At 60.2% G+C, this 57671-nt stretch carries 52 protein-coding genes (1 of these 52 only partly in view); 23 read left to right on the top strand and 29 right to left on the bottom strand.

Translation table 11 applies throughout. The annotated features are described in order from the left end of the window. Positions 1-184: 184 nt before the first annotated feature. Genes FH08_RS0147230 through FH08_RS52425 form a run of 3 tightly spaced genes read left to right on the top strand, consistent with a single transcriptional unit; the run spans position 185 to position 2036 of the window. Complete coding sequence (locus tag FH08_RS0147230; protein ID WP_081889867.1) at positions 185-901, top strand: helix-turn-helix transcriptional regulator; 717 nt, start codon at positions 185-187, stop codon at positions 899-901. Further along, the gene (locus FH08_RS0147225; RefSeq protein ID WP_031365055.1) at positions 901-1869 is read left to right on the top strand and encodes a threonine/serine dehydratase; all 969 of its coding nucleotides are present in this window, start codon (positions 901-903) and stop codon (positions 1867-1869) included. Before FH08_RS0147230 ends, FH08_RS0147225 begins: the two co-directional genes overlap by 1 nt. Next, positions 1866-2036, top strand: coding sequence for a hypothetical protein (locus FH08_RS52425; RefSeq protein ID WP_200878890.1), 171 nt, complete (start codon positions 1866-1868; stop codon positions 2034-2036). Before FH08_RS0147225 ends, FH08_RS52425 begins: the two co-directional genes overlap by 4 nt. A gap of 48 nt (positions 2037-2084) precedes the next feature. On the opposite strand, the gene FH08_RS0147215 is transcribed toward FH08_RS52425, so the two are convergent. The 6 genes from FH08_RS0147215 to FH08_RS0147190 all read right to left on the bottom strand — a co-directional run bounded on the left by FH08_RS0147215 (position 2085) and on the right by FH08_RS0147190 (position 7295). Further along, entirely contained in the window at positions 2085-2864 is a 780-nt protein-coding gene (locus FH08_RS0147215) for an IclR family transcriptional regulator (protein ID WP_031365054.1), read from the bottom strand. A gap of 125 nt (positions 2865-2989) precedes the next feature. Then, the gene (locus FH08_RS0147210) at positions 2990-3754 is read right to left on the bottom strand and encodes an amino acid ABC transporter ATP-binding protein (RefSeq protein WP_031365053.1); all 765 of its coding nucleotides are present in this window, start codon (positions 3752-3754) and stop codon (positions 2990-2992) included. Further along, positions 3751-4401, bottom strand: a complete 651-nt coding sequence (locus FH08_RS0147205; RefSeq protein ID WP_031365052.1) for an amino acid ABC transporter permease — start codon at positions 4399-4401, stop codon at positions 3751-3753. Before FH08_RS0147205 ends, FH08_RS0147210 begins: the two co-directional genes overlap by 4 nt. Positions 4402-4403: 2 nt before the next feature. Next, the gene (locus FH08_RS0147200) at positions 4404-5129 is read right to left on the bottom strand and encodes an amino acid ABC transporter permease (protein WP_031365051.1); all 726 of its coding nucleotides are present in this window, start codon (positions 5127-5129) and stop codon (positions 4404-4406) included. Between the two features lie 46 nt (positions 5130-5175). Further along, the gene (locus FH08_RS0147195) at positions 5176-6009 is read right to left on the bottom strand and encodes a transporter substrate-binding domain-containing protein (protein WP_031365050.1); all 834 of its coding nucleotides are present in this window, start codon (positions 6007-6009) and stop codon (positions 5176-5178) included. Between the two features lie 437 nt (positions 6010-6446). Next, positions 6447-7295: a helix-turn-helix domain-containing protein gene (locus FH08_RS0147190; RefSeq protein ID WP_031365049.1), complete on the bottom strand. Its 849-nt coding sequence runs from the start codon at positions 7293-7295 to the stop codon at positions 6447-6449. An 85-nt stretch (positions 7296-7380) separates the two neighbouring features. Here FH08_RS0147190 and FH08_RS0147185 point away from each other — a divergent pair, with 85 nt between their 5' ends. Then, entirely contained in the window at positions 7381-7878 is a 498-nt protein-coding gene (locus FH08_RS0147185; protein ID WP_031365048.1) for a hypothetical protein, read from the top strand. Positions 7879-7944: 66 nt separating this feature from the next. On the opposite strand, the gene FH08_RS0147180 is transcribed toward FH08_RS0147185, so the two are convergent. The 10 genes from FH08_RS0147180 to FH08_RS0147135 all read right to left on the bottom strand — a co-directional run bounded on the left by FH08_RS0147180 (position 7945) and on the right by FH08_RS0147135 (position 20980). Continuing rightward, the gene (locus tag FH08_RS0147180) at positions 7945-9294 is read right to left on the bottom strand and encodes an MFS transporter (RefSeq protein ID WP_031365047.1); all 1350 of its coding nucleotides are present in this window, start codon (positions 9292-9294) and stop codon (positions 7945-7947) included. A gap of 464 nt (positions 9295-9758) precedes the next feature. Then, positions 9759-10214, bottom strand: a complete 456-nt coding sequence (aroQ, locus tag FH08_RS0147175; RefSeq protein WP_031365046.1) for a type II 3-dehydroquinate dehydratase — start codon at positions 10212-10214, stop codon at positions 9759-9761. A 12-nt stretch (positions 10215-10226) separates the two neighbouring features. After that, a complete protein-coding gene (locus FH08_RS0147170; RefSeq protein WP_031365045.1) occupies positions 10227-11060 on the bottom strand; it encodes a shikimate dehydrogenase family protein in 834 nt (277 codons plus the stop codon). A gap of 39 nt (positions 11061-11099) precedes the next feature. Next, entirely contained in the window at positions 11100-12422 is a 1323-nt protein-coding gene (locus FH08_RS0147165) for an MFS transporter (protein WP_031365044.1), read from the bottom strand. Positions 12423-12590: 168 nt separating this feature from the next. Continuing rightward, positions 12591-13802: a porin gene (locus tag FH08_RS0147160; RefSeq protein WP_031365043.1), complete on the bottom strand. Its 1212-nt coding sequence runs from the start codon at positions 13800-13802 to the stop codon at positions 12591-12593. Positions 13803-14415: 613 nt separating this feature from the next. Continuing rightward, positions 14416-15534 carry a 4-hydroxyphenylpyruvate dioxygenase family protein gene (locus tag FH08_RS0147155; RefSeq protein WP_031365042.1) on the bottom strand — a complete coding sequence of 373 codons (1119 nt, stop codon included), beginning with the start codon at positions 15532-15534 and terminating at the stop codon, positions 14416-14418. A 168-nt stretch (positions 15535-15702) separates the two neighbouring features. Continuing rightward, entirely contained in the window at positions 15703-17595 is a 1893-nt protein-coding gene (locus FH08_RS0147150) for a bifunctional sugar phosphate isomerase/epimerase/4-hydroxyphenylpyruvate dioxygenase family protein (RefSeq protein ID WP_031365041.1), read from the bottom strand. 98 nt (positions 17596-17693) lie between these two features. Further along, positions 17694-18524, bottom strand: a complete 831-nt coding sequence (locus FH08_RS0147145; RefSeq protein WP_031365040.1) for a 3-keto-5-aminohexanoate cleavage protein — start codon at positions 18522-18524, stop codon at positions 17694-17696. A gap of 57 nt (positions 18525-18581) precedes the next feature. Beyond that, positions 18582-19889, bottom strand: a complete 1308-nt coding sequence (gene shiA, locus FH08_RS0147140) for a shikimate transporter (RefSeq protein WP_031365039.1) — start codon at positions 19887-19889, stop codon at positions 18582-18584. Between the two features lie 182 nt (positions 19890-20071). Beyond that, a complete protein-coding gene (locus FH08_RS0147135; protein ID WP_051889073.1) occupies positions 20072-20980 on the bottom strand; it encodes a shikimate dehydrogenase family protein in 909 nt (302 codons plus the stop codon). A gap of 137 nt (positions 20981-21117) precedes the next feature. Here FH08_RS0147135 and FH08_RS0147130 point away from each other — a divergent pair, with 137 nt between their 5' ends. Beyond that, complete coding sequence (locus tag FH08_RS0147130; protein ID WP_031365037.1) at positions 21118-21891, top strand: IclR family transcriptional regulator domain-containing protein; 774 nt, start codon at positions 21118-21120, stop codon at positions 21889-21891. Positions 21892-21924: 33 nt separating this feature from the next. On the opposite strand, the gene FH08_RS0147125 is transcribed toward FH08_RS0147130, so the two are convergent. From FH08_RS0147125 to FH08_RS0147115, 3 genes are all read right to left on the bottom strand, one after another. Further along, entirely contained in the window at positions 21925-23370 is a 1446-nt protein-coding gene (locus tag FH08_RS0147125) for an MFS transporter (RefSeq protein WP_031365036.1), read from the bottom strand. Positions 23371-23485: 115 nt separating this feature from the next. Beyond that, positions 23486-24940 carry an indoleacetamide hydrolase gene (gene iaaH / locus FH08_RS0147120; protein ID WP_031365035.1) on the bottom strand — a complete coding sequence of 485 codons (1455 nt, stop codon included), beginning with the start codon at positions 24938-24940 and terminating at the stop codon, positions 23486-23488. 123 nt (positions 24941-25063) lie between these two features. Further along, positions 25064-25690 carry a TetR/AcrR family transcriptional regulator gene (locus FH08_RS0147115; RefSeq protein ID WP_031365034.1) on the bottom strand — a complete coding sequence of 209 codons (627 nt, stop codon included), beginning with the start codon at positions 25688-25690 and terminating at the stop codon, positions 25064-25066. Positions 25691-25881: 191 nt separating this feature from the next. Here FH08_RS0147115 and FH08_RS0147110 point away from each other — a divergent pair, with 191 nt between their 5' ends. The 4 genes from FH08_RS0147110 (at position 25882) to FH08_RS0147090 (ending at position 30426) form a co-directional block, all read left to right on the top strand. Next, positions 25882-26796: a LysR family transcriptional regulator gene (locus tag FH08_RS0147110; RefSeq protein ID WP_031365033.1), complete on the top strand. Its 915-nt coding sequence runs from the start codon at positions 25882-25884 to the stop codon at positions 26794-26796. A gap of 562 nt (positions 26797-27358) precedes the next feature. Beyond that, entirely contained in the window at positions 27359-28687 is a 1329-nt protein-coding gene (locus FH08_RS0147100) for an MFS transporter (protein ID WP_031365032.1), read from the top strand. Between the two features lie 21 nt (positions 28688-28708). Then, complete coding sequence (locus FH08_RS0147095) at positions 28709-29743, top strand: amidohydrolase family protein (protein ID WP_031365031.1); 1035 nt, start codon at positions 28709-28711, stop codon at positions 29741-29743. Positions 29744-29754: 11 nt separating this feature from the next. Beyond that, positions 29755-30426, top strand: coding sequence for an RraA family protein (locus FH08_RS0147090; RefSeq protein ID WP_235210737.1), 672 nt, complete (start codon positions 29755-29757; stop codon positions 30424-30426). Between the two features lie 18 nt (positions 30427-30444). On the opposite strand, the gene FH08_RS0147085 is transcribed toward FH08_RS0147090, so the two are convergent. Then, on the bottom strand, positions 30445-31521 hold the full coding sequence (locus tag FH08_RS0147085; protein ID WP_031365029.1) for an alpha/beta fold hydrolase: 1077 nt from the start codon (positions 31519-31521) through the stop codon (positions 30445-30447). 104 nt (positions 31522-31625) lie between these two features. Further along, complete coding sequence (locus tag FH08_RS0147080; protein WP_031365028.1) at positions 31626-32603, bottom strand: helix-turn-helix domain-containing protein; 978 nt, start codon at positions 32601-32603, stop codon at positions 31626-31628. Positions 32604-32891: 288 nt separating this feature from the next. Between FH08_RS0147080 and FH08_RS0147075 the strand changes: the two genes are divergently transcribed. Both FH08_RS0147075 and FH08_RS0147070 read left to right on the top strand, forming a co-directional pair. After that, positions 32892-33677 carry an SDR family NAD(P)-dependent oxidoreductase gene (locus FH08_RS0147075; protein ID WP_031365027.1) on the top strand — a complete coding sequence of 262 codons (786 nt, stop codon included), beginning with the start codon at positions 32892-32894 and terminating at the stop codon, positions 33675-33677. An 83-nt stretch (positions 33678-33760) separates the two neighbouring features. Beyond that, a complete protein-coding gene (locus FH08_RS0147070) occupies positions 33761-35302 on the top strand; it encodes an amino acid permease (protein WP_031365026.1) in 1542 nt (513 codons plus the stop codon). Positions 35303-35372: 70 nt separating this feature from the next. Here FH08_RS0147070 and FH08_RS0147065 read toward each other — a convergent pair whose 3' ends face one another. Genes FH08_RS0147065 through FH08_RS0147055 form a run of 3 tightly spaced genes read right to left on the bottom strand, consistent with a single transcriptional unit; the run spans position 35373 to position 38894 of the window. After that, positions 35373-36497, bottom strand: a complete 1125-nt coding sequence (locus FH08_RS0147065; RefSeq protein WP_031365025.1) for an aminotransferase class I/II-fold pyridoxal phosphate-dependent enzyme — start codon at positions 36495-36497, stop codon at positions 35373-35375. Continuing rightward, positions 36494-37915, bottom strand: coding sequence for an FAD-binding oxidoreductase (locus FH08_RS0147060; protein WP_235210736.1), 1422 nt, complete (start codon positions 37913-37915; stop codon positions 36494-36496). Before FH08_RS0147060 ends, FH08_RS0147065 begins: the two co-directional genes overlap by 4 nt. 7 nt (positions 37916-37922) lie before the next feature. Continuing rightward, complete coding sequence (locus FH08_RS0147055; protein WP_031365023.1) at positions 37923-38894, bottom strand: isopenicillin N synthase family dioxygenase; 972 nt, start codon at positions 38892-38894, stop codon at positions 37923-37925. Positions 38895-39339: 445 nt separating this feature from the next. On the opposite strand from FH08_RS0147055, the gene FH08_RS0147050 reads away from it, so the two are divergent. From FH08_RS0147050 to hutC, 5 genes are all read left to right on the top strand, one after another. Next, positions 39340-40167: a transporter substrate-binding domain-containing protein gene (locus FH08_RS0147050; RefSeq protein WP_031365022.1), complete on the top strand. Its 828-nt coding sequence runs from the start codon at positions 39340-39342 to the stop codon at positions 40165-40167. Positions 40168-40254: 87 nt separating this feature from the next. After that, on the top strand, positions 40255-40905 hold the full coding sequence (locus FH08_RS0147045) for an amino acid ABC transporter permease (RefSeq protein WP_031365021.1): 651 nt from the start codon (positions 40255-40257) through the stop codon (positions 40903-40905). Between the two features lie 3 nt (positions 40906-40908). Further along, positions 40909-41577 carry an amino acid ABC transporter permease gene (locus FH08_RS0147040; RefSeq protein WP_031365020.1) on the top strand — a complete coding sequence of 223 codons (669 nt, stop codon included), beginning with the start codon at positions 40909-40911 and terminating at the stop codon, positions 41575-41577. A gap of 62 nt (positions 41578-41639) precedes the next feature. After that, on the top strand, positions 41640-42533 hold the full coding sequence (locus tag FH08_RS0147035) for an amino acid ABC transporter ATP-binding protein (protein WP_035569066.1): 894 nt from the start codon (positions 41640-41642) through the stop codon (positions 42531-42533). Positions 42534-42562: 29 nt separating this feature from the next. Next, positions 42563-43324, top strand: coding sequence for a histidine utilization repressor (gene hutC, locus FH08_RS0147030; RefSeq protein WP_031365018.1), 762 nt, complete (start codon positions 42563-42565; stop codon positions 43322-43324). A 40-nt stretch (positions 43325-43364) separates the two neighbouring features. On the opposite strand, the gene hutH is transcribed toward hutC, so the two are convergent. From hutH to FH08_RS0147015, 3 genes are all read right to left on the bottom strand, one after another. After that, positions 43365-44894 carry a histidine ammonia-lyase gene (gene hutH, locus FH08_RS0147025; protein ID WP_031365017.1) on the bottom strand — a complete coding sequence of 510 codons (1530 nt, stop codon included), beginning with the start codon at positions 44892-44894 and terminating at the stop codon, positions 43365-43367. 282 nt (positions 44895-45176) lie between these two features. Further along, positions 45177-46133: a response regulator gene (locus FH08_RS0147020; protein ID WP_051889071.1), complete on the bottom strand. Its 957-nt coding sequence runs from the start codon at positions 46131-46133 to the stop codon at positions 45177-45179. Then, complete coding sequence (locus FH08_RS0147015; protein WP_031365015.1) at positions 46108-49545, bottom strand: ATP-binding protein; 3438 nt, start codon at positions 49543-49545, stop codon at positions 46108-46110. Before FH08_RS0147015 ends, FH08_RS0147020 begins: the two co-directional genes overlap by 26 nt. Before the next feature lie 264 nt (positions 49546-49809). Here FH08_RS0147015 and urtA point away from each other — a divergent pair, with 264 nt between their 5' ends. The 7 genes from urtA to FH08_RS51190 all read left to right on the top strand — a co-directional run bounded on the left by urtA (position 49810) and on the right by FH08_RS51190 (position 56473). Next, on the top strand, positions 49810-51102 hold the full coding sequence (gene urtA / locus FH08_RS0147010; protein ID WP_051889070.1) for an urea ABC transporter substrate-binding protein: 1293 nt from the start codon (positions 49810-49812) through the stop codon (positions 51100-51102). 79 nt (positions 51103-51181) lie between these two features. Then, positions 51182-52099: an urea ABC transporter permease subunit UrtB gene (gene urtB / locus FH08_RS0147005; protein WP_031365013.1), complete on the top strand. Its 918-nt coding sequence runs from the start codon at positions 51182-51184 to the stop codon at positions 52097-52099. A 37-nt stretch (positions 52100-52136) separates the two neighbouring features. Then, entirely contained in the window at positions 52137-53309 is a 1173-nt protein-coding gene (gene urtC, locus FH08_RS0147000) for an urea ABC transporter permease subunit UrtC (protein WP_035569062.1), read from the top strand. Then, positions 53309-54052: an urea ABC transporter ATP-binding protein UrtD gene (gene urtD / locus FH08_RS0146995; RefSeq protein WP_031365011.1), complete on the top strand. Its 744-nt coding sequence runs from the start codon at positions 53309-53311 to the stop codon at positions 54050-54052. The genes urtC and urtD overlap by 1 nt, the downstream gene beginning before the upstream one ends. A 27-nt stretch (positions 54053-54079) precedes the next feature. Further along, positions 54080-54769: an urea ABC transporter ATP-binding subunit UrtE gene (gene urtE / locus FH08_RS0146990; RefSeq protein WP_031365010.1), complete on the top strand. Its 690-nt coding sequence runs from the start codon at positions 54080-54082 to the stop codon at positions 54767-54769. A 72-nt stretch (positions 54770-54841) separates the two neighbouring features. Further along, positions 54842-56071, top strand: coding sequence for a formamidase (fmdA, locus tag FH08_RS0146985; protein WP_031365009.1), 1230 nt, complete (start codon positions 54842-54844; stop codon positions 56069-56071). Positions 56072-56101: 30 nt separating this feature from the next. Then, positions 56102-56473, top strand: coding sequence for a zinc ribbon domain-containing protein (locus FH08_RS51190; protein WP_326929023.1), 372 nt, complete (start codon positions 56102-56104; stop codon positions 56471-56473). Positions 56474-56522: 49 nt separating this feature from the next. Here the strand turns inward: FH08_RS51190 and FH08_RS0146975 are convergent, their stop codons facing one another. Both FH08_RS0146975 and FH08_RS0146970 read right to left on the bottom strand, forming a co-directional pair. Continuing rightward, on the bottom strand, positions 56523-57161 hold the full coding sequence (locus tag FH08_RS0146975; protein ID WP_031365007.1) for a LysE family translocator: 639 nt from the start codon (positions 57159-57161) through the stop codon (positions 56523-56525). Between the two features lie 201 nt (positions 57162-57362). Then, positions 57363-57671, bottom strand: partial view of a class I SAM-dependent methyltransferase gene (locus tag FH08_RS0146970; RefSeq protein WP_031365006.1) — the 3' portion only. 543 nt of this gene lie beyond the right edge of the window; the window shows 309 of its 852 coding nt (coding positions 544-852); its start codon lies beyond the right edge, outside the window; it ends in the stop codon at positions 57363-57365.

Genomic DNA, 57671 nt, shown 5'->3' with positions numbered 1-57671 from the left:
TATGGACACGACATTCCGGACGACAAGGAACCGGTCGACGCGCTCAACGGCGCGTTTCTGGAACTGAAGCGCAACGGCACTTACCAGAAGTTGTTGAAGAAATATTTTGCGGTTGATCTAGCGGTCGACTAAGCCAGGCGTGCGGAACATCGCGCGACCGTTCCGCACGAATCAACATTGACTAATGACTAAAGCACGTAATTTGAAGATCGCCTCCGGACAAGCCGCTGAGCTCACAGCTAACCCGTCGTCCAAGCGTAGGATCAAGCGCAGCGAACCACAACCATCAGCCGAGTTACTCGCTCGCTACTGCGCAATCGCCGACGGCATCGTCCTGTTGTTTCCGCCGTACACCGAAGTCGTCATCCACGACCTCAACACGCAAACCGTGGTGCATGTGGCGAACAATCAGTCCAAACGCGAACTGGGTGACGAATCCGCGCTCGACGACATCGAGTTCGATCCGGACGAAAGCGTGATCGGCCCCTACGAAAAACTGGGCTGGGACGGTCGCAAGATTCGTTCGGTCAGCATCGTCGTGCGCAGTGACGAAGGTCAGGCGATAGGCGTCATGTGCATCAATTTTCATATTGCAGCGCTGGAACAGGCGAGGCAGGCGCTCGACCTGCTCCTCTCAAGCACGGCGCTGCAACCTCAGCCTGAGAAGCTGTTCCAGGACGACTGGCAGGAGCGCGTCAACATCTTTCTCAACCACTGGCTGCAGGAGCGCAAGCTCGCGCTGTCCATGCTGACGCGCGAGCATAAGCGCGCGCTCATAGAAGCATTGCATGAGGAAGGCGCGTTCAAGGGCAAGAGCGCGGCCAACTACGTGGCGAAGGTGCTGTCAATCGGCCGCGCCACGGTGTTCAATTACCTGAAGGAACTGAGGGGCAACGAGTGATGAATGATCTGTTTCAGCACATTGAGGAAGCGCATCGCGCTATTCGACCGCAAGTAAGCGTGACGCCGCTTGCGTTCAGTCCGATGTTGTCGAAGGAAACCGGATGCGACGTGTACCTGAAGTGCGAGCATTTGCAACATACCGGCTCGTTCAAGTTTCGAGGCGCGACCAACAAGTTGCGCCTGCTGGATGCCGATGCCCGCCGCAACGGCGTGCTCACGGTGTCGAGCGGTAACCATGGTCAGGGCGTGGCGCTCGCGGGCAAGCTTACGGACGTGCCCGTCACGGTCTATGCGTCCACATCCGCGGCGGCGATCAAGCTCGACGCTATTCGTGCGCTGGGCGCCGAGGTGATCACGTTAAACGATACAACGCTAGCTGTCGAACTGGAAGCCGCGCGGCAAGCGAAGCTCAGGGGCATGGCGTTCGTGTCGCCTTACAACGATCTCGACGTGATAGCCGGCCAGGGCACGATCGGCATGGAACTGCATGAGCAGGCAAGCGGCACGATTGCCGATCTGGCGGCAGTGTTCGCCTCCGTCGGCGGCGGTGGGCTGATTTCCGGTATCGGCACGGCGGTGAAAACTCTGCGTCCACAAACAGACGTAATCGGTTGCTGGCCTGAAAACTCGACCGCTTTGTATAGTTCGCTCAAAGCTGGAAAAATAATCGACGTTGAGGAAAGCGAAACAATTTCAGACGGCACTGCAGGCGGTGTAGAACCTGGCTCCGTGACCTTCGATATCGGCCGCGAAGTCATTACGGGCACGGCGCTAGTGACAGAAGAAGAGATCAAGGCAGCCATGAAACTGCTTGCGCAAACAGACCGCTGGATGGTGGAAGGCGCGGCCGGGGTCGCACTGGCGGCAATGCTGAAACTCAGCTCCCAGTATCAGGGCCGTGCGGTGGCGGTGGTGCTTTGCGGACGCAACATCATGCTGAATAAATTCATCGAGGCAGTTAAGTGAACGACGGGCTGATTCATACCGAGCAGTTGCGCGAACTCGGCGCGTTGCTCGATGCCGGCCGGCGCGCTCGCGACAATACCGACCCCGCCCAGATCACTCTGGCCGACCTCAGCGGCGTGGCGGTGCAGGACGTGCAGATCGTTGCAAGCTTAGGCTTGGGCGCCTGAGCGCTTTGCCGCATCGCGGTTTCAGCGCGGCCATGGCTCTTGCCGCGATCAACCCGCCGCGCTGAAACTCGTACCGTAATACGGCTGCGATAAAGTTTTCGCCGAGCGGATGAGGTCCTCGAGCATGGCCGCGCGCTTGTTCGGGTCGGTGTCGCGGCTGGTCATGAAACACAGCGCCGCAACCGCTTGTCCGTTCTTGTCTCGCACGGGCGCCGCCATGCAATATCGAAACGTATGGGACAAGCCTTCCGTGCAGAAAAATCCTTGTTGCGCGGCGCGCTCGACATCGCCCAGGAATTCCGGCACTTCGATTCGCTTGCCGTTGTCGAGCACGAAGTCCCCTTCCGGAATCAATGCGCGAATCTCGTCCGCACTCAAGTGACCGAGCAGCAAGCGGCCGGACGCGGTCCATGGAATGGGGACTTTCACGCCTATATCCGAACTGATATTGAACGGACGCGAACTGTTTTCCGACAGCACCACGGTGTATTTGTTGCCCTCGAGCATGCAGAGCTGCGCTGTCTCGTCGTGACTGCGGACCAGGCCGAGGATCGCCTGGTGGGCCCGGCTGATCAGGTCGTTGTGCACCGCATAGTCGGACCCGTAATAGTGCATCTCCCGGCCGAAGAACACGCTGCCGTCCGCGCCCGCCTCCAGCCAACCAGCCTCGGTCAGGATCGTCACAAGTTCGTAGATGCTGGAACGCGGCGCACCCGTTGCTTCAATCAGTTCGCGCATAGTCATGGGACGCCGCACGCTATGCAGTTGCTTGAGGATGGAGACGACCCGGTCGACTCCCCGCGCCCTTGAAGATTCCTGTACAGACATGACTCGAACTCCGTCGGCAATATGATTCGCTTTTTCGTTCTTTGACTGACGCGAGTTTAGCGCGTGGACGGTGGCTTATTGCACTCGAATGCCGCGCTTGCATACCGAGCTTGTACCGGCCACGCTCAATGGTCGAGTACCCGATGCAGGAACTGTTGCGTGCGCTCGTTCTGCGGGTTCACGAAGATCTGCTCAGGCGCGCCCTGTTCTGCTATCACGCCCTTGTCCATGAACACCACGCGGTCTGCCGTCTTGCGCGCAAAACCCATTTCATGCGTGACGACCACCATGGTCATGCCGTCGCGTGCAAGGCCGCGCATGACCTCGGTGACCTCGCCGACCAGTTCCGGATCGAGCGCGGAGGTGGCTTCATCGAAGAACATGATGCCAGGCTCCACGGCCAGCGCGCGTGCAATGGCCACCCGCTGCTGCTGGCCGCCCGATAACTGGCTCGGGTAATGATCGGCGCGGTCGGCGAGACCTACGCGGTCCAGTGCCTCCATCGCGCGCTTGCGGGCGTCCGCCGGGTTCATCTTGCGTGCCTTGATCAAGGCCAGCGAGACATTGCCCAATGCATTCTTGTGCGGGAACAAATTGAACTGCTGGAACACCATGCCCACGTGACCACGAATTTCGCGTGCACGGCGCGCGTCGTGCAGCGGTACTTCGTTGACCCAGACCTCGCCGGCATCGGCGGTTTCAAGACCGCTCATGATTCGCAACACGGTGCTCTTGCCCGAACCCGACGCGCCTATCAGCACGAGCACTTCGCCCTGGCGCACGTCGAGGTTGATCTGCTTGAGCACCTGTGTCGAACCGAACGACTTGGTGACGCCGCTTAAGTTGATGATGGGCTTGATAAGGGAATCAGACGCGATGGCGGTGTTCATGACAACAGGCTCCTTCTTCGATCATGGCGGCGCACCCACCGCGACAGGGGAAAGCACACAATGAAATACAGCACGGCAACCAGGCCATAGATTTCCACCGGCTTGCCGATCCGGTCGACAATCGCCTGGCCCTGATGCATCAACTCCGACATGCCGATCATGCTGACAATCGACGTGTCCTTGATGAGCGATAGATACTGGCCGATCAACGGCGGCAGCACGATCTTTCCGGTCTGCGGCAGGATCACCGAGAAGAACGCCTGCGTCTTGCTCAGTCCGAGAATCTGCGAGACTTCCCACTGCCCCTTCTGGACCGATTCAATACCCGAACGAAAAACCTCCGCAATATAGGCGCCTTGATAAACGCTAAGTCCTATCACGCCGGCTGCGAATACGTCGATGGCGTAACCGAAGTACGACACGCCGAAATAGATGAACATCAGCGTAATCAGAACCGGTGTGCCGCGAAACAGCTCGGTATAGAGCCGGGCAAGCCGTGGCGTACCCCAGGGTCCGAAGGTCCGCAACACGGCTGCCAGCAGCCCCACAAGCGTGCCGCCCACAATGGCCGCTACAGAAAGAATGAGCGTTGTCAGCAGGCCCTGAAGCAGGATGGGAAGGCTGGACATCAACAGGTCGCTTGTCATGGTCACTCTCCTGTTCCAGGGCTGACACGGCGCCTGATGAACAACGGCCGGCGTGCGCGTTTTGCCAGCACGAGTGGCGGATGAAACAGCCGTGCCCCAAGCATCCCGGCGACCCACGACAAGAAGTTACTCAGCACCAGATATGCAATCAGCGTAATCGTGAACGTCTGGATGTACAGCAACGTGCGCGCGTTGATCACGGTCGCCATGCCCGTCAGCTCCGGCAATGCGATAGCCGACAGCAGCGACGTCCCGAGCAGAAGCTGGATCAGGTTGTTCACGATCGCGGGATAGACGGCGCGCGCGGCCTGCGGCATGACCACCTCGACGAAGATCTGCGAACGCTCCAGCCCGAGTATGGATGCCGCCTCCAACTGACCGCGCGGCACGGACTGAATACCCGCCCTGAATACTTCAGCAAGGTACGCACCAACGTTGACACCGAGCGCAATCACACCAGCCGTATAGGCATCGAGCGTAATGCCCATTGACGGCAAGCCGAAGAAAACAATGAAGATCTGCAGCAGCACCGGCGTGTTGCGGATCACCTCGATATAGCAACTCGATATCGCGCGCAGCACCGCAACACGCGACGTGCTGGCGAGTGCGGCCAGCAACCCAAGCAGCATCGCGACGACGAAGGCCAGCAACGTGACCTGAAGCGTCAGCCACGCCGCCCGGATAAAATCGTTCAGATAGCCCGACAGGGTCACCCATTGATAGCTCATTGCTCCTCCATCGTCAGCCTTGCGCGTTGCATGCTGCGTTAGCGCTTCAGTACTGCGGATTCAGCGGGAAACGCGGATCGGCGCCGAACCACTTCTTGTAGAGCTGAGCGTTCTGCTTCGACGCGTTGACCTGGAACAGGAACAGGTTCAGGTAATCGAGCCAGACCTGATCGCCCGCCTTAACACCGAACGCGTTGTATTCAAGCGGAACCAGCGCTTCGTCGGTCACGGTCAACTCGGGGTCGAGCGAAGCCTGATACGCGAGGAAGTTGTTGTCTTCGATCATCGCGTCGGCCTGGCCCTGCTTGACCGCCAGAATGGCCGCCTGCGAACTATCGAATTCCTGGATCTTCACCTGCATGTTCAGCGCCCGTACTTCGTCGCCGTTCGTCGATCCCTTTACCGTAGCAATCGTACGGTTGGACATGTCCTTGATCGACTTGATGCCGCTGCTCTTCTTGACGAGCAGCGCCTCGCTGGCCACAACGTAGGGATTGGTAAAGCTGATTTCCTTGGCCCGCTCCAGATTGCGCGTGAAATTGCAGAACACCACGTCGACCTTGCTGGTCTGCAGGTTCGGAATACGGTTGGCGCTCGTCGTATTGACCACTTCGAGCTTCACGCCCATTTGCTTGGCCAGCTCTTTCGCCAGGTCGACGTCGTAACCGTCGGCCGCCCCATCCTTGTTATAAAAACCAAAGGGCGCGAAGCTCAGGCAATCGCCGACGCGCAGCGTGCCACGCTGCAAGACCGCCTTCAGCGTGGACTCGGCCGAACCATCCTGAGCCGGCGTGGCAACCTTGGTACAGCCGGCCAGCGTCAACAGACCGGCCACCGCGAATAAACAGGCGATACGTGCGCTTTCTTTGACAAGTCTCATTTGGGTCTCAGCCTTGAAAGTGAAAATGTCAGTTCAGGGACAAACGGCGGCGGCCAGAGAAGACCCTGGAATCAACGCCCTTACCATGCCGGCGCATGGGCCTGCATAAAACGATGTTGCGCACAGCCCTGCCTCGCGTGAAAGCACGGCAAGGCCGGATAGAACGAGATACACGACTTGTCTGATATATCGGAATCATGTCCGGTACAGCAGATGACTGAAGTCTTTCACAGAAAAAAACACGTGGCAATGGGGGATGCCGCTGATGTTTTGACAACTCATTGAGCTTGCGTTTTGCTTACCGAATCGAGCACTGGCAATGCTCTTGATGAAGCTAAGCAGGGCGGGATGGAGATCGTCGCTTAAGTTGGCGGTGGTCGAACCGAGTGTGTTCGCCAAGTTTTTATGAATGCGGTTCCAGGCGAAGAAATCCGCTTTCAGGCGTTACGCGAAGGCGGCTCACCCGGGCTTTTCAACCGACGATAAGCACTTGGGCTCATGCCCATGATCCGGCGGAAATGGCCATTGAATGTCGACACGTCGTTGAAGCCTGTTTCCAGCGCTATGCTCAGGACACCTTCGCTGGATCGGTGCAGACGTACGGCAGCTTCGCGCAGTCGCGTGCGCATCAGGTACTGGTGCGGCGTGACACCCACTATTTGCCGGAACAGGCGCAGAAAATGATAGGGACTGGTCGACGCGTCGCGCGCGAGATCCGTCAGCAGGAGCGGCTGCTGCGAGTCCTGCTCGATCCTGCGCAAGGCTGCGGCCACCCGTAGTTCATCGCGAGGGCTCGGCAAACGCGCGGGCCGCTTGACGCCCGTCAACGCAGCCGAAACCGTCCCAGCCAGGCATATTGCCAACTCCTCGAACGATGCAAGATCGCCGTTGTCACGCGCCGCTTGCGCAGCGGCAACAATGGGTATCAACGCAGGCAGTGGTGGCAAATTGGGGACATCGAATGAAATGCGCCGTGCACCCGGCACAGCAGTGATGATTTGCTCGAAGAATTCAGGTTCGAAATGAAACGAAAGGCAGCGGTCCCCCGCGCTGTGCTCATGGCTGCATTCATAGCAATGCTGTTCATTGCCGAGCAACACAGCGCCCGGCGCAAGCGTGGCCGATCCCTGAGTTGAGCGGTAGCGAAACGTACCCGACGTCACCGCGGCGATGCACACGGACTCGTGCTGCTCTTCAAACGGGCGGTCGTGCGGACTGCCGGTGCAGACGGCGTCATGGACGCGCCATCCGGCGCCCGATGCGAGGAGTTGAGGGACTGAAGGCATAAACCAAGATATAGCAATTTTCCCCAAGCCGGGCAACCTGCCGTTCCCTAGGATAGAAAATCCAATCCTTGACGGAGTTCTTGCCATGTCGACATCGCATTCCCTGATTGCCGCTCTTCATACCAATGCGCCCGCTGCCGATCGGGCCGACAAAATGAAACTTTATGGCTGGTTGATCGGCCGATGGGAGATGGACACCGTTGTCTATGACGACGACGACAAGCCGCAAACCGGTCACGGCGACATTCATTTCGGCTGGGTGCTCGAAGGGCGCGCGATCCAGGATGTATGGATTCTTCCCGGGGTCTTTCACGGCACCACCCTTCGTGTCTATGACCCTGCTCTGGACGCTTGGCACATTGTCTGGAGTGACCCGGTTCGCCAATATTATTCGCGGCAGTTGGGCCGTCTGTTCGGTAACGACATAGTGCAGGACGGTCACGATAGCGCCGGTAACGCCGTACGCTGGAGCTTCAAGGAAATCACGCCCGTTTCGTTCCGGTGGACTGGCGAACAATCGCAGAATCAGGGCCAGACGTGGCGCCTCAAAGCGGATTTCTTCGCACGCCGCGTGAGCGACTAGCGAAGTGCCGGCCCTGAGACTTTTGCCTTTGACAGGCTTATCCAAAAGCGCACGGCCAGCCGTTTATCAAGCTGGGCGTGCCGCGCCGGAAGTTGCCGAATCAATATTCCGGGTCTTTAGCGCGAGCAGCAAGACGAACAAGGCGGAACACAATACCGGCACGGACGCCGCATGAAAGAGCGACGCATTAGACCAGTTCAGCGCGATCAATTGACCGCCGACCAGCGGCCCAATCACCGAGCCAATACGCCCGATGCCCAGGCTCCAGCCGATTCCCGTCGAGCGCACCGACGTAGGGTAATAATGCCCGGCAAGTGCATTGACCGCCGGCTGGCCTCCGACCACGCAGAAGCCGCCCGCGAATACGACGATGAGTAACCACGGCAATGCATGCGCCACGGTACCGATCATGCCAACGAAGATGGCTGCGAAGAAGAAGCATACGAACAGGACTCGGACAAAGCCGAAGCGCTCGATAAACCAGCCAAGCAGCAAGGTGCCGAGCACGCCGCCCGTCTGCAATGCCGTACCAACAATCACCGCGGTTCCCGGTGAATAGCCGGCATCGCGCATGACGGTCGGCAGCCAGTTCGACAGGAAGTACAGGTCGATCAGGTTCATGAAGCTGATCGACCACAGAATCAGTGTCACCGCTGTACGGCCCCCGCGGAACAACTCGGCGACAGGTGCGCCGCCGGTGTTCTTTTCCCGGACCACGATGGTCGCCGTTGCGTCAATCCGCAGCGTGGGATCGAAGCGTGCGAGCCATGCCCGCGCACGTTCCTTGTGACCCTTGAGCACCAGGAATTGCAGGGACTCGGGCAAGGTCATCGTCATGGCGACCACGAGCAGAAGCGGCACCACGCCGCCCAGATAAAACACCGAGCGCCAGCCGTAGTTCGGAATCAGCCATGCGCTGACAAAGCCGCCCAGCGCCGCGCCGAGCGTAAATCCGCATGAAACAAGCATCATCCGCTTCACGCGATGTGCTTGCGGACTAAACTCACCAACGAGCGCCATTGCATTCGGCATGATGCAACCCAGGCCAATACCTGTGACAAAGCGCACCGCAATCAGCTCAGGGATCGTGGTGACGAAGGGGGTTGCCAGCATCAGCAAGCCGAAGCAGAGCATCGACAGGATCAATACCGGCCGCCGACCGATCTTGTCGGCGAGTACCGAGAGACCCAGCGCACCAATCAGCATGCCTAACAGACTTGCGCTGAACACGGGGCCGAGTGACGCCTTCGAAACATGCCATTCGCCGATAACGCTCGGGGCCACGTAGCCCATCGCCTGGGCGTCGAAACCGTCGATCACGAGGCATAAGCCGCACAGCAAAAGCAACACGAAGTGGAACATCGGCCGGTGTGTTTGGTCGAGCACCTGCTCTACTTCGATCACGTCGGAATTCATGAATGGTCCTCGCTAGTGCGCTCACACCGGAGCAGGCGAATGGATCGCTTTGCGCGGTGTATCGATGCCGCCTGATTCGGTTCTAAAGGAGAAGATCAACGTCGCGTTGACCTGTGATTTCACGCTTGGCAGCCAACCCGCGCCATGCGGCCGACGACGCCCGATGCACCATCGCACCGCGTCTCAGAAATTACGAATTGTACAATTCGTTTCCCAATAGTGAATCTACGTTAACCCTTATTCGACCGTTGATTGCCAACTGAAAAGTCCGGTCGAGCTTGGGCGCACGTGCCGGAGGGGATCATCGGCCGTGCAGCAGGATGTCTTGCCAAGTGAAATATCAGACGAAAGACCCTTCGTTTGCGCGGTGCAAACCGGAAGGGCCTAGATTGATCAGCTAGAAGCGCGGGACGCGCGAATCGAATGAGTGAATTGCTGCCTTGCGACAGCCCTGCCTGCTCTGTCTACTTGACTTCCGACACCTGCACTAGCGCATCGATGGCAAGGGCATAACCCTTGATGCCCAGACCGACGATGATCCCGCGCGCTGCCGGCGAAATATACGAGTGGTGACGAAACGATTCCCGCGCGTGGACGTTAGAGATATGCAGCTCGATCAGCGTGACGCTCGCGCCCTTGATGGCGTCATGCAACGCGATCGACGTGTGCGTGAAAGCACCCGGGTTCATCACGACGCCCAGCATGTTGCCCGCGGCACTCTCGCGGCCCGCCTCGTGAATCCAGTCGATCAGCACACCTTCGTGATTCGACTGCCGGCACTCCACCTCCACACCGAGCCGCTCGCCGGCTTCCTTGCAAAGCGTCTCGACCGTGGCGAGGGTGTCGGACCCATACTGCGCGGGTTCACGCTGGCCTAGCAGGTTCAGGTTGGGTCCATTGAGAACAAGCACCTTCTTCATGACATCACCTCATCAATATTTGATCTGCGAAACCGCGCGCAGTTGTTCAGGCGTAGCCGTGCCGAAACCAAAGAATTCCAGGTAGGCCGGAATCATTTCGAAGAGCATGTCGGTGCCGACCTGCACCGTGCAGCCCTTCTCTTTGGCCGCGCGCAGCAACGGTGTGTATTCGGACATCATGACGACTTCGCCAACGAACGTGCTGGGCGAGATGCGGTCGATGTCGAACGGCAGCGGGTCGCCCTCGTTCATGCCGAGCGGCGTTGCATTCACCACCACGTCATAACCTGCGGGGTCCTTGGACCCTGTCGTGACCACAAGCTGCGAATAGTGCTTGCGCAAGCGCTCAGCGAGCGCTTCAACTGCTGCGGTGTTGGTATCGAAGAGGGCGAGGCCCGCCACGCCCGCCGCCGCCAGCGATGCCGCAATAGCCGAGCCCACACCGCCGCTGCCGAGTACAAACGCACGCGCCCCCTTCAGTGACCGGCCCTTGCGTTCGACGCCGCGCGTGAACCCCTCGCCGTCGAACTGATCGCCGAGCAGCGTGCCGTCGGGGCGCCGAAGAATGGCGTTGCACGCGCCGGCAATGCGAGCTGTAGGCGTCATTTCATCGACTAGACTCGTCGTCGTGACCTTATGCGGCATGGTCACCAGCGCGCCGCGAATGTTGGTCAGCCGGAACAGCGATTGAAGCACGTTCGCATAGTCCTCGGTCTTCACGCCCATGGGCATCACCACTGCGTCGATGCCGTTCTGCTCGAACCAGGGGTTGTAGATCATGGGCGCCTTGAATCCCTCCGTCGGATAACCGAGGTGGGCAATCAGGGTGGTTTTTCCGCTAATCATGGCTGCATGCCTCTAGAAGTTTGCCGCTCAGTCCGCTGCTCAGTCCGTCAATTCCACGCGACGTACATCGCCGACAATAAACACATACGAGAGCGCACCCACCAGCGCGGCCGCCCCGACGTAAGCCAGTGCGTAGAAGAACGAGCCGGTCTTGGCCACGATCACACCGATCACCAGCGGCGTCACAATGCCCGCCAGGTTCGCGCAAAAGTTGAAGATGCCGCCGGTCAGGCCCATCAGGTTCTTCGGCGCGACGTCCGAGATCAGCGTCCAGCCGAGCCCGACCATGCCTTGCCCAAAGAACGCGATCGAGAGGATGGTGATGACCAGCGCGTCGCTGTTGACGAAGTTCGCCGAGATGATGGTGGATGCCCCCAGCAAACCAACGATGATCGGCAGCTTGCGGGCAATGTTGGCCGAGCCGGTTCGCTTGAGCAGAAGGTCGGACACCCAGCCGCCAAACATCACGCCGACCGCTGCCGCGAGGAACGGCATGACGGCGAAGAAACCCACCTTGAGCCAGCCCATGTGGCGCTCGGTTGCAAGGTAGGTGGGGAACCAGGTCAGGAAAAAGACCAGCGTGGTGTTGCCGCCGAACTGACCGAGGCATGCGCCCGCGATCTGGCGGCGCTTGAGCAACTGGCCGACGTTGCTCCACGAGAACGCCAGCGTCTGCTGGCCGCCGGCCGGCTCCAGGCCGCCGCCGGCAGCGATGTAGTCGAGCTCGGCTTGATTAACCGTTTTTGATTCATGCGGTTCGCGATAAAAGAGCCACCACACAATCGCAAACGTAATGCCTAGCACGCCGACCGCAATGAACAAGGCACGCCAGCCGAAGTTACCCATGATCCAGAACAGCGCCGGCGCAAAACACGCGAGTCCGAGGTATTCGCCGACCGTATAAATCCCGGTCGCCCGAGCGCGCTCATCTTGCGGAAACCACGTGGCGACCACGCGGCTGTTGACCGGAAAACACGGCGCTTCGCTGATGCCCAGGCCAAAGCGAAACAGCAGCAATGACTTGAGGCCGACGGCAAATCCTTGCAACAACGTAAAGAGCGACCAGAACGTCAAGGCAAGGAAGTACGTGACCTTGCTGCCGAAGCGGTCGAGGAAGACGCCGCCCGGTATCTGGGCAAGCGCATAGGTCCATGAGAACGCCGAGAAGACCAGCCCCATCACGGCCGCGTCAATACCGAGTTCCTTGGTCATCGTCGGTGCCGCAATACCCAGGACCGTGCGGTCCAGGTAGTTGATCATGGTGCCCACGGCGAGCAGCGCGAGGATCACGAAGCGTGTGCGCGAGCGTGCGCGGACTGCAGCGCCGGCCTGCACCGCCGGGGAATGATGAACGTCTTGCATGAGGCGTCTCCTGACTCAAAAGTATGATATTCCCGCCCTGCGAATGCGGTTCGCGAGCGATGTTATTGGAGCGGCGATCCTAGAGCATAAACCGGCACCACCTTGAATTCCGCCGTAGCTGGCCCGGGTATACACCCGGACCGCCGACGCGCGTGGCGAGCCCTTGAATCAGAACCGGTGGATGATGCCCACGCCTGCTGCGAACTGGCTTTGCGACGAAGACGGCGCCGATTGGAATCCATCGCCCAGCGTAGCCGTTGCATTGATGATGCTGGAGGCGCCCGGCGTCCCCAGCGTCTTGCCCTTCGCGCGCTGATACGCTTGCAGTGCATACAGGCCAGTTCGTTTTGACAACGCGTAATACTGTGACAAATTGAACTGGTGATATTGAGCGACACTGTCTATGCCGTTCGCTCTCGTCGCGCGTGTGTAGCTGTATCCGGTCGCCAGATCGAGCGCAGGCGTCGTGTGCCAGTGAAGCACGGCGCCTGCCGTGTTGAAGATTGCAGTATCGCGGAACAGCGAGTGAATACCGGGAATGTACTGCACGTTCGAATAGGTCGCCGACACATCCCACGCGCTGTTGAACGTGTAGCCCGTGCCGACCGCGAAACGCTGTTGCGCCTGGGCCGTCTGATAGCCGTTGGTCACCGCCGACACGCCCGACTGCCCGGCCGAATTCGTGGTTGAATCCGTGCCGAACGCGCCGCCGCCCGGGGTCGAGTTATTGAGGCGCGTGATGCCCGCCGCGATCCCGAACGGCCCGTTGGTGTACTGGACCGCGCCGCTCCATGTCGAACCCTGGTTCACGCTGCCCGGCACGCCCGCGAACGAATACGAGCCGCTGAACGTAAATCCGTAGAGCTTGGGCGACGTATAGACCAACGAGTTGTTCGCACGATAGATGGTGTCCATTTGATCAAGGTCGCCCGGGTGAGCGCCGTAGAAACCGGTCAGCCAGTTGGTCGGGCTATACGGCGAGAGCAGCGTGTAGTACGACGTGTACTGGCGTCCGGCCGTGAACGTTCCGTAGGTGGGATTCGTTGCGCCCACGAATGCCAGCCTGCCGAATTCCGCGTTGGTGTACTGCTGTGCGCCGGACGCACTGTTGAAACCCGACTCGAGCTGGAAGATCGCCTTGGTGCCGCCACCGAGATCCTCGGCGCCCTTCAGGCCGAAGCGGCTGCCCGCCCATACGCCCGACGACATCTTGATGTTGGAGCGTCCGCCCGAGGTCGAGCCTAGGGTCGTCTGGCTGCTTTGGTAAGTCATGGAATTATCGACAATACCGTAGAGAGTCACGCTGGTTTGCGCATGCGCGGAAGTGGCCATTGCGACCGTAATGGCGACCGCGGCTCCTGCTTGTCTGGATTGCTTCATCTAACGTCTCCTCCTTGATGCTCGGTTGGGATCAATGCTGCAGGCATTTTTACTAAGCTTTCCTAACCTATATCGATGCTTGGCAACGACGGTTGGAAAGTTCTGGTACTAAAGGATTGTGTTCAGCAAAAATAAGGTCCGCTACTGACTGAATGTGCCGCGCTTGAGGTGTTGGATCAGCACGTCCTCACAATAAAGTGATGTGCGATCGCGGGCAATGATTTGCGCTAAAAATAAATCGATTATCGAACGCAAGTGTTCGATAATCGCGCATTATTGGGGTTAGCACTGAGACCGTGCATGCGACATTGCGGCGACGCGACATAACAGGCTGGTGCCAGCTACGGTGGTATGGATTCAGCTTGAATCATCCCTGGTCGCGGTTCATGAGGGTCGTCTGCCATGCGTGAACGAGCGGGTCACACTTCATGACCTGGAAAAGAACGGATGATTTTTTGCCAGACCGCGCCGGTGCATGGACTCGCACAGGAAGTCGCCGCGGCATTTCGCGCCGAGGGCGTGCGGTTGCGGGAGGAGCCGGAAGTCGAGGGGAAGTTCAGGTCGCAGCAGAACCGGTTTCAACTCGCGGTTTTAAGGAGCGCGAGTGCAATACTCAACCCTCCCGCGCTTTACCAAGTGCAATCAAGTTCCCTTCCCCAAACCCGTGATCGCCACGCCTCTCCACGATTTCAAAAAACATATCGCCGCGATCGCGTTGAATGAAGGTTTGCAGGAAGAGCCGTGCGCTACCATCCTTGGCAATCGTCCCATCCACCAGGATACCCCTCGAACGCAGGGCGTCGACGTCCAGCCCATGCCCGGGCAAACGTTCATCGAGTTGCTCGTAATACCGTGCCGGCGGCTGCACGAAACGAATGCCCCGCGACCGCAAGATATCCACCGACGCAAAGATATCCTTCGCGACCAGCGCAATATGCTGAACCCCCTCGCCCGTATGATCGGGCAAATAGTCCTGCATCAGACTCGTGCGGTAAGTCCCTTCCTCATAAACGGGAATGCTCAACGTCTGGCAAGGCGACACGATGACAGGCAGATCCTGAGCCACCTTCCAGTCCGGATGAACTGCATGGATCTCCTTGAAATGAAGGACCTGCAGATAAAACTCGAGCCAGTCCGCCAGCCGCCCCGCTCCAACCGTCTGCGTGAAATGATCGACCTTGCTTAAACCCGCGTCGTTGGAATGCAGCGCCGCACGTGTTTCCTGCGGGTCGAGCCAGGCGAAATCAATATCGTAGATGGACCGGGCCTTTTCGCTTGGCGCCTGCCGGCCTTCCCAATGGTCCACGAAGTAAATGTGCGAATCCCCAATGCCCTGGATCGCGGGTATCAACAATTCGTTCGGCCCAATGCGCTCGCCCTCGAAATCCCACGCCCCGAATTCGACGGCACGCTCATGCGCAGTCTGCGCATCGAACACCCTTAGCCCGATCGCGCAGATGCCCACCCCGTGATTGACCGCGAACCGCGCCGCAAACGAATCATCGTCGGCGTTGATGAGGAAATTCATGCTGCCCTGGCGAAACAGCGTGACATTTTTGCTGACATGGCGCGCCACTTGCGTAAAGCCTAGCTGCTCGAAAAGCGTCCGCAACCGCGCCGGGTCCGGACTGGAGAATTCCACGAATTCAAGCCCGGCGACGCCCAGCGGATTGTCGCTGTCCTGCAGGGATTGCGCCAAGGCAGCGCCAGGCAGGGAAGCATCGTTGGTCATTAAAAGTCACCTCTGGGAAAGTCCGGTCCGTCTCTGTTCGCGCCCGTGCGCCAGTCGTCGCAGCCCACTTGGCTGGGCATCGGCGCTGACGCCGAGACAGATTATCGTCTCTGGCATCAAAGCGTCAAACTGTCTCGTACCTTCTCATGAGCCCAGAGCGCCGGTTCCTCACTGCGCATCCTCCTGATGGCGTCGCTGGGCGTGCGCCGCGAGCCGAACCGGCGCGTTCACCGCGCCATAACCGTCGTAGCCGCCCTTGCGTTGCACGACCTCCAGGAAAAACCGTTCCGCGAATTGCTCCGTGTAGACCTGGAAAAACTCGCCGCCCGCGTTGTCGCGGTCATACAGGATGCCGCCTTCACGCATTTGTGCGAGCTGGGCCGGGTCGAAATCGTAGCGTGCCTCGAGATCGTCGTAATAGTTGCGCGGAATGTGCAGGAGCGGCACGCCCCGCTCGCGCAGCTCCTCGACGGCCGCGAAAATGTCGTCGGTCGCGAACGCAACGTGATTCAGCCCGGAACCGCGGTAGGTCGATAGCGACTCCACCACCGCCGTATGCCGGTCCGCCGACGCGTTGAGCACGATCCGCACGGAACCGTCCCGGCTGCGCACCGCGCGGCTTCTCACAAGGCCGTACGGGTCCGGTAAGAGGACTGACGGCTCGGCATCGAAACCAAACGTCGCCTTGAAAAAAAGCACCCACGTATCCAGCGTGTCGGCCGGCAGGTTCAGGCACACATGGTCGATGCGGCGCAGGATGTCGGCTCGGCCCTGCTTGCCGGTATCGGTCAGGTTGAAATCGGTTTCGTAGAGCGTCGGCTCGCCCGGCGCTTCGTCAACAAAGTACTGCAAGCTGTTATCCGGCGCCTGCACGCTCGGCACTACGCGCTCGTTGGGACCGACCTTGCCCGAAAAAGGCGCGTAGCCAAACGCAGCGGCGCGCTCGAATGCTTGCGCGGCGTTATCGACGCGATACGCCGAGGCGCACACCGACAAACCATGCGCCTGATGAAACGCGCTCGCGAAGGAATCTGTTTCACCGTTCAGGAGAATGCATGCGTCGCCCTGTGCGTACAGCGTGACATTCTTGGAACGATGCCGGCCAGCCGCGCGAAAGCCCAGGCGTTCGAGCCATTGCGCAAGCGTTGGACCACCGGCAGGATCGACGGCGAATTCGAGGAACTGGAAACCAGTGTGCGCAGGTGCGGCGGGCGGATCGAACAACGTCTCATGCGATGTGGCCGTCAAAGCGCCCGCACATTGCTCCTCCAGAAACAGCAGCGAGCGATAACCGTCGACCGCCGTCGCCGCGTTGGGCGCTGCGCGAAAGCCATCGTTGAATATCTCCAGTGATAGCGGCCCCGCGTACCCCGACGCCAGCACCTGACGCGTAAAACCAGCCACGTCGAGATCGCCTTGCCCCGGGAAACAACGGTAATGCCGGCTCCATTCAAGCACATCCATTGCCATCTTCGGCGCGTCGGCGATCTGCACGAATGTGATCCGATCCGCTGGAATGCGAGCGATTTCATCGACTGAATCGCCGATGGAAAGCGTATGGAAGCTATCGAGGATCAAGCCAAGGTTCGGATGATCAAGCGTGTCGACCAGCCGCCATGCATGTTTGTACGAATTGACGTGCCGCCCCCAGGCAAGCGCTTCGTAACCCGCCATCACGCCTTCCGAACGCGCGAGGTCGGCGAACTGACCGAGCTGATCGACGAGCAATGCATCGCCGCCGATCGAATCCGCCGATGCATTGCTGCACACCAGCACGCGATCCGTGCCGAGTTCATGCATCAGTTCGAACTTGCGCCGCGCGCGTTCAAGGTTGCGGGCCAGTCGCTCCGGCGAGACGCCCTCGAAGTCGCGGAAGGGCTGGAACAGCATGATCTGAAGGTCGAGGTCGGCGCAGATGCGCCTGACGTCGGCGGGTGAGCCATCGAAGTACAGCAAGTCATTTTCGAAAATCTCGACGCCATCGAACCCGGCGCGGCTGATAGCCTTGAGCTTCTCGACCAGCGTGCCGCTGATTGAGACGGTGGCAATTGAACGTAGCATCGTAAGTTCTCTTTCAACAGGCGGGCCACCGCCGGTATGCGGGGCACCGCCGTATTCCTGTCGCTATATCGGTCTCTAAGCCGGTCGCTGGCGAAAGATTAACGTGCCGGCAAATGCAGCAGTTCCCGGGCCTGCGCCGCGGTGGCGACCTGACGTCCATACTCACCGCACAGCGCGGCCACGCGGCTCACCAGTTGCGCGTTGCTGGTCGCGAGCGTGTCCTTGTCCCAGCGAATGTTGTCTTCAAGACCGGTACGGCAATGACCGCCCAGTTCAAGCGTCCAGTGGTTCACCTCAAGCTGATGCCGGCCGATGCCTGCTGCTGTCCAGGTTGCATCGGGTAACTCGGCACGCAGCCGCTCAACTTCAAACTCGAGGATTTCACGCTTGGCCGGCAACGCGTTCTTCACGCCCATCACGAACTGGACATGAACGGGAGACGCCAGCAGCCCCTGCTTGACCAGATCGACGGTGCTGTAGAGCATGGCCAGATCGAAGATTTCTATCTCCGGTTTGACACCGTGATCGAGCATCGACTTCGCCAGCGAGCGCACGAAGTCAGGGGGATTTTCGTAGACCGTGGTCGGGAAGTTGACCGAGCCCGTGGCGAGCGAAGCCATGTCCGGCGCCAAGTCAAGCATCGCGCCACGCTGCTCGAAAGAACGTCCACGGCCGCCTGTGGAAAACTGGATGATGATGTCCGGGCAATGCCGCCGGATGCCGTCCTGAAGCGCCTCGAATCGCGAACGGTCCGAGCTGGAATTCTCCTGCTCGTCGCGTACATGCAGATGCACGAGCGATGCTCCCGCATCGTACGCGGCGTGCGTGCTTTCCACCTGCTCGCTGATCGAGATGGGCACGGCCGGATTGTCTTTCTTGCGCGGCACGGAGCCCGTGATTGCAACCGAGATGATGCAGGGATCAGTCATGATTTACCTTCCATTGAATAAGGGATGCGTCCACGCTGCCAGCTGAAAGTCCGGTTTTCAGGTCCGCTTCATGCCGCCGGCGACCAGCACGGAAATCAGACAGCCAATTGCGAGGTAAGCCGCAACCGGATGCCACGAACCACCCGCGAAGCTGACCAGCCCCACAGCGATGAACGGCGTGAAGCCACCGCCGACCACACTCGCCACCTGATAACCCACGCCTGCGCCGCTGTATCTATATTCAGTGCCGAAGAGTTCGGTGAACATCGGTTGCTGGACGCTGACCACCATGTCGTGCGCGATGTTCGCCAGCATCACCGAGAAGATCACGATCCAGACGGTCGAGCGGGCGTCGAGCGCGAGGAAGAATGGAATGGCGCTGAACATGCCGACCACTGCGCCAATCATGTAGATACGACGGCGGCCAAAACGGTCGGCGAGCATCGCGAAACATGGAATGGTGATAATGCTGACCGCCCCCACGAGCAAGCCGATGTTCAGGAAAAACTGACGCGGCATGTGGAGGTTCGTCGTTGAATAGCTGAGGGCAAATGCGGTGACGATGTACATCGTGAAGAGTTCGGCAAGGCGCAGCGCGATGATCAGCAAGAATGCTTTCGGATGCTGGCGTAATGCTTCGAAGATCGGCAGGCGAGCGCTTTGCTTGCCCTTCTCGATCACCTTCTTCACGAACTCCTGCGACTCTTCCATGCTCGATCGCACCCACAGCCCGATCAGGACCAGCACCACGCTGAACACGAACGGGATGCGCCAGCCCCAGGTCTTGAAGGTGGCGTCGTCCATGGTCTGGCTGAGGATCGAGACAATGCCGGTTGCCAGCACCAGTCCCACGCCGTAACCAACCTGCACGCCGCTGCTATAGAACGCCTTCTTTTTGCCGGGCGCGCTTTCCACCGCCATCAAAGCCGCACCACCCCACTCGCCGCCAACCGCGAAGCCCTGGATGGCGCGCAACGCAATCAGCAGGACCGGCGCCCACCAGCCGACGGTCGCGAACGTGGGCAGCAAGCCGATCATCGCGGTCGAGAGACCCATCATCATCACGGTCAGTACAAGCATGCGCTTGCGGCCCAGCCGGTCGCCGTAGTGACCGAACACAAAACCACCCAGCGGGCGAAACAAAAAGCCTACGCCGAAGGTCCCGAACGCTGCGAGCGTGCCCATTGCAGGGCTGACCTTAGGGAAGAACTCGGTGTTGAAAACGATCGCGGCGATGATGCCGTAGAGCAGGAAGTCATACCAGTCGACCACTGCACCTACAAAACTGCCAAGTGCCGCCTTGCGAGCCCGGCTCTTCTCCCGGTCGACTGCTGCAACGTCCGAAGACTGAATAGCGATAGTCATTACCTTGTCTCTAATGTGTATTTGATGTTGGGCTGCAGGAGGTGTCCGGCAGGTAGAAGCGCATGGCGCGCTGCGGTGAATGAAGCATAGGGCGGCCGCTACGCCCAATCAATGCTTGCCGCGAAAATGAAAACGATTATCGAACGCCAATGTGCGATTAACGATCGTTTTGGGGGTTAGCACTAGGCTTGGATATCGATGGTTTCCGCGCTCGCCGCGGTGTTTGAACCGCGACGCAGTGCCTCCGGCGTGATCAGGTCCAGCAGATATCTATCGTCCGAACGCACGGACCTGGCAAGCTCCGGATATCCGAAAAACTCGAGGTAAAGCGGCGTTTGCTGGATGAGCATGTCGAAACCGGGTTCTGCAATCAGCCCTCGTGTGCGGGCCGCGCGCAGCAACGGCGTGGGCTGGTTTTTCATCAGAATGTCGCAGACGACCGCGTCCGCTCGAATCGCTTCGACATCCACGGGAAGCGGGTCGCTGTCCTTTAAACCAAGCGGGGACGCGTTGATGACCACGTCATAATTGTGCGGATCATTGGTCGGCACATCGCTAGCCTCGATATGGAAATCGCGTCTCAACACGGCGGCAAGATGCTGCGCTTTTGCGTGGTCGGGATCGAAGAGCGCGAGTTCGGCCACGCCCGCCGCTGCGAGCGCAGTCGCCACCGCCGATGCCGCGCCGCCTGCGCCCAGCATAAGGATCCGGCGGCCCGCGTAAGCCACGCCTGCACGGTCCATCGAGCGGATGAAACCCACGCCATCGAACAAGTCTCCTTCGAGTTCGCCATCCGGATTGCGCCTGACCGCATTCACCGCATTTGCGGCCAGCGCAGCGCGCGAACAGCGGTCCACCGTCGCCGCCGCGGCCGCCTTGTGCGGGATGGAGAGCGACACGCCACCGACTGTCGGCGACGCAAGCAGACAACGCAAGGTAGCCGCAAGATGACCCGCTGTGACGCGCAAGGGCACCATCACGGCGTCGACTTCATGCCGGGCAAATACAGCGTTAAAGACCTCCGGCGCACGCACCTGATCCACCGGATCGGCGATGCAATAAAAAATCCGGGTTGAGCCGGTGATTCTCATGATGTCCCCCTTCGTTCCTTAAGCTGGTGGAATAAAGGATAAGGATCGGCCTCGCGAACACTAAGCACTGTTTGTACAATGTGCGCGATAATCGCTCACGCATCACCACTGATCGCACGTAATGAGGGTTAATGCTGATGACCAAGCGACCGCCGTTAGACAAGCGCGACTGGATCGCGGGGCTCGAGAAAGGCTTGGCCGTACTCGAGGCATTCGACAGCCAGCACGCCCGCATGACCCCCACGCAAGCAGGGGCTCGCACGGGCATGACCCGGACCGCGGCGCGTCGGCATTTGCTGACGCTGGAGAGTCTTGGTTATGTGGAAAGCGATGGAAAATTGTTCGGTCTGACGCCTCGCGTGCTGCGCGTTGGCTGGTCGTATTTCGATTCCGCGCGATTGCCGAAACTGGTGCAGCCTTACTTGCAGCAACTGAGTGCGACGCTCAACGAGTCGGTTTATATCAGCGTGCTCGATGAATGGGAGCTGGTGTTCATTGCACGCAACGGGACCTCGCGGGTCATGACCACGGGGTTCGTGCTGGGCGCCCGGGTGCCTGCGCCGCTGACGTCGCCGGGAGTGGTGCTGCTTGCTTACAAGCCCGACGAGGAAGCCGTCCATGAATGGTTGAACACGACCGTGCTGACGCCGTTTACGCCTCATACGCTGACGAACACGGTGCGTCTTGCGGAGAAAATCCGGCAAGCCCGGGCCGACGGGTTTGCGGTCATCGAACAGCAGTTGCAGGTGGGCGTGCGGGGTATCGCCGTGCCCATGAAGGACCGGCATGGTGAGGTTGTCGCCGCGCTGAGCACGAACATGCCAATGGGCAGGGAGACGACCGAGGCTGCGATTAACCGGGTAGTACACCATTTGCAGGAGACTGCGTTGGCGATGCTGAATGTGCTTTAGGGCGGTAACTTTCCGCGGCTTTCTTCATCATTCTCAAGCGGGTTTCGTTCGCGTCGACGCCAGTACCATCGAAAGCCCGACGCAGCCGGCAAACAGCACCGACACAATCGAAATGCTCACCTGATATGCGTGCGCATACTCCGCGGCTGATGTCCCTGTAGACAGAACCGAAAAGAAAGCCCCGCTGATTGCGGTCGCGCCGAACGCCGACCCGATCTGCAACATGGACGTGACCACACTCGATGCGAGCCCGGCTTGCGCCGGCCCAACCTCTCCGATCACGATCCGCACCACCGATGGCAGCACCATGCCATGCCCCATTCCGGCAAGCAGCAGACCGGCATAAAACAGCGGCCCTGGTGCAACCCGTTGAAACAGCGCGCCCCCGGTCATCGCAAATCCGACAGCGAGCAATGCAAAGCCAATGACGAGGATACGGTTGCCGACTCGTCGCACCAATAGCGGCGACAACAACGGCCCAAGGATAGAGCCGGCGCCGAACGGGAAAATCGCAAAGCCCGCGGCAAGCGACGAAAAACGCAAACCATTCTGCAGATAGATACCGTAAGTCAGGAAAAAAACGCTGTCGCAATAGAAACAAAAGGCCAGTACCAACCCGATTGAAAAAACAGGATTCCTGAAGAGTTCAAGGTCAACAAGCGGATCTCCGCCCTTCAGTTTCAGCCGGTATTCCAGCAACAGGAATACGGCGAAAACCGGCACGCTTGCAGCAAGTGAAATGAACGTCCACGCGGGCCATCCGGCCTCCCGGCCTTGCGTTAGCGGGTAGATCACGAGGGCCATGAACACCGACAAAAGCACGAGGCCCGCTGCATCGATACCGGCGCTTCGGGCCGGACGATTTTCCGGCACGAAGCGCCACGCGCCGATTAAAGCCAGCAATCCGACAGGCAGGTTGATCAAGAAGATCGATTGCCAGCCGAGGCCGAACGGACGCAGCGTGATCAACGCCCCGCCGCCTATCTGTCCGACGACTGAAGCAAAGCCATAGATGAATCCGTACAGGCTCATGACTTTCGTCTGCTGCTCCTTCGGGAACACCGTCCGGATCGTGGCAAGGATCTGCGGCACCATGACCGAAGCCGACGCGCCCTGAAGCATTCGCCCGAACACCAATACTGTGCCATTCGGCGCCCCCGCGCACAACGCCGACGACACCACAAAACCCGCCATGCCGAGCATGAAGATTCTCTTGCGTCCGAACATGTCGCCCAGGCGTCCGCCCGTCACTAGAAAGACAGCAAACGCTGCCGTATACACCGACACGATCAACTGCAACTCCGCCGAACTCGCGTTCAGCCCTGAGCGAATGGCCGGCAACGCGAGATTGACGATGAAGTAATCGAGCGGTGACAGGAACGCGCCTGTGAGGAGCACGAGCAAAGCCAGCGCGCCCGACCGGGTCGACGCCGAATGCATGCCGACAGATGGATTCTGCAAGATTTGATCTGATTTCATGACTATATGGTCAATAAATAAAGAAAAAAATGTGCAGTAACCGCTTGCCTCAAGGAGGTGTGCGAATACGCAAGAAATGGCGTTGCCGGGACGGTAGCGCCAGGCAACGTCCGTATCACAACATCGGCGCAGGCAGCGAACCCAGCACCTGTTCGAACGCCACACCTATTGCAAGCAAACGGCGATCGCTACCAATGGGTCCATCGAGCTCAATACCTACGGGCAAACCTTCCTGTGTCATCCCGGCGGGCAGCGACAAGCCCGAAATTCCCGCGACGCTGGCCGGATCAGTGTTGCGCAGGAAGGTAGTCATTTCATCCATCGGCTCACCGCCGTTGATCGATACTTGCGAAGATCCGTTCAGCGCATCAATTGGCACAGCAGGCAGAACCGTGGTTGGAAAAAGTAACGCATCAAGCGCATGCGTGGCGAACGTCGTTGCGTACAAGTGCTGAAGTTGGGGCCGCAATATATTCATCGCCGAGTCGTATTTCGTGCCGAACGCATCGGCGAGAATGAATTCATATGCGGCGCGTACGTCGGGGCTGGCAATTCGCGCGGCCACTTCGGCAGCGGTCTTGACGGGCGCGTCGTTGGCGATCAGCCACGCGGGAAGGTCCTCAAGCGATTCATGCAATGCCACGGCAAAGCTGATCTGGTCACTCAATCCGAACAGATCAGGCATGTCGATAGTCACGAGCGTCACGCCCGCCGCTTTCAGCCGCTCGAGAGCGCCGCGTGCTACGGTTTCCAGTCCGCGATCCAGTCCGGCCCAACAGCATGCAGGAAGGCCAATGCGCAAGTCGCCCAGCACCACGCCGGGAAGCGGACCGTCACCAGTCACCACGCCATCGAGCAACGCGATATCAGCGACGGTGCGTGCCATAGGTCCAACCGTGTCGCGGGTTCGGCTGATCGGCACGACCGCGTTTGTATCGTGATAACGGCGCTGATGCCCGCCATTGCCCACCGAAGGCCGGAAGCCTGCAATACCGGTCAACGCGGCCGGGATGCGGGTCGAACCGCCGGTATCCGTGCCGAGTCCCGCCGGCACGATACGCGCGGCCACCGCCGCCGCTGTGCCGCCGGACGATCCGCCGGGAATCATCCCGGGGTTATAAGGATTCCGAACAGGCCCCGCATGCGTACTCAGGTTCGTGCTGGTGATGCCAAGCGCCAGTTCGTGCATATTGGACTTGCCGAGCAGGATCGCACCAGCGTCGAGCAGTTTTTGCACCGAGGGCGCATGGGTCGACGGGATGAAATTCTCCAGTGCCGGCGTGCCCGCCGACGTCTGCAAACCTGCCGTATTGATGTTGTCCTTGACCACGACCGGCAGGCCGGCGAGCGCAAGCCGGCGTTTCTCGTCGACTGGGAGGGCATCAATACGCCGCGCCGCTTCTAGCGCACCCTCCGTATTGAGCGTGGTCAGCGCGTTGAGCGTGGAAAGTGCCGCGGCGCGAGCCAGCAAGGTGGCGACGTAGTCAGTGGCCTTCAGGCGCCCCGACTGAATCGCACTGACGGCTTGCGTTGCCGTGAGCGCGAGCTGTTCATCGACTGTCCATGACATGCTTTCAGTCTCCTGGAATATGGCGTTGAGGCGCCTGTACGTGTCCGACGATTTTTCTTGGCGCAGTACGTAAAACGAGATCCGGAATTTATGACTTGATAGTCAATAAATCGGCAAAAAAAATCAGCTCAATGCGCGCATGGCGACATCGACGGCCGCGGTCAACCGCTCCTCTTCATGCACGACCTTGCCGAGAACCCTCAAGCCCTGCGTCATGCACAGCAGAAAGTCGCCCACCGCTTTTTCATTCAGCCCGGGATTGAAGACCCCTTCCGCTTGTCCGCGAATAACGGCCGCCGCGAGCAATGTTGATATGCGCCGCATGATCGACTCTATCCGCAATGTCACGTCCGGATCACTTGGGATCATCTCGAGCGCAGTATTCGTAATGAAACAGCCGGGAATGCCGGTCAGCGCGGATACCACGCGGGTATGGTGAAGCAACGCTTCACGCAACGCTTCGTGGGGTGGAAGACCCGAATTCAGCCGCTCGGACAACCTCGCTACCGCCCCTTCGGCGTAATAATCCAGCGCGGCCAACAGCATGCCGCGCTTGTCGCCAAAGGCGCCGTAAAGGCTACCGCGAAGCAGGCCCGTTGCCTCGGTAAGATCGTCCAGCGAGGTCGAGTGATAGCCACGCTCCCAGAACACGCGACCGGCCGCCTCAGAAACGGAAGCCACGTCGAACTCCCGCGGTCTGCCGCGTTGCATGGCCGAAGCCGTCTTTCTCGGACTGGAATAGGAACTCATGGGATGAGTTTATGACTACGTAGTCAATAAATCAAGGGCCTATTCCTTCTCTTTGCTTTGCGCGATTCAATGCGGTTGGCATGAAGCCGGATGGGAGCGCGTGGTTTTGATAACCTCTGCCGGTCCGTGACGGTTGATACTGCTGTCGTCATGCGTGACGTTCTTCGCTAGCGCTTTTCAATCACACAACAATGAACCTTCGACACCTGCAGGCCTTTGTCGTCCTCGCGGAAGAACTCAACTTCAGCCGCGCGGCGCAGCGGCTGCATGTCGCGCAGCCGGCGCTTAGCCAGCAGATCCGCGCACTCGAGGCGCGCATGGGCACGCAGTTGGTTGACCGCGGCAGCCGGCCTTTGAGACTCACGGAGGCGGGCAGCTATCTGTGTATCGAGGCGCGCCAGATCCTCGCATCCTTCGATCAGGCCGCGCTTGGCACCCGCGAGATCGGCCTGGGCATGCGTGGCTGGCTCGGCATCGGCTTCACCCGCTCAGCGATGTACAGCGTGCTGCCGCCCGCGCTGAAGTCGTTTCATCGGGATTACCCCAAGGTCGAGTTGAAGCTTTTCGAAATGCTCACTGAAGAGCAAGCCGATGCACTGCATGAGACCCGCATTCACATCGGTATCGGCCGGCAGGTTCCCCCCATAACGGGATGCACCACGTTGCCGCTGCTGCGCGAACGCGTGATGGTCGTTCTCGCGCCGGACCATCCGCTTGCGGGTGAAAAGAAAGTACGGATCACGCAGCTTGCCGACACGCCCCTCGTGCTTTACCCCAAGCACTCGAATGCGCAGTTCTCGCATTTTGTTGAATCACTTTATCGCAATGCCGGCATTACGCCGCACATCGCGCACCGGGCTTACGAGATCCAGACGGCTATTGCGCTGGTCGCGGCGGGGCTGGGTGTGACATTCGTGGGTGAATCGGTCGCCCGGCATGGACGCTCCGACGTCGTGTACCGGCGCCTGAGCGGTCCGCTCGCGTCGCAGACTACTACGCTTGCGGCGAGCTTTCGCAGCGACGACAGCTCGCCTCATCTGCGCGCCTTTCTTACCTGTTTGTCACCCACGGGGAAAGACTTGCCGCAAGATCCGCCAGAACTATAAGAAAATTATTATAAAAGGATAAAAACACGGTCTTGGACGCGCAGCACGGCGGTTCGTACCATGACTCGTCGAATCATCGGTTTGCAGGAACGGGGCGACCCGGACGTGGATGCGCTGACGCTCGCCATTTGTATGGCGCGCGCCATCGCTTTGTCATTGAACCGTAAGCACACGCATCGTGGCAGATCGTCCGGCGTCGGAATAATGGTTTTTGGATAACGCCGTCTACCACCGGCTTCAGGTTCGCGGCCGGGACATCTCTAACTCACTCGTTGGCTTACGGGTTCCTGTTGTTGTCTGATTAGCACTGGCCGAGGCCGTTAGCAATGCTCAACGACTGTCGAATAACGCAGGGACCCTTCAACCGGCTCAAGGGCGTCCTACCGGTTTGTACCGGCTGCCGCCTGAGCGCGATTCGCAACTGTGCAAACACATAAGCATCGATCTTCAGTGACGAGTCGCCGATTGCTGATCGGGCATCTGGATCATCACGGAATCATCGTAGCAACAGCAAACCACAACGACGTCCGGCCCTACGGGCGCTCTACAGCAGGAGACATTGATGACCGATCCGATCGAAAGCGCCACCATGCGTCGAGTCTACGGGCGCCTCATGCCGTTGCTCTTCGCCATGATGTTCTTCAACTATCTCGACCGAATAAACATCGGCTTTGCCGCACTCGACATGAACAAGCAGCTCGGCTTCAGCCCAGCCGTGTTCGGCTTCGCCGGAAGCATTTTCTTCTTCGGCTACATGCTTCTCGAAGTGCCCAGCAACTTGCTGCTGCATCGCGTTGGCGCCAGGCGCTGGATCGCCCGCATCCTGCTGACGTGGGGAGCGGTTGCGGCCGCGACCGCCTTCGTGTTCAACGAGTACAGCTTCTACGTGTTGCGCTTCCTCCTGGGCGTGATGGAAGCCGGTTTTCTTCCCGGCGTGGCGGTGTACCTGACGAAGTGGTTCCCGCAACGTTACCGCGCGCGTGCGGTCGGGGGTTATATCATCGCCGGCTCGTTTTCGGCCGTGCTGGGTGGCCCGATTTCGACGGCGCTCATGACCTATGCGAATGGACCGTTGGGCCTGCAGGGATGGCAGTGGATGTTCATCATGGAAGGTGTCCCGGCCATGCTCCTTGGCCTCCTGACGCTGCGCCTGATGACCGAGCGCCCCGCCGACGCCGCGTGGCTGACCGACGTGCAAAAGCAGTGGCTCGAGTCCACGCTGACGAAAGAGCGCGAGGCCCTGGGCGCTGACAAGCATTTTTCGATGCTACGCGTAGCCAGCGATGTCCGCGTATGGAGCCTCGCGTGTTTGTTCGGCTGCGCGCTCGTGGGTGTCTACGGCCTGTTCCTGTGGTTACCGCAGATCGTCAAGAGCCTGGGCAACCTCAGCAACCTGGAGGTGGGTTTCCTGTCCGCCGCTCCGCCGCTTCTCGGTGTCCTCGGCACGCTGGTGATCAGCCGCAGCTCCGACCGGACCGGCGACCGGAAGAAACATCTCGCGTTCGTGTACGGCATGAGCGCGCTCGCTATTGCGGGCAGCGCCTATGCGCCAAATCCGGTGATCGCCTATGCGCTCCTGTGCGTGACCGGGCTGTTCATCTATGCAGGCAACCCGCTGTTCTGGAGCCTCGCCTCGTCGTTCAGGACCGGCGCCGCCGGCGCCGCGACGATCGCGCTCATCAACACCGTCGCCCAGTTCGGTGGGCTCGTCGGCCCCTGGAGCATCGGGCTCGTGCGCAGCGCCACGGGCAACTTCAAGCTGGCGCTCCTGACGATCGCGGCCTTCCTGGTGGTGGCAACCATCATCGCGCTGGTCATGCGGGTCACGCCGCCGGAAGACGAGATCGACGCACTGCCGGCCGGCGAGTCGCGCGCCGGACACCTTCACTGAACCTTGATCCGGAAACCCGCAATGATCATTGACTGTCATGGTCACTACACGACCTCCCCGCGCGAACATGAAGCCTGGCGCGCCGCCCAGATAGCAGCGCTCAAAGACGGTACATCCCCCCCGCCGCGTCCCGTCATCACGGACGAGCAGATCCGCGACAGCATTGAAGCCGGGCAGTTACGCATTCAACGGGAGCGCGGCACGGATCTCACGATCTTTTCGCCACGGGCTGCCGGCATGGGACATCACCTGGCCGGGGCCGATGCCAACGCGCACTGGTCGCAGGAAAGCAATGACCTGATTCATCGCGTGTGCCAGATGTTTCCGCGCAACTTCGTGGCTGTCTGCCAGTTGCCGCAAGCGCCCGGGGTAGCGCCCGAGAACTGCATTCCCGAGTTACGCCGCTGTGTCGAGCAGCTTGGTTTTATAGGCTGCAATCTCAATCCGGACCCATCGGGCGGTTACTGGACCGGGCCGCCGCTGACGGATCGCTCATGGTATCCGCTCTACGAAACAATGGTGGAGCTGGACGTGCCGGCCATGATCCACGTGTCGTCCTCGTGCAACCCTAACTTCCATGCGACCGGCGCGCATTACATCAACGGCGACACCTCCGCGTTCATGCAATTGCTCACGGCGGATTTGTTCGCCGACTTCCCCGACTTGCGTTTCATCATTCCCCACGGTGGGGGCGCCGTGCCTTATCACTGGGGGCGATATCGCGGGCTCGCTCAGGACATGAAGCGACCGTTGCTCAAGGATTATTTGCTCAAGAACGTGTTCTTCGATACCTGCGTGTACCACCAGCCCGGCACCGACCTGCTGGCGAAAGTGATCCCGGTCGAGAACATCCTGTTTGCATCGGAGACGATCGGCGCAGTTCAGGGCATCGACCCCGAGACCGGTCATTACTATGACGATACCCGCCGTTATATTGACGCGATCCCCTGGCTCACGCCGGCCGATCGCCAGCGCATCTACGAAGACAACGCGCGTGCGGTGTACGGGCGTTTGTCGAATCAGCTAAACCACCAAATCAATCATCAGCTTTCCTGAAGGAGATGATCTTGACGAATCCACCCGGATGGCGCCGCCATGCGTCCGCCACGCAAGCTAGCGTCGAGATACTGGAGACACTGCGCGGCCTCGCTGTCTCGCTGCTTAGCGACAACATGGCGCGCGTCAGCGGCACGATCGGACTCGTGCCGTATCACCGTCCCAGGCCTATGGCCGGGACGGCGGTGACCGTGCGCACCCGTCCCGGCGACAACCTCGCCATTCATCGTGCGTTCGATTTTTGCCGGCCCGGCGACGTGCTGGTGATAGACGGCGGCGGTGATATTACGCAAGCGCTGATGGGCGAAATCATGGCGACGTATGCCGAAAGCCTCGGCGTGCAGGGTCTGATAATCGACGGTGCAATCCGTGACGTGGGCGCCATTCGCGGACACGACTTCCCGGTCTATGCGCGCGCCGCGACGCATCGCGGCCCTTATAAGAACGGTCCTGGCGAGGTTAATGTGGCGATCACCGTCGGCGGCATGGTAGTGCATCCCGGAGATATCATCGTAGGCGACGAAGACGGTGTCCTCGCGATAGCGCCCGCAGACGTGGCAACGGTCATCGAAGGGGCAAAGCGGCAGGCGGACAAGGAAGCGGCTGCGTTACGTTCCATTGCCGAGGGTCGATTCGACCGTGAGTGGATCGGTCCGCAAGAGACGAAGATGATGGGCAGCTAGACATAGAGTCAATTGGCTTCATTGCGCCTGCTGCGGCAAGCTCTGGAGAAACTCCGCGAGATAGCTTTTCCAGACCTCGGGATGGTCAATCGTCTCGTTGCCGTAAGAGCGCTCGCTCTCCGGCATCTCGACAAAGCGCCCATGCGGCACGCGCGGTACAAGACGCTGCATGATGCCGAGATCGGTCGGGTTCAACAGGTCGTCGGAGAAATTGAGGGCGAAGAGCGGCGCCTTGATCTCCCCAAGCGCCGCTTCGGGGTTGTAGTCCCACGAAGACTCGAACCAGTACACCACGTCGTTGGCGTCGTATTGACGGCCGCTGTAGACGGCGGCGTCATAGGACCACCTGGCGGTGCCGGGCGTAGGCGATAACGCCTGCATGCGTGCGGGGTTCCTCGTGATCAGCGTAAAGACCGGCATGGTGCGCAGCCATTGAATGGGCTGGCGCAGAAAGTTGCCGTCGTTCCAGTCAGGGTCCCGTCGAATAGCGTCGATAATCATTTGCCGCCAGAAACCATTGCGTCCGGTGAGCGCGACCGGCTGGCTCGCGATCGGCATGAGGCCGTCCATCATGTCCGGATAACGTTCGCCCCATAGCCACGTCTGCATGCCGCCCATCGACGTACCGAGCACCAGGCGCACATGGTCGATACCCAGTCCTTGCGTGACGAGCAGGTACTGCGCCTGAACGACGTCGTTGTATCCATATTCAGGAAACTTCGCCCGCAGACCGTCGCTGGGTTTGCTTGATCCGCCCCGTCCAAGCCCGTCCGGAATGATGATGAAAAAACGGCTCGCGTCGAGCGGCTGGCCGGGGCCGAACAGTTCCTCGCGCATAGCTGCCGTGAGGAACGCGCGGCCAGTGTCGGTCGTACCGTGCAGCAGCAAGACGACGTTGGTGAAGTGTCCATTGCCGTCACAATGGGGTACGCCGAGCGTGACGTAATGCAGCTTGACCTGGGGCAACGAAGAGCCGTCTTCGAAGTGAAAGCCGGTAGCAACGAAGTCGCCGGATTGTTCATATAGCGGAGGCTGTTGCGCACCGGCATGAGAGACGAAACATGCCAGAGCGAGCGCGAGCAGGAGGGAGCGCATGGTCTCCTCGCTTGTTTGAGGTCTGATCTTTTAGTTTAGGCCGATCCTCGCCGGCATAGGCGTATTTCGCTGTCCGAATTCGCAACGGACGTGAACTCGAACGCTTAAGCGCGCCCCGCCCCGTTACGCAAGCGCCGCAATGTCTCCGACGGCAATTCGCCAAACTGCTCTCGATAGTCATTGGAGAAGTGGCCGAAGTGCCAGAAGCCCCAACGGGTCGCCGCGTCGGTGACGGAGCCGGCGTGCAGCAGGTCCTTGCGGACGCGATCAAGCCGGACGGCACGCAGGTAAGACGCCGGATTCGTGCCGAGGATTTCATCGAATGCATACTGCACCGTGCGCCGGCTGACGCCCAGCCGCAAGCACAGGTCAGCGACCGACAGCGGGCAATCCGCCGACGCTTCCACCAGTTCACGCACGGCGCCCACCAGCTTCCAGTTGCGTGACGGTCCGGTACGCGTGTCGGTATCAATGACATCGACCAGCAAGTCAGATAGCCCCACGATCACAGACCGTTCAAAACTCGCGCACACGCTCGGGTCGGCGAGCGCCGATGGGCTGGACGTAACCGCATCCAGCAGAGCCGCCAGCGTGCCCCTGAACGCCTGCAAACGGTGCGGATCGGCATTGAGCACCCCCGGCTGACTACCGAGCGCTTGCTGAACGTTGTCCATCGCGAGGCGAAGCAGCGGGTCGGACAGTTCCCGCGGCGCTATCTCCAGATTCACGACCACATGTTTGTCGGGCGATAAAAACTCGAAGCCTCCGGGACCGGAGAAGACATGCAGCCCGTCAAGATGACTCACCTGCCCGCACAACAACGCGTGGCCTTCGAGCTGGAACGGAATCCCCACGGCGATCCGCGAACCATCCACGCAACCGCGCTGGTACACCGTCCGGTTCATGCGCTCAACGAGAATACGCACGGCGCCCGCATGCACGGAGCTGACCGAGCCGTCGAAAGCGCCCCGCGAGATCTGGCAGTAGGTCTGGTTCCAGCTTTCGAGCAGCCCGGCCTGCTCGTCAATGCTCCGGCAGCAATGGATATCAACGGCCGGACGCACCGGTTGGACCGCTTGCATAAGAGCTCCCTGGCGGACGGTACGCGTCAAAAAAGTGTAAACGACCAAAAAGCGAATCTAAATTCGCCGCCGCTCATTCTGACCATTCTGGCCTGCGCCGTGCGCCACGGTAAGCGCCGCGCGTGCGCGCGCCCATCGCTGAAAACCCTGCCCGGAGCGACTTTGAGCCTCCGCATGGCACCGTTTGCAGATTTTTCGCCGTCTATCCCGCTCCATTGCCAATTTTGGATAGTGCGTAAATTGTGTCGCGCCTAGCCTAAATAAAGGATAAACAACGAGAGGTCAGGAATGGGCAAATCCGAGTCTGTTGGCGGAAAACTCGCGGGCAAGATCGCGATCGTATCGGGCGGGGCCACCGGTTGCGGCGGTGCTGCCTCCGTGTTGTTCGCCAGGGAAGGCGCACAGGTCGCCATCGTCGATATCAACGCCGATGCCGGCATGCAGGTCGCCGCGCAGATTCGCGAGGGCGGCGGCGTGGCCGAGTTCTTCAGGGCCGATGTGGCGAAGACCGAACAGGTTGAAACCGCCGTGGCGCGGATCGCCGAGCGCTTCGGCACGATCGACGTGCTGTTCAATCACGCGGGCAGCATTGTCGTCAAACCGTTCCTCGATACCACCGACGAGGACTACCAGTGGCTAATGGACGTCAACGTCAAGAGCATGTTCACGATGACCCGCGCCGTGCTGCCGCACATGCTTAGCGGGGGCGGCGGCTCGATTGTCTGCACGGCATCGATCTCGTCGACGGCGGCCACGCCGCTCGAAGTGCTGTATTGCACGACCAAGGGCGCATGCGCGATGTTCGCGCGGGCGATTGCCGTGGAGTATCGCGAGCGCGGGATCCGTTGCAATGCGGTGTGCCCGGGTTTCATCGATACCCCGCACGGGCAGCGTGAAATCGCCGCCCTGGCGCAATACGGTTTCGATGCAAGCGAAGCAGCGCTCTCGCTTCAGCAGGGCCGCCTTTGCGCGCCCGAGGAAGTCGCCAAGGCAGCACTCTTTCTCGCCAGCGACGACGCCAGTTTCATCAACGGCGCGCATCTCTACGTCGATAACTGCTTCACCGCCGCGTGAGTTGGCGAGTTTGTTTGCGCCGGTTTATTCAGCAGCGACTACCAACATCTACCCTGCAGCTTCAGCCATAAGGACCCGTCATCATGGACATCAATACGGCAGTTCCGCCGCCCGCGAGCGCGGATAGCGACGTTTCATTGCTGCACAAAATGGGGTATGCGCAGGAGCTCTCCCGCCGCATGGGTGCGTTCTCCAACTTCGCCGTATCGTTCTCGCTCATCTGCATCCTGTCTGGCGGAATCACCTCGTTCCAGCTTGGACTCAGCGCGGCCGGCGGTGCGTCGATCGGACTGGGCTGGCCGCTCGGGTCCGTCTTCGCGCTGGTGGTTGCCGCCGCGATGGCGCAGATCGCCTCGTCTTATCCGACAGCCGGCGGCCTGTATCACTGGAGCTCTATCCTGGGCGGCAAGACCTGGGGCTGGCTCACCGCCTGGTTCAATCTGCTGGGACTCGTGTTCGTGGTCGCCGCCATTAACTTCGGCACTTGGGACCCGTTCTTTCGCACCCTCATCGCCCCGATGTTCGGCGTCAAGCCCGAGGCGCTGGGCTGGTGGCATCAGACCATATTTCTTACGTTGATCACCGCATCGCAGGCTTTCCTGAATCACCGCGGTATCCGGATCGCCAGCAAGATTACCGATGTCTCGGGCTACCTGATCTTTGTCGTGACGGTGATCCTGGTTGCTTCGTTGGTGATCTACTCGCCGGTCAAGGTGGATTTTGCGCGGCTCGTGACCTTCAAGAATTTTACGGGTGTGGATGGCGGACAATGGCCCGCTCAAACCATGGCCATGGCGTTCCTTTCAGGCCTGCTTCTGACCGCCTATACGATCACCGGTTTCGATGCCTCCGCGCACACAGCGGAGGAAACTCACGATGCTGCGCGCAACGTGCCGCGCGGGATCGTCAAGTCCGTTCTGTGGTCGACCTTGTTCGGGTATGTGCTGGTCTGCTCGTTCGTGCTGGTGATGCCGGACATTGGCGCGGCGATCAAGCAGGGCACCGGATTCTTTGAAGCGATCCTCGCGCCGATTCCAGGACCGCTGCGAATCGCGATCGAGTTGCTGCTGTTTTTTATTAACTACGTTTGCGGACTGGCCGCGGTGACATCGACGTCACGAATGATGTTTGCGTTCGCACGCGACGGCGGCCTGCCTGGGTCGAAGTTCCTGCGCAAGGTCAATGCGCACCGGACGCCGGGCATTGCGATCTGGGTGTCGGCCGTGCTGGCCATTGTTATCACGTTGTACGGCGATGCCTTCTCGGTGTTGAGCGCAGGCAGCGCGGTGTTTCTGTTCATCTCGTACGCCATGCCGGTAGCTGCCGGGATCTTCGCAGAAGGCAAGACGTGGACGGAGAAAGGACCATTCCAGTTGGGCATGTGGTCGAAGCCGTTTGCTGTTGCGGCAGTTATCGGCGCGTTGATTCTTGCTTATGTGGGTATCCAGCCGCCGAATGAAAAAGTGATCTATGTGATTGTCGGCTTGCTGGCGGTGCTGATGCTGATCTGGTACGGCGCAGGCGTGCGCAAGAGTTTCGCCGGACCGCCAGTAGGCAATCTGTCAAAGGAACGGCGGGAGAAGATTGTCGGGCTTGAAGCGCAGTTGGAGGAGAACGTGGAGTAGGTCTTGGAGCGCGCCGGTGAACCGATTGAGGTTCTGCCGGCGCGAACCCATGCGAAACCGAGCGAACCCTCTAGCCGCCCCGCCGCCATTCAAACGATTCGATAAACAAAGCATTGTCCGCAGCACTTCCAACGCTGACTCGCATGCAATTTTCATAACCCTGCTCGCGCCACGGCTTCACAATCACCCCATCCTCCAGCATCCGGCCAGCGAGCTTGGCCGCGTCCTCCCCGCAATCGAAGAACAGGAAATTCGCGCGCGAGCGTGCCGGATTCACACCCAGCCCGATCAACTCAGCGCGCATCCAATCACGACCGGAGCGAGCATCCGCAACGCTCGCCGCAACATGCGCCTGATCGCCAAATGCCACAGCCGCAGCCTGCTGCGCAATCTGGTTAATATTGAATGGCGTACGCACGCGATTCATCAGCCCCGCTAGTTCCGGCGCCGACGCCACACCGTAACCCACCCGCAAAGCCGCCAATCCATAGGCCTTCGAAAAAGTGCGCAACAACAGCCACGGCAAACCTGAATCACGCAGAACAGCGAGACTGTCCGGGTAACCGTGTTCATCGGAGGCGTATTCGAAATAGGCCTCGTCCCACAACACCAGCGTCCCCGGCGACACCGCACTCAACAGGCGGCGCATGTCAGCAGTATCCATTGCGCAGCCTACCGGATTACTAGGATTACTAATAATCACCATGCGCGTACGCGGCGAAATTGCGTCGACCAGCGCGTCCACATCGAATTCGAGGTCTGAGCGCATTGGCACGGTCACCACCTTCGCGCCAACACTCTGCGGATAGATGATGTGCAAGCCAAACGACGGGATCACGGTGACCACTTCATCGCCAGCGCCAAGGAACGTATGGGCTGCAATAGCCAGTAAGTCCTCAGAACCGTTGCCGAAGAGCAACTGCTCCGGATCGACTGCAAGCCGCTCAGCAATCACTGCACGCAACGCGCTACATGAAGGATCCGGATACAGCGCGAGCGTGCCGGTTGTGGTGGACTGGGCAAGATGCGCAAGCACGGCCGCGCTCGCACCACGTGGATTTTCATTGCTGCCGAGCTTGGCGACATGCGAGACGCCATAACGCGCCCGCACGAATTCCCCCGATAACCCCGCATTGTAAGCAGGCAGGCCGCGCACTTCAGCACGCAGGCTTTCTATAAAAGCAGTCACGCTCATGGAGTTCCTTGTTCGTTTCGAGCGTCTTGATCGCCCGCGGCGGGCAGCACCTTGCCGGGATTGAGAATGCCATGCGGATCGAGGGCATGCTTGATCGCCTGCATGCAAGCGAGTTCGGCGGGGCTGCGCGAATAGCCGAGAAACGGCCGTTTAAGCACACCGATCCCGTGTTCCGCAGATATGGACCCGCTGTAGTCGCGAACCATCCCGTACAGCGCCAAGTCGACCTCTTCCACCGTCACGCCGGGGATTGAACGGGCATCGAGCGTGACATGCAGGTTCGAGTCGCCGATGTGGCCGAAATACAAACCGTAGTGCGTCGGCCAGCGTGCAGCGAAATCCTTGCGGCACGCATCGACGAAATGACCGATCTCGCCTATCGGCAAGCTGACATCGAAATTGATCGGCTCGATCTTCACCGGCAACTCGGCCGTCGCCTCGCGAATCGCCCACAGCGCCTGGGTTTCCGCTTGTGACTGTGCAACAACCGCGTCCAGCACCACGCCCGCTTCAAGTTGCGCATTCAGTGCCGCGGAAAACCGCTCGCCATGATCGTCGGAGAACCCGGCCTGCTCGATCAATGCGTAAAGCGGATAAGCCTGGCCAAGCGGCGATTGCCGGGAGCGTGTCAATCCGACACCGAAATCGTAGAACTCCGGCCACATGATTTCGAACGCGCCAATTTCGTCGCCGAAAGTGGCTTGCAGTGAGCGCAGCAACGCGACCGCATCGCCGTAATCTTTCAAAGCGCACAGAGCGGTGTTGCGCGCGGCGCGGCGTGGTTTCAAACGCAATACCGCTCGCGTGATAACCCCAAGCGTTCCCTCCGAACCGATAAACAGGTTGCGCAGGTCGTAGCCCGTATTGTTCTTGACCATCTTGTTCATTGAACTGAGCACGCTGCCATCGGCGAGCACGGCTTCAAGTCCGAGCACCTGGTCCCGCGCCGTGCCCGACTGCAGCACGCGCACGCCACCCGCGTTCGTAGCGAGATTACCGCCGATCTGACACGAGCCGCGCGCACCGAGATCCAATGCAAATTCAAAACCCGCTTCCTGCGCGGCGTCCTGCACGGTTTGCAATGTGGTACCAGCCAGCACCGTCATGGTCGCAGCTGCACCATCAACTTCTTCGATGCCTACCAGCCGTTCGAGTGACAGGCAGATATCGCCGCCGGAAGGAATGGCGCCGCCCGCCAGTCCGGTCATGCCGCCCTGCGGGACAACACTTTGCCGCGCTTCGTTGCAAAGGCGCAGCACGGTGGCGACATCGCCGGTCGAACGAGGCAGGACGACCGCTAACGGCGACACCGGCGAGCGACCACTCCAGTCGCCGAGATTGCGAGGTTCGATGGCATCGCCGAAACGCACGGACCCGGCGCCGAGTGCATCAATCAGCGTCTCTACTATGTGCTTCATCGTTTGCTCAGCCATTCGCGCGCTTCTTTCGATAACCCATGGAATCGTTGATCCGCCCCAGGATGTAGTCACCTGCAGCCACCGGTTCATGGAGCGGCTGCACGCCCTCAAGACCCAGATCGCGCGGGTCCACGCTTGCGCCATAAGTCGGATCGTAGAAGGTCGCGATCGAATATCGCTCTTGGCCCGAGCCATTGATTACGCGATGCAACGTCGAACGAAAGCGATCGTTCGACCAGCGCGCAAGCAAGTCACCCACGTTCACCACGAGCGTTCCGGGAATGGGCGGCGCGTCGATCCAGCTATCGGTTGCAAGTTCCTTCACCTGCAAACCGCCCACGTTGTCCTGCCACAGCAGCGTGATGCACCCGTAGTCCGTGTGCGGCGCGACGCCGAACTGATCCGCGTCCGACTTGGGCGCTTGCGGCGGGTAATAGACCATCTGCGTGCGCTGCATGCGCTTCGTGTATTTGCTCACGAAAAACATTTCGTCGATGTCCAGGCTCACCGCCACCGCGCGCAACAAATCCGCGCCGCATGCACCAATCGCTTCGTAGTACCCATAAAGGGCCGGTTGCAGCGAAGGCATGAAGTCGGGCCAGTTGTTCGGGCCACGCAGCGCTTCACCAGCAAGCACGCTCGGATCGTCTTCCGGCAACTCCAGACCGATGCTGAAAAATTCCTTGTAGTCCGGCTTGGTGGCCTGATACATGACGGCGTCGCCTAGCGCATTAAAGCCGCGATGCCGATGATTCACCGCGGCCCGCCGCTTCACCTCTACCGGATAGGCAAAGAATTCCCGCGCCGCTTTCACCGCGCCTTCGAGTACATCAGTCGGCACGCCGTGATTGCTGATGTAGAAAAAACCGATGCTCGTGCACGCGTCGCGGATCGCGGCTGCGGCCTCGCGCAAGCCGGCGGGATCCATCGCGCGAACGGCCGCCAGATCGACGATGGGGATGTGAGAAGTCGAGGTCATCCAGGTGCTCCGAAGTTTTATCGCCGTCTATACCGTAAGGGCCAAATGAGCCTCTCCAAGTTTGCGGCGGACATCATGGCGAACCGGCGCACGGCGCGCGGCCGACCCAAAAACGGTTTCACTGTGCGTCGCCATGCCATCTCTGCGGGCGACCCGTCATGACCGGCATCGCACTGCCTGAACCCGGCCGCAAGCGTCTGCGGATAAGCCATGAGCGTCCGCCGGAATCCACATCAAGTGTCTGTATATACCGCCAATTAGCCGAACGCAACCCGGCGTTTGCGCGAAGTTCGCAAGCCTCGACATGGTGCGGTCAAAAGTATTTTTGACACGCTTGGCAATGCAAATTGACGGTATATACTGAATCGCATCACAAGCAGGTCGGCGCACCGGCGCGCGCCTTTGCCCCAAGCCGGGAGCACTTTAAACCCAAGGGAGTCCAACAATGAATTTTGTCTCGAAGTGGAAGGGTCGTCTGCTCGTGGCCGCGCTGGTTGCGACGGCGGTTTCGGCGCATGCGGAAGACCAGTTGGCGAAGGTGAAGAAGGCCGGTGAACTGGTGGTCGGAACCGAGATGCAGTTCGCACCGTTCGACTTCCTGGAAAACGGACAGCAACAAGGCTTCAACAAAGATTTCTTCGCCGAGCTCTCGAAGGACCTCGGTGTAAAGGTGCGTTCCATCGACTTGCCGTGGCCGAGCGTGTTGCCGGGACTCGAAGCCGGCAAGTTCGATATTGTCAGCGGCCCGGTGACCATCACGAAGGCGCGCATGGAACGTTATGAGTTCACTCTGCCGATTGCGGACGGCACGGTTGCTCTCCTCAAGCGCGCGAACGACACCAGCATCAAGACGAACGCGGACGTCGCCGGCAAGACAGTCGGCGGCGGCAAGGCCACCGCACAACTCGACCAGTTGAAGCAATATGTCGCCACGCTGCCGGGCAAGACGAGCGTGCGCGAGTACATCGACAATAACCAGGCCTATGCGGATCTTGCCGCTGGCCGGATTGTCGCTGTGGGCAATTCGCTGCCGAATATCGCGTATGTGGCGCGCCAGCGTCCGGACACCTTTGCGGTCGTTCAACCTCCGTTCGGTACGAAGGTGTATTTCGCTTTCCTCGGCCGCAAGGACGCGGACAGCAAGCCGCTTCTCGACGCGATCAATCAGTCAATCATCAAGATGCACGGCGATGGCCGTCTCGCTGCGTTGCAGAAGAAGTGGTTCGGTGTAGCCATGGACACGCCTACCACCATGCCGGTGCCCAACTATTGAAAGGTTGAATCAGCGAACCATCGATGCCCTGCAAGGCGCTTTAGCTTTAGCGCCTTGCTTCTTGCCTTGCTTCTTGCCGGACAGCTCATGTTCAGCCTTCACGCGTTGCTCGATGCTCTTCCCTATCTGATCAAGGCCGCGCAAGCCACGGTCCTGATTTCTCTCGTGGGGCTGGTCGTCGGCTTCATTATTGCGATTGCCGTGTGCAGCGCCCGGCTTTCGAAGAACTTCTTCGTCTCAAAGCTCGGAGGCGCGTATGTCGGCTTCTTTCGCGGCGTGCCGCTGCTCGTGCAGCTTCTGCTGACCTACTATTTCCTGCCCTTCCTCGGCATCAACGTGCCGCCGCTCGTGGCCGCCGCCGCTGCCGTTTCGTTATGCGAAGCCGCTTATCTCGCCGAGATCCTGCGGGGTGGATTTATCGGCATTCCGCATGGGCAGCTCGAGGCAGCGCAGTTGCTTGGTTTATCGCGGCTGCATGCGGTGCTGCGCATCCAGGTGCCCCAGGCGCTACGCACGACCATGCCCTCGCTCGTCAATGAGATGGTGATGCTGGTGAAAGCGTCGTCGCTGATCTCGGTCGTCGGTGTCGCCGATATCACGCGCACCGCGCAGAATATTGCCGCGAGCACGTATCGGCCGCTGGAGGCATATGTTGCGGCCGGGCTGATGTACCTGGTGATCAACGGGGCGTTGTCGCTGGCCGGACATCGCGCCGAGCGCCGCATGGAGCGGGCATAAACCATGGCCATTCAATTCGACCCCACGGTTCTGACCGACTCCCTGCCCGCCCTCGCTGAAGGGTTTGCGACAACTATTGGCGTGTGGATCGGCGGCGTGATGATCGGCATGGCGATCGGTTTCGCCGTCGCGTTGCTGCAAATATTTTGCGGCAAATGGATACGCGGATTCTTGCGTGCCTACATAGAAGTGTTCCGGGGAACGCCGTTTCTCGTGCAGCTTTTCGTGCTGTATTACGGTGGGCCTTCGCTCGGGCTTTCGCTTGAACCACTGACGGCCGGCATTGTCGGACTGGGGCTCTATGGCAGCGCGTATTTCGCGGAAGCATTCCGTTCCGGCTTTACGTCGGTGCCACGGGGTCATATAGAAGCCGCCGAGTGCCTCGGCTTCACGCGGCTGCAGGTCATCATGCGCGTACAGTTGCCGCAGATGCTGGTCATCATCGTGCCGGCGCTGACCAACCTGATCATTGTGCTGAGCAAGGAAACGGCGGTGCTGTCGGTCGTCACCGTGCCGGAGCTGACGTTCGTGCTGACCGGTATCGGTTCGGAGCGGTTTGCGTTCGTCGAAACCTTGCTCGCGCTGTGCGTGTGTTATCTCGTGCTCGTGGAAGTGGCGTCGCGAGCCGGACAGTGGGTCGAGATCCGCGTAGGCCGCTTCCTCACGCGTTGACTCACGCGGTGAACGCGCGTTGGCCCCCATCAAACTGAGCGCTGAATCATGAAGAACCCGTCATGAAGAAACTGAATTCTGGCAACACGCTAACGCCCGCCGAATATCTTGTCGATGCGCGGCATGTCGGCAAGCATTTCGGCGCGCTGAAAGTGCTCGACGATGTCTCGCTCGCCGTGCGCAAGTCGGAGGTGACCTGCATCATCGGACCATCGGGTTCGGGGAAAAGCACCCTGCTGCGTTCGCTTGCGTTCCTCGAGGAATACAGCGAGGGCGAGATCTTCATCGAAGGGGAATTGATCGGCTATGTCACCGACCGCAACGGCCGGCGCATGCGTGCGCCGCAGGCCGAGATCAATCGCGTGCGGCGCAACGTGGGCATGGTGTTCCAGCAGTTCAACCTATGGCCTCATATGACGGCCGTTGAAAACGTGGCCGAGGCGCTGGTGCGCGTGCGCAAGCTCTCCAAGGCCGAGGCTCGCAAGCGGGCGCTGGCCATGCTCGACAAGGTCGGTCTCGCCGACCGCGCGGACAATCATCCGGCGCGGCTCTCCGGCGGGCAGCAGCAACGTGTGGCCATTGCACGGGCGCTGGCGATGGAACCGCACATCATGCTGTTCGACGAACCTACCTCCGCACTCGATCCCGAGCTGGTCGGCGAAGTGCTGCAAGTGATGAAGAACCTTGCGAACGACGGTATGACGATGGTGATCGTCACGCATGAAATGGGCTTCGCCGCACAGGTCGCGGATACGGTCGTCTTCATCGATCATGGCAAAATCGAGGCACAAGGATCGCCCGAGGACGTGTTTCACAACGCGCAGCAGCCGAGGCTCAAACAGTTTCTGCAGAACTATCTCGACCGGAACGCGTTCTGGGCGCGACGTGAACCGGAGGAACCATCGGCAAGTGCGGTTCACGTGAGTACTGAATCAGCGGACTATAACGGAACATAAGCGAAACTTGAGCCATACATGAGCGAGACATGAATACAGCCAGCCTTTCGAACCCGGCATCCGCCACCGCGCCGCTTGCGCGCTACGAGCGTGTGAAGGAACATATCCGCACGCGCATCCTCTCCGGCGAGTGGCGCCCCGGCGACCGGATTCCATCGGAGATGACCCTGGTCGGCGAATTGGGCGTATCGCGCATGACGATCAACCGGGCGCTCCGCGAGCTTACCGAGCAAGGCGTGCTGACGCGCTTCTCGGGCGTGGGGACGTTTATCGCGGAAGAAAAACCGCAGTCCACCTTGCTGATGATCGCGCACATTGGCGATGAAATTCGCGCGCGCGGACACGAGTACAGTTATGCGATCGTGCATGCCGCGCGTGAGGCGGCGGCCAGTGACGTGTCGGCGGCACTCGGACTCGCGCCGGGTGCGTCGGTATTTCATGTGGTGTGCGTGCATCGCGAGAACGGCGTGCCGGTGCAGCTTGAGGATCGTTACGTGAACCCCGATGTCGCGCCGCATTTTCTCGAGCAGGATTTCGCGACGGTGCGGCCCTCGGAGTATCTGTTCAATACCGTGCCGGCGCACGAGGTCGAGCACGTAGTCGACGCGGTGCTGCCTTCGCGTGCGGATGCGAAACTACTTGAGATCGGCCCGGACCAGCCGTGTCTGACGCTCGTGCGTCGGACCTGGGCGAATAACGTAGCGGTGACGTTCGCGCGCTTCGTGCATCCCGGGACGCGGTATCGGCTGGGATGCAGGTTCAGCGCCGACAACATGCAGCGGCAGAGTTGATCGCCGCTGCTATCGCACTCGCTTAGGTTTAAGTCTACGTTTACGCCACCCCTTCCGAAGCGAAATGAAGCGGGCAGAATGCGGCAATCATTCCGCTTGTCACCTGCTTCGCCACTGACACGATGTCCGGTGCAAAGTAATGATCGAGCGCGTAATGTTCGACGTCCGCGCGAATCGATTGCATAACCGGTTGCAGGCGCGGACTGGTCTGATGCGGCGCGCGCAGGTCGACGCCTTGCGCCGCCGCGAGCAACTCGATAGCGAGAATATGCGCCACGTTCTCCGCAATATAGCCAAGCTTGCGGGCGGCGAACGTCGCCATGGAGACGTGATCTTCCTGATTCGCCGATGTCGGCAATGAGTCGACGGACGCCGGATGCGCGTAGGTCTTGTTCTCCGACGCCAGCGCCGCAGCAGTCACATGCGCGATCATGAAGCCCGAATTCACGCCGCCATCGCGGACCAGAAACGGCGGCAAACCGGAGAGCGTCGCATCGATCAGCAATGCGATCCGGCGCTCCGCCAACGCGCCAATTTCGGCGGCAGCGATGGCGAGGTTATCGGCGGCGAACGCAACGGGTTCCGCGTGGAAGTTGCCGCCTGAGAGCACTTCACCGGTGTCCGGGAAGATCAGCGGGTTGTCCGATACGGCATTCGCTTCGATCAGCAGGACATCGGCTGCGTGGCGCATCTGGTCGAGACACGCGCCCATTACTTGCGGCTGGCAACGCAGGCTGTACGGGTCCTGAACCTTGTCGCAATCGGCATGCGAGATGTTGATGCCGGAGCCTTCGAGCAAGGTGCGATACGCCGCAGCGGCATCAATCTGTCCGGCGTGTCCGCGCAGCGCATGGATGCGGGCATCGAAGGGCTTCACAGAACCTTCGGCGGCATCCACCGACAACGCACCCGACACCAACCCCGTGCGGAACAGGTCTTCTATAGCAAACATGTTGTACAGAGCGAGCGCGGTAGAAGCCTGTGTGCCATTAAGCAGCGCGAGACCTTCCTTGGCCTGCAGCGTCAGCGGTGCGAGACCGGCGGCTTTCAGTCCATCGACGGCAGGAATCTGCTTGCCTTCGATAAACACCTCGCCAATGCCCAGCAACACGCCCGACATATGCGCGAGCGGCGCAAGGTCGCCCGATGCGCCCACAGAACCCTTCACGGGAATGACCGGCAGGATATCCGCGTTGAATAACGTGATCATGGCGTCCATTACAACGCGCCTGATCCCCGAGTGGCCGCGCCCAAGGCTCGACAGTTTCAACGCCATTAGCAGGCGAACGACGGGCGGCAACATCGGCTCACCTACGCCCACGGCGTGAGACAACACGAGATTGCGTTGCAGGAGCTCAAGCTGATCCGCGGGAATGTGCGTGTTCGCCAGCCGCCCGAAACCCGTGTTAATGCCGTAGGCCGGCAGACCCTTCGCAGCGATGTCCTCCACCGCTTTCGCACAGGTATCGATAGCTGCGTAGCTTGCCGGATCCAGCGTCAGCTGGACGCGTTCTCGCGCGATGCGGCGCAGTTGGGGCAGTGTGAGATTGCCGGGGGTGAGCTTGATCATCGGTCGTCCTTTTAGCTTTGGCCTTCGTCTTGTCTATACAAGAGAATTGCCTCAAGTCTAGGACAACAAAATCGGTATATACAAGAGGTTTTTTAGGGTCCGGATGACGAGGAGCTTTTTAAGCGGCAAGTGCAGCAGTCCAGGATAACGACGAGGATCACCTGGAGAATTGAGCTTATATGGGACATCCTTTTGGGTTTACCCTGAATTTTTAAAGCTCCCCGCAGGAACAAATCAGCAATCAATCGCAAAGCATGCCGCTGTCTATACCACTGCACCCACTTAGCGCCCTCCACCCAACGCCGTAGCCGCTGCGGCGGTGCGCGTTTCCACGCCCAGCTTCTCGAAGATATGCTCCAGGTGCTTGTTCACCGTGCGGGGTTTCATCCCCAGAATCTCGCCAATATCGCGATTCGTCTTGCCTCGCGACAACCATAGCAACACCTCCGCCTCGCGCTGTGTGAGCCCGAAACGCAGCGCCAGATCTGCCGTATCGCGCCCATCGGCATGCTCCTCGAAAACCACGATCCAGGTGCCACGATTCGCCGCGCCCGCGATGCGCGCCACCAGCCGCTCGCCACCAGGCAGGATCTCGACGGTTTGCGCCCGGTCCTCGTCCGGAGCAGAGGAATAATCCAGCAGCCAGTTCGTCAATGCTCCCGGCAGCCTCGTCAACGGACCGGCCGCAATCGCCACGTTGTTATCGGTGCCGTAGAAATGAGCTAACCGCTGCGGGGCAAGCGCGCTGTGCCAGTGGACTTCGCCCTGAGCCGTCGCAATCACCGCCGCCCGGGAGTTCAGTTCAAGCACGATATCCGCGTGGCGCTGGCTCGCCGCCCGGCGCACATGAGCCGCAATCCGCGCGACCACTTCATCGGGACGAATCGGCTTCGTTACATAGTCGATACCGCCCACCCTGAAGCCCTGCACCACATGCTGGGTGTCGGCCAGCGCGGTCATGAAGATCACCGGAATGTGCTTGTAGAGATCATTGCTCTTGATTTGCTCGCAGGTCTCGAAGCCATCCATGCCGGGCATGATGGCATCGAGCAGGATCACGTCAGGCGTGAGACGTGCGATACGTTCAAGCGCCGAGGCGCCGTCCAGTGCCACCAGCACCGCGTAACCTGCCGCCACGAGCGCGCTCGACAGCATGGCGAGATTGTCTGGCGTGTCATCGACAATCAGCACAACTGGGCGACCCAGCGGAATATCAGGCTGCATCGGGTGTCGCTGCATCGGGTGGGGCTCCGTCGACCGCGCGCAATTGCCGGTCAAGGTCGTCAAGCATGAAACGGCGTGCCGATTCGCGCAGCGGTGCGAGGGTATCGGCGAGTTCGGGATGGGTCTGCCCTGCTTCATCAAGCTGCGCGACGAACCCCTCCATGTACCCGAGTTCAAGGAAGCGGCGAAGCTCGAGCACAAGCGCCTCAGGCAACGGCAACGCGAGTTGCGCCGACGCGGCGGACTCGTGAGCCGGTCCGGTCGCTTCAGTCAGCCATTCGATTTCGAGCAAGGCGGCAACCTTGTCGAGCAGAAGCGGCAAGTGCACCGGTTTGGCGAGGTAGTCGTCACAGCCCGCCGCCGCGCCCTTCTCCAGATCACCGGCGAATGCATTGGCCGACAGGATCAGGATGGGCGCCTCGCTCAGTCGATGTTCGCGAATGAGCCTGCTGGCTTCGAAGCCGTCCATCGATGGCATGGCGACATCCATCACGATCAGGTCGACGTCGTGGGTGGCGAGAAGTTGCAGCGCCTGCGGCCCGCTGCTCGCTTCGATCATGGTGAAGCCGAGCGGTTCGAGCACGCTCGTGACAATGCGGCGCTGATCCGTGAGGTCGTCGGCGACCAGGATCGAGCGGCGTGGCCCCGGATATCCCAGCACGTCGCGAGGCCTTGTCACGAGCACGCGCGGGTCGCGCACTTCGGGCAAGAACAGTTGCAAGACGAATCGCGTGCCGGATCCAACCCGGCTCTGCACGTCCAGCCGTCCGCCCATCATTTCTGTCAGCAAGCGGCAGATGGTGAGTCCCAGGCCTGTGCCATGATCGTTGTGACGCGCCGCCTCGCCGCGCTCGAAGGGCAGGAAGATCGCTTCCAGTTGCTCGTCAGGAATCCCCGATCCGGTGTCTTCTATTTCGAAGGTCGCCAAGCCCCAGGCGTGACTTGTCCGCAATCTCACCGACCCGTGCGACGTGAAGCGGACCGCGTTGCCCAGCAAATTGATCAGGATCTGACGCACGCGTTTTTCATCGGCGCGAACTACCTCCGGTATGCGGCCGCTTGTCTCCAGATGGAACGCCAGGCCCTTCTCCGCCGCCTGCGGTTCCATCATCGCGCCGAGTTGCGTCAGCAGGTCGGGCAGCGCCACCTCAGACACGTCGAGCTGTAACTTGCCGGCTTCTATTCGCGCGACGTCGAGCAGGCCGTCCACTAGTGCGAGCAGATGTTCGCCGCTGCGGTAGATGGTCGCGAGCGCATCGCGTTGCGGTGCATCGACCGCGCCGGAGCCGCGCAGCAGCAACTGCGCGTAGCCCAGGATACTGTTGAGCGGTGTGCGCAACTCGTGGCTCAGGCCTGTCACATAGCGGCTCTTTGCGCGATTGGCGGCATCGGCGGCGGCGCTGGCTTGTTGAAGGCGGGCATCGGTCAGACGGTGCGCCTCGATCTCCTGCATCAGCAGCAAGGTCTGCCGTTTCGATTCCTCCTGCGTCACCGCGCGGCTCTCCTTGGCGAGCACGAGCCACCACACGCCGATGCAACCGACCAGCGACAGCGCGAAGAAAGCCTTGAGATAACCGCGCAGCAGCGTATCAAGCGCGCTTTCGTTGCTGGTAGCGAGCGTCTGTGCGGTCTGGTTATATGAGAGATAAAGCATCGCGCCAAGCAGCGACAAGGTCACGCTCAGGTAGATCAGGTAACGCCCCACCCGCAATGTCTGCGATGTGGGTTCAAGCTTGGGAAATGCGCGTTTGAGAGCGACCGTCAATTGCGAAGAGAAGCGCGCGTGCGGCTTGCAGGTGTCGCCACAACGGGAATCGAGCGAACAGCACAACGAACAGATAGCACCCGCATAGGCCGGGCACGACGCCATGTCTTCGCGCTCGAACTGGTTCTCGCAGATCACACACCGCAGCACCGACCCCGCTTCGAGATCCTCGCTACCCCGGGCGAGATAGAAGCGCCCCCGGGTAGCGAACGCGATCAACGGCGCGCAGATAAACGCCACCGCCAACGCGATGAACGGCGCCAGCGCCTGCGCAATTTCGCCGAGATAACCCGCTTGCGAAAGCGCCGCTGCGATCGATGCCACCAGCATCGCACCGACGCCGACCGGATTGACGTCGTAGAGATGAGCGCGCTTGAACTCGACGTCCTTCGGGCTGTAACCCAGCGGCTTGTTGATCACGAGATCGCCGACGAGCGCACCAATCCAAGCTATCGCCACGTTCGAATACAACGCCAGCACCTTGCCGATGGCGCCGAATACGCCGAGCTCGACCAGCATCAACGCGATCAGCACGTTGAACACCAGCCAGACAACCCGGCCCGGATGACTATGTGTGAGACGCGCGAAGAAATTCGACCATGCGAGCGAACCAGCATACGCGTTGGTCACGTTGATCTTGACCTGCGAGACGATCACGAAAAGCGTGGTGGCGGCCAGCGCAAAGCCGGGGGAATCGAAGACATAGCGGAACGCGACCAGATACATTTGCGTGGGCTCGGTGGCCCGCGACGGATCGATCTGGTTCTGCAACGCGAGGAACATCAGGAAGGCGCCGCCAAGCATTTTCAACGCGCCCGGCACGATCCATCCGGGACCGGCGGCGAGCATCGCGCACCACCAGCGCACCCGGTTCTTCGCTGTGCGCGGCGGCAGGAAACGCAGGAAGTCGACTTGCTCGCCGATCTGCACCACCAGCGCAAAAATCACCGTGCAGGCCGCGCCGAACGGCATCAGGCCGAATTCGCGGCCGCCTTGCGCGTAGCCCGCGAAGGTCGCCCAGTCGGAGAACAGATGGGGCTCGCGAATCAGGATGGCGATATACGGGGCGACCAGCAGCACGATCCACACGGGCTGCGTCCAGCTCTGCAAGCGGTTGATCAGCGTAATGCCAAATGTCACGAACGGCACGATCGCGAACGCGCTGATGAGATACGCGACCGCGATCGGCATGTGGAAATACATCTCCAGCGCGAGCGACATGATGGCCGCTTCGAGTGCGAAAAAAATAAATGTAAAGCCCGCATAAATCAACGACGTGACCGTCGAGCCGAGATAGCCAAACCCTGCGCCGCGCGTCAGCAGGTCCATGTCGACACCGCAATTCGCTGCGTAATAGCTGATGGGCAAGCCGGTCAGGAAGATCAGCACCGAGGTCACCACAATCGCCCACACCGTATTGGCGAAGCCGTAATTCAGCGCAAGCGATCCACCAATCGCTTCCAGCGCGAGGAACGAGATCGCACCCAACGCCGTGTTCGCGACCCGGAATTCGCTCCACTTTCGAAACGACCGGGGCGTGAAGCGCAGTGCGTAATCCTCGAGCGTTTCGTCGGCGACCCAGGCGTTGTAGTCACGCCGGATCTTGACGATGCGCTGCGTGCCGAGCGCGGGCGCAGCGGCGGGGGAATCGGAAGGATGCATGGCTCTCGCGGATGCCGGTTGGGCTCAATGAGCATGAAAGCCGTACGTGATTACACGGCGGTGAGGTCCTGAGCATCACATTGCACGGGTCGCGTCATGATCTCGCGTCATGAGTCTAGCGATCCATAAATACCCGCGCAGTACGTCAAAAGACGTATTTCGGTGCGCGTATCGGCCACTTAACTTCTGCCCCATGCCGACGCAACGTCATCGCGCCGGAACCAGCCCACGCCGCCTACCACGAGCCTCCAAGGAGAATGTCCCATGCCTTTTGACGACCAGCACGACGCACCCGATGCAACCAGTCCATCCGACAGCGGGGAGTTGATCTCCCAGCGCCGCCGCAAACTGCTGCTCGGGCTTGCCGCCGCGCCGGCACTTGCCGCGCCCGCTTTCGCCTTCGGCCAGTCGCTGTCGACTGCCCAGGTGAATACGACCAAGCTCGCCGTCACCGATACCGAAGTCACCGTCGGCCAGCTGCATTCCGCCACGGGCACCATGGCGATCTCCGAGACCGGCTCGATCCAGGCCGAGCGTCTCGCGATCGACCAGATCAACGCAGCGGGCGGCGTGCTGGGCCGCAAGATCAAGATCATTCAGGAAGATGGCGCGTCAGACTGGCCGACCTTTGCCGAGAAGTCGAAGAAGCTGCTGGAGAACGATCACGTTGCGTGCGTGTTCGGCTGCTGGACCTCGGCGTCGCGCAAGGCTGTCCTGCCGATCTTCGAGCGCGACAACGGCCTGCTGTATTACCCGACCTTCTACGAAGGGCTTGAACAGTCCAAGAACGTCTTCTACACCGGCCAGGAAGCGACCCAGCAAATTCTGTGGGGACTCAATTGGGCATCGGAGACGAAAAAAGCGAAGTCATTTTTCCTGATCGGCTCTGATTACATCTGGCCGCGCACGTCGAACAAAATCGCACGCAAACATATTGAGGACCACCTGCATCTCAAGGTGGTCGGCGAAGAGTATTACCCGCTCGGGCAGACGAATTTCAACTCGCTCATCAACAAGATCAAGATCGCCAAGCCCGATTGCATCTACGCAATCATTGTCGGCGGCTCGAACGTCGCGTTCTATAAACAATTGAAAGCAGCCGGCATTACCGCCGACAAACAATTCCTCTTGACCATCTCGGTCACCGAGGACGAAGTGCTCGGCATTGGCGGGGAAAATTTCGCCGGTTTCTATTCGGCCATGAAGTATTTCGAGTCTCTGGACAACGCGAACAACAAGGCATTCGTGGCCGCGTTCAAGGCGAAGTATGGACCCAAGTCCGTGATTGGCGACGTCACGCAAGCGGCCTATCTCGGGCCGTGGTTATGGAAAGCCGGGTGTGAAAAAGCCGGCAGTTTCGATGTCGACAAGGTGGTGGCTGCGTCCCCCGGCATCGAGTTGAAAACGGCGCCCGAAGGCTACGTGAAGATCCATCCGAACCATCACCTGTGGAGCCGGACACGCATTGGCATGGCGCAAGCCGATGGGCAGTTCAAGGTGGTCGCGGAGTCGCCCGATCTGATCGAGCCGAATCCGTTCCCGAAGGGTTATCAGTAATCCTTCTGTCGTCGGTCGTCTCGCGTGGCGCACGAACGCGTGCGCCACGCCCGGCCAAATTGCTACCAAGGAATCCGCCATGTCGGCCACCGATATTCTGAACATTACGCTGATGCAGGGCTTCGCCGGCCTGAGCCTCTTCAGCGTGTTGCTGTTAATGGGGCTCGGCCTCGCGGTGATTTTCGGGCAGATGGGCGTCATCAACATGGCGCATGGCGAGTTCATGACGATCGGCGCGTACACGGTGTACGTCTTCTCGAAGTGGGCCGAGTCGATGGGCGTCGTCGCCACCAATACGTTCCTGCCACTTGCCATCGTGGCCGCGTTCGCGATTGCATTCGTGTTCGGCTGGATCGTCGAATGGCTGCTGATCCGCCACTTGTACCGGCGTCAGTTGGACACCCTGCTCGCCACCTGGGGCCTGAGCCTCGCGATGCAGCAGATGTTCCGCTCGACCTTCGGCCCGAAGGAAGTCAGCCCGACGCTGCCCGACTGGCTGATGGGATCGTGGTCGCCTGCGCCGGGCCTGGACATCCCGATCAACGGCCTGTTCGTGATGTGCCTCGCCATCGTGCTCACGGCCGGTGTGCTGGCCGCCATGTATCGCTCGCGCTGGGGCCTGCGGGTGCGTGCCACCGTCAATAACCGGACGATGGCCAACGCCGCCGGTATCGATACCAAGCGCACTGACCGGCTCACGTTCGCGATCGGCTGCGGCATGGCCGGTGTTGCCGGCGCGGCGTTCACGACCATCGGCTCGACGGGTCCCACTAGCGGGTCGCTGTATATCGTCGATTCGTTCCTCGTAGTCACGTTCGGCGGTGCGGCCAGCCTGCTCGGGACCGTTGCTTCGGCCTTCGGCATTGCGCAGACCCAGTCGATCAGTGAGTTCTTCCTTACCGGCTCATCGGCGCGCGTGATTACGTTGCTCACTGTCGTGCTGATCCTGATGGCACGTCCGCAGGGACTTTTCGCGTCGAAGGTGCGACGTGTCTGAGCGTGCTGAACCTGCCCCCCTCTCACCGGAGTTCGCCATGAACCGCGTTACCGATTCGCCACCCGCCGCCGCTCCGTCGCGACTCGCCGCGCTGCGCGACTGGCTGGCCTACAGGGGCTTCGGCAGCTTCGTGCTGCTAGCACTCATTTTGCTGGTGGTCATGCCGCTGATGCTCGACGTGTTCCGCCTCAACCTGGTCGGCAAGTACCTGACCTACGCGTTCGTCGCGATCGGCCTTGTCATGGCGTGGGGGTACGCCGGTGTGCTGAGTCTCGGCCAGGGTGTGTTTTTCGGGCTTGGCGGCTACTGCATGGCGATGTTTCTGAAGCTCGAAGCGTCGGACCCTGTCAGCACGAAAATCCAGTCGACACCCGGCATTCCCGACTTCATGGACTGGAACCAGCTCAAGGCGTTGCCATGGTTCTGGAAGCCCTTCGAGCATTTGCCTTTCGCGATTGCGGCCGTGCTGATCATCCCGACCGCGCTCGCTTTCGTAATCGGTTTCGCGATGTTCAAGCGGCGCGTGGGTGGCGTGTATTTCGCGATCATCACGCAGGCCATCGCGCTGATACTCTCGGTGCTGATCATCGGCCAGCAGGGATACACCGGCGGCGTGAACGGCATCACCGACCTCAAGACGATGCTCGGCTGGGACATCCGTCCCGACTCGGCCAAGATCATCCTGTACTTCGTCAATGCCGTGCTTCTGCTGGTCGCCATCCTGTTCTGCCGGCTGGTGCAGACGAGCAAACTCGGCACGCTCCTGCTCGCGATGCGTGACAAGGAAGACCGCGTGCGGTTCTCCGGCTACGACGTGGCCATGTTCAAGGTCTTTGCGTTCTGTCTTGCCGCGCTGCTCTCCGCTATCGGCGGCGCGATGTTCACGCTGCAGGTCGGGTTCATGTCACCGTCGTTCGTCGGCATCGTGCCGTCGGTCGAGATGGTGATCTACGCGGCTGTCGGCGGGCGCATGTCGCTGGTCGGCGCGGTGTACGGCACGCTGCTCGTGAATTTCGGGCGGACCTACTTTTCCGAAAGCTTTCCGAACCTCTGGCTGCTGCTGATGGCAGCGCTTTACATAGGCGTGGTGATGGCTTTCCCCGATGGCCTCGCCGGTCTATACGAGACGCACGTGAAGCCGCGCATGGCTTCTGTCTTGCGCCGGGTGAATAGAAATAGCCGTAGCCGTTCCACCCTCGGGAGCCCGTGATGAGCAACACCGACTTCCTGCTGGCGGTCGAAGACCTGAGCGTCTCCTTCGACGGCTTCAAGGCGATCGACGCCCTCAATCTTTATGTGGATCGCGGCGAACTGCGGGTCGTGATCGGACCGAACGGCGCGGGCAAGACGACCTTGCTCGACCTGATCTGCGGTCGCACCGCGGCAAGCAGCGGATCGATCAAGTTCAAGAACGTCGAGATGACATCGATGGCCGAGTTCCGCATCGTGCGGGCCGGTATCGGGCGCAAGTTCCAGACGCCGTCCATCTACGAAAACCTGAGCGTGTTCCAGAACCTGGAGGTCTCGTTTCCGCGCGGACGCGGCGTGTTCGGCGCGCTGGCTTTCCGCTGCACCGAGGACGTTCGCGAGCGGGTGCAGGAAGTGGCCGAGGAGATCGGACTGGCCTCATTGCTGCCGACCGAAGCCGGGCTGCTGTCGCATGGTCAGAAGCAATGGCTGGAGATTGGCATGCTGCTGATGCAGGACCCCGAGCTGTTGATGCTTGACGAACCCATCGCGGGAATGAGCGTGCGTGAACGGGAAATCACCGCTGAGCTGCTCACAAAAATCTGCCAGAACCGGTCGATGATCGTCATAGAACACGACATGGAATTCGTCGCGCGGATCGCGCACAAGGTCACCGTCATGCATCAGGGAAAGATCCTCGCCGAAGGTCCGATGGATCAGGTGCAGAACGACCCGCGCGTGATCGACGTGTATCTGGGACATTGAGGATTGAGGACTGAGGAGGCTACGGCCATGTTGCACGTAAAAGACATATTCGTGAGCTACGGACAAAGCGAGGCGCTGCATGGCGTCTCGTTCGAGGCGGCCCGTAACGAGATCGTGGCGATCATGGGCCGCAACGGCATGGGCAAGAGCACGCTCTTCAAGGCGTTGATGGGCGTGCTGCCCGTGAAAGGCGGCGCGATCGAGCTGGACGGCGCGGATGTATCGAAGGATGAAAGCTTCCGGCGCGTGGCCAAAGGACTGGCTTATGTGCCACAAGGGCGGCAGATATTTTCTTCGCTCAGCGTGGAGGAGAACATCCGGACCGGGATGGAGCAGACAAAATCGAAAAGGATTCCCGATGAAATTTATGCCCTCTTTCCCGTGCTCCATGAAATGCGCAACCGCAAGGGCGGCAACTTGTCGGGCGGACAACAACAGCAACTCGCCATAGCCCGCGCGCTTGTCAGCGAACCCAAGGTGCTGCTGCTCGACGAACCGACCGAAGGCATTCAACCGTCCGTCATCAAGGACATTGCGCGGGCACTGCACGAGATCCGCAAGCTGCGTGAGATCACCATTGTGGTCTCGGAGCAAGTGTTGAGCTTCGCGATGGATGTGGCGGACCGGCTCTTCGTGATCGAAGGCGGCCGGCTTGTGCATGAAAGCCCGCGCGATGCCATAGATACCACCCGCATCAGGCAGTTCCTGTCCGTTTGAAAACGATGTTGAAGATTGAAGAGAAAGCCATTTGTTCGCCGGTGCTGCCGGTACTTATAAAAGGAGAGTTGCATGCCCGATACGCTCATCAAGGTCGACCTTAACCAATCCGCGTTCGACAACGAGCAGGTTCACAACCGCTGGCATCCGGATATTCCGATGGCGTGCTGGGTCAAACCCGGCGACGAGTTCGTTCTGGAAACGTACGACTGGACCGGCGGCTTCATCAAGAACGACGACTCTGCTGATGACGTCCGCGACATCGACCTGTCGATCGTCCATTTTCTCTCCGGACCCGTCGGTGTGCACGGCGCCGAGGCAGGCGATCTGCTGGTGGTGGACCTGCTCGATATAGGCACCAAAGCGGAAAGCCAATGGGGTTTCAACGGCTTTTTTTCGAAGCAGAATGGCGGTGGTTTCCTGACCGAGCATTTCCCGTATGCGCAGAAAAGTATCTGGGATTTTCACGGACTCTTTACTGACTCGCGTCATATTCCTGGCGTCAGTTTCGCGGGGCTGATCCATCCGGGCCTGATTGGATGCCTACCGGACCCTAAGCTGCTTGAAACCTGGAACGACCGCGAGATCGGTTTCATCGCGACGCAACCTGACCGCGTGCCGCCGCTAGCGAATGCGCCGTTCGCACCGACCGCTCACATGGGCAAGCTGCAAGGGGCCGCGCGGGACACCGCCGCCGCGACCGGAGCACGCACGGTGCCCCCGCGCGAACACGGCGGCAATTGCGACATCAAGGATCTCTCGCGCGGTTCGAAGATCTACTTCCCGGTGTATGTGGATGGCGCGGGTTTGTCTGTCGGCGACCTGCATTTCAGCCAGGGCGACGGCGAAATCACGTTCTGCGGTGCGATTGAAATGGCGGGCTGGGTGCACATGAAAGTGGACCTGATCAAGGGCGGCATGGCGAAGTACGGCATCAAGAACCCGATCTTCAAACCGAGCCCGATCACGCCTCATTACAACGACTACCTGATCTTCGAAGGCATTTCCGTCGATGAAGCCGGACAGCAGCATTACCTCGATGTGCACGTGGCGTATCGGCAGGCCTGCCTGAACGCGATCGAATACATGACCAAGTTTGGTTACTCCCGTGCACAGGCCTATTCGATACTCGGCACGGCGCCCGTGCAGGGGCATATCAGCGGCGTCGTTGATATTCCGAACGCGTGCGCAACGCTATGGCTGCCCACGCAGATCTTTGACTTCGACATCAGCCCGAATGCGGCCGGACCGATCAAGCATATCAAGGGAGGGATTGACCTGCCGCTATCGCTGGATCTGTAGCCGATTTTTTTATTCGATTCCTGGCGAGCAATGGTGAGCCGGGAATCCGCGGAATTACGATCACGAGGACCTTATATGCCAACGTATGAATTCGAATGTGTTTATTGCGGTCCCTTCGACGCAAGGCGCGCCATGGCCGAACGCGACACGCCAGCCAGTTGCCCTACGTGCGAAACCTTGTCGGCCCGAGTCATACGAAGTGCGCCGCAGTTGTCCTCGCTTTCGGGTACCAAGCGATCGGCGCATGCCGTGAATGAACGTTCGGCGCATGAGCCAGTTCGTTCGTCTGCCCACGGCGCGGGATGTGGTTGCTGCTCCGGCAAGATCAAACTGCCGCGTTCCGCCGAGGCGCCAGCGGCGCCGCGTACAGCCGCTGGCCGGCCGTGGATGATCAGCCACTAGACTAAGCCCGCTTAAGGCAGGCCCGCCAGTGGCTGTTGTTGCATTGCTGTCAGATACCCGCTTTATGCGCGGTGAAGATCAATCGAAGGCCTAGCGCGGTAATGGCGCCAGCCGCAAAACGATCAATCCATTTCTTGGCGCGCAGGTAAAGCTCGCGTGGACGGCGGCTGGAGAAACACAAGGCCACAACGGTGTACCACCCTGCTTCAATCGCAAAGATCATGGGAGGCAGGATAAGGTAGCACCAGAGCGGCGGATGTTGCGGCAACAGGGCCGCAAAGATACTGCCGTACCAGATGGCAGTCTTCGGGTTGCTGAGTTGCGTAGTGAGGCCGATCCAGAATGATTTACGCGGATTATGGTTTTGCGCACCGCGCCTGTCATCCACGACCAGTGGACTGGACGCTCCTCGCCAGATCTTCGAAGCGATATAGATCAGGTAAAGTCCCCCGGCAATCTTCAAGCCGACATACAGCCACTCAACCGCCGACAGCAGCGTATAGAGCCCGGCAAGCGCTATGCCGCTGAAGAAAACGCCGCCCACGCCCATGCCGAGTGCGGTTGCCAGTCCGTCCGTGCGCGACAAGCCGATCGCGTTGCGTGCGACCAGCACGAAGCTCGGACCGGGGCTCATCGCCCCCATTAATAGCGCGGCAAGTATGGCGGCAACGGCGGCTAAGGCGGACATTGGCGTTCTCCTCGAACGTTAGGCTACGGGATGCGATTCCCAGAAAAATAACACGGGCGGCCCGGTACCGCATTTATAGATTAAGCAGATTGTTAAGCGCCGACCATGCTCGCGAGCTCGTATTTTTAGACCGGGCATCACGCGTATGCGGGTTTCGCCAAGGCCAAGCCATGACGTCAAAGCGTCCCCGCGATTCGTCCATTACCCCGGTCTTCGTGCCGCGATGCCATACATCAGCGGCAACCGCACCATGTCTTGCGGAGGCACCATACGCCGGCCGCCGCTGTCGCGCATGCCGTCAAAGCCCTTCCACCCGTTTGCGTACGGATACTCGCGAAGTTGCTCGATGACAAGACTACTTTTGGCCAACGCCGAGACAACGTCCCCGACTCCCCAAAAGAACTCGACGCTCGGATGCGGGTTCACGAAGCTTTCAAAGCCTGCCTCGTATCCATCGGGCGCCAGTCCTTCGCCTGACAGCGCGACGTAGTCGTTGACGCCGTCGCTTAC

Source organism: Caballeronia sordidicola (assembly GCF_000729995.1).
GTDB lineage: Bacteria > Pseudomonadota > Gammaproteobacteria > Burkholderiales > Burkholderiaceae > Caballeronia > Caballeronia sordidicola_A.
This window is presented reverse-complemented; position numbering and strand designations above follow the sequence as displayed.

What these genes read in the sequence shown, in the direction of transcription:
- FH08_RS0147230 (WP_081889867.1), top strand. Translation starts at nt 185, where the DNA reads ATGACTAAAGCACGTAATTTGAAGATCGCCTCCGGACAAGCCGCTGAG.
- FH08_RS0147225 (WP_031365055.1), top strand. Translation starts at nt 901, where the DNA reads ATGAATGATCTGTTTCAGCACATTGAGGAAGCGCATCGCGCTATTCGA.
- FH08_RS0147215 (WP_031365054.1), bottom strand. Translation starts at nt 2,864, where the DNA reads ATGTCTGTACAGGAATCTTCAAGGGCGCGGGGAGTCGACCGGGTCGTC.
- FH08_RS0147210 (WP_031365053.1), bottom strand. Translation starts at nt 3,754, where the DNA reads ATGAACACCGCCATCGCGTCTGATTCCCTTATCAAGCCCATCATCAAC.
- FH08_RS0147205 (WP_031365052.1), bottom strand. Translation starts at nt 4,401, where the DNA reads ATGACAAGCGACCTGTTGATGTCCAGCCTTCCCATCCTGCTTCAGGGC.
- FH08_RS0147200 (WP_031365051.1), bottom strand. Translation starts at nt 5,129, where the DNA reads ATGAGCTATCAATGGGTGACCCTGTCGGGCTATCTGAACGATTTTATC.
- FH08_RS0147195 (WP_031365050.1), bottom strand. Translation starts at nt 6,009, where the DNA reads ATGAGACTTGTCAAAGAAAGCGCACGTATCGCCTGTTTATTCGCGGTG.
- FH08_RS0147190 (WP_031365049.1), bottom strand. Translation starts at nt 7,295, where the DNA reads ATGCCTTCAGTCCCTCAACTCCTCGCATCGGGCGCCGGATGGCGCGTC.
- FH08_RS0147185 (WP_031365048.1), top strand. Translation starts at nt 7,381, where the DNA reads ATGTCGACATCGCATTCCCTGATTGCCGCTCTTCATACCAATGCGCCC.
- FH08_RS0147180 (WP_031365047.1), bottom strand. Translation starts at nt 9,294, where the DNA reads ATGAATTCCGACGTGATCGAAGTAGAGCAGGTGCTCGACCAAACACAC.
- aroQ (WP_031365046.1), bottom strand. Translation starts at nt 10,214, where the DNA reads ATGAAGAAGGTGCTTGTTCTCAATGGACCCAACCTGAACCTGCTAGGC.
- FH08_RS0147170 (WP_031365045.1), bottom strand. Translation starts at nt 11,060, where the DNA reads ATGATTAGCGGAAAAACCACCCTGATTGCCCACCTCGGTTATCCGACG.
- FH08_RS0147165 (WP_031365044.1), bottom strand. Translation starts at nt 12,422, where the DNA reads ATGCAAGACGTTCATCATTCCCCGGCGGTGCAGGCCGGCGCTGCAGTC.
- FH08_RS0147160 (WP_031365043.1), bottom strand. Translation starts at nt 13,802, where the DNA reads ATGAAGCAATCCAGACAAGCAGGAGCCGCGGTCGCCATTACGGTCGCA.
- FH08_RS0147155 (WP_031365042.1), bottom strand. Translation starts at nt 15,534, where the DNA reads ATGACCAACGATGCTTCCCTGCCTGGCGCTGCCTTGGCGCAATCCCTG.
- FH08_RS0147150 (WP_031365041.1), bottom strand. Translation starts at nt 17,595, where the DNA reads ATGCTACGTTCAATTGCCACCGTCTCAATCAGCGGCACGCTGGTCGAG.
- FH08_RS0147145 (WP_031365040.1), bottom strand. Translation starts at nt 18,524, where the DNA reads ATGACTGATCCCTGCATCATCTCGGTTGCAATCACGGGCTCCGTGCCG.
- shiA (WP_031365039.1), bottom strand. Translation starts at nt 19,889, where the DNA reads ATGACTATCGCTATTCAGTCTTCGGACGTTGCAGCAGTCGACCGGGAG.
- FH08_RS0147135 (WP_051889073.1), bottom strand. Translation starts at nt 20,980, where the DNA reads ATGAGAATCACCGGCTCAACCCGGATTTTTTATTGCATCGCCGATCCG.
- FH08_RS0147130 (WP_031365037.1), top strand. Translation starts at nt 21,118, where the DNA reads ATGACCAAGCGACCGCCGTTAGACAAGCGCGACTGGATCGCGGGGCTC.
- FH08_RS0147125 (WP_031365036.1), bottom strand. Translation starts at nt 23,370, where the DNA reads ATGAAATCAGATCAAATCTTGCAGAATCCATCTGTCGGCATGCATTCG.
- iaaH (WP_031365035.1), bottom strand. Translation starts at nt 24,940, where the DNA reads ATGTCATGGACAGTCGATGAACAGCTCGCGCTCACGGCAACGCAAGCC.
- FH08_RS0147115 (WP_031365034.1), bottom strand. Translation starts at nt 25,690, where the DNA reads ATGAGTTCCTATTCCAGTCCGAGAAAGACGGCTTCGGCCATGCAACGC.
- FH08_RS0147110 (WP_031365033.1), top strand. Translation starts at nt 25,882, where the DNA reads ATGAACCTTCGACACCTGCAGGCCTTTGTCGTCCTCGCGGAAGAACTC.
- FH08_RS0147100 (WP_031365032.1), top strand. Translation starts at nt 27,359, where the DNA reads ATGACCGATCCGATCGAAAGCGCCACCATGCGTCGAGTCTACGGGCGC.
- FH08_RS0147095 (WP_031365031.1), top strand. Translation starts at nt 28,709, where the DNA reads ATGATCATTGACTGTCATGGTCACTACACGACCTCCCCGCGCGAACAT.
- FH08_RS0147085 (WP_031365029.1), bottom strand. Translation starts at nt 31,521, where the DNA reads ATGCGCTCCCTCCTGCTCGCGCTCGCTCTGGCATGTTTCGTCTCTCAT.
- FH08_RS0147080 (WP_031365028.1), bottom strand. Translation starts at nt 32,603, where the DNA reads ATGCAAGCGGTCCAACCGGTGCGTCCGGCCGTTGATATCCATTGCTGC.
- FH08_RS0147075 (WP_031365027.1), top strand. Translation starts at nt 32,892, where the DNA reads ATGGGCAAATCCGAGTCTGTTGGCGGAAAACTCGCGGGCAAGATCGCG.
- FH08_RS0147070 (WP_031365026.1), top strand. Translation starts at nt 33,761, where the DNA reads ATGGACATCAATACGGCAGTTCCGCCGCCCGCGAGCGCGGATAGCGAC.
- FH08_RS0147065 (WP_031365025.1), bottom strand. Translation starts at nt 36,497, where the DNA reads ATGAGCGTGACTGCTTTTATAGAAAGCCTGCGTGCTGAAGTGCGCGGC.
- FH08_RS0147060 (WP_235210736.1), bottom strand. Translation starts at nt 37,915, where the DNA reads ATGAAGCACATAGTAGAGACGCTGATTGATGCACTCGGCGCCGGGTCC.
- FH08_RS0147055 (WP_031365023.1), bottom strand. Translation starts at nt 38,894, where the DNA reads ATGACCTCGACTTCTCACATCCCCATCGTCGATCTGGCGGCCGTTCGC.
- FH08_RS0147050 (WP_031365022.1), top strand. Translation starts at nt 39,340, where the DNA reads ATGAATTTTGTCTCGAAGTGGAAGGGTCGTCTGCTCGTGGCCGCGCTG.
- FH08_RS0147045 (WP_031365021.1), top strand. Translation starts at nt 40,255, where the DNA reads ATGTTCAGCCTTCACGCGTTGCTCGATGCTCTTCCCTATCTGATCAAG.
- FH08_RS0147040 (WP_031365020.1), top strand. Translation starts at nt 40,909, where the DNA reads ATGGCCATTCAATTCGACCCCACGGTTCTGACCGACTCCCTGCCCGCC.
- FH08_RS0147035 (WP_035569066.1), top strand. Translation starts at nt 41,640, where the DNA reads ATGAAGAAACTGAATTCTGGCAACACGCTAACGCCCGCCGAATATCTT.
- hutC (WP_031365018.1), top strand. Translation starts at nt 42,563, where the DNA reads ATGAATACAGCCAGCCTTTCGAACCCGGCATCCGCCACCGCGCCGCTT.
- hutH (WP_031365017.1), bottom strand. Translation starts at nt 44,894, where the DNA reads ATGATCAAGCTCACCCCCGGCAATCTCACACTGCCCCAACTGCGCCGC.
- FH08_RS0147020 (WP_051889071.1), bottom strand. Translation starts at nt 46,133, where the DNA reads ATGCAGCGACACCCGATGCAGCCTGATATTCCGCTGGGTCGCCCAGTT.
- FH08_RS0147015 (WP_031365015.1), bottom strand. Translation starts at nt 49,545, where the DNA reads ATGCATCCTTCCGATTCCCCCGCCGCTGCGCCCGCGCTCGGCACGCAG.
- urtA (WP_051889070.1), top strand. Translation starts at nt 49,810, where the DNA reads ATGCCTTTTGACGACCAGCACGACGCACCCGATGCAACCAGTCCATCC.
- urtB (WP_031365013.1), top strand. Translation starts at nt 51,182, where the DNA reads ATGTCGGCCACCGATATTCTGAACATTACGCTGATGCAGGGCTTCGCC.
- urtC (WP_035569062.1), top strand. Translation starts at nt 52,137, where the DNA reads ATGAACCGCGTTACCGATTCGCCACCCGCCGCCGCTCCGTCGCGACTC.
- urtD (WP_031365011.1), top strand. Translation starts at nt 53,309, where the DNA reads ATGAGCAACACCGACTTCCTGCTGGCGGTCGAAGACCTGAGCGTCTCC.
- urtE (WP_031365010.1), top strand. Translation starts at nt 54,080, where the DNA reads ATGTTGCACGTAAAAGACATATTCGTGAGCTACGGACAAAGCGAGGCG.
- fmdA (WP_031365009.1), top strand. Translation starts at nt 54,842, where the DNA reads ATGCCCGATACGCTCATCAAGGTCGACCTTAACCAATCCGCGTTCGAC.
- FH08_RS51190 (WP_326929023.1), top strand. Translation starts at nt 56,102, where the DNA reads ATGGTGAGCCGGGAATCCGCGGAATTACGATCACGAGGACCTTATATG.
- FH08_RS0146975 (WP_031365007.1), bottom strand. Translation starts at nt 57,161, where the DNA reads ATGTCCGCCTTAGCCGCCGTTGCCGCCATACTTGCCGCGCTATTAATG.